The organism is Mesorhizobium sp. M0768 (assembly GCF_040320195.1).
Taxonomy (GTDB): domain Bacteria; phylum Pseudomonadota; class Alphaproteobacteria; order Rhizobiales; family Rhizobiaceae; genus Mesorhizobium.
The window spans coordinates 56,564-106,505 of record NZ_JAMYPD010000023.1; the positions used below are offsets into that span (position 1 = coordinate 56,564).

Sequence of the window (49,942 nt, forward strand, 5' to 3'; positions counted from 1 at the left end):
GAGATCATCTATCGCAAGGATATCGGCGACGCGGAGAAAATTGCAGCGCACACAAAAGCTTACGAGGATCGCTTCCTGTCCCCCTTCGTTGCCGCCGAGCGTGGCTATGTCGACGAGGTGATCATGCCGCATTCGACCCGCCGCCGCATCGCCCGCGCGCTCAGGATGCTGCGCAACAAGGATATGCAAAACCCCTGGAAGAAGCACGACAACATTCCGCTGTGAGGGTTGATGTCGCGCCTGGTCCTCTATGTAGGAGCGCGTTTCGGCAGGTTTGCCATCCTGCTCTTCGCCCTGCCGCTGTTTTGCCCAATACTCCTGTGGTTCTGGTTCCTCGCTTGCTATCCGCTCGCTGTCATCGCGACTGGCGTTGTTGCGATCCCGGCCGCGATGCTGACCATCGTTCTGTTGATCGGGACATTGTTCGCCGGTTTTCGACCCAGCAAGGTGGACGGGATTACTCGGGAATCAGCCCCGAAATTGTGGGCTGTCTGGGAGAGTATTGCCGGCAAACACCGCGCCAGCCGCACGAGCATCATCCTGAGCGACGATCTCAACGCTAGCATCGGTGAAGAGCGGCCGTTTCTGGGCCTGCTTGGTCGCAGGGCAATTCTCACCGTGGGCCTGCCGCTGCTCGCAGCGACCGACCAAAAGGGGTTTGCGGCGATCTTGGCCCATGAGGACGCCCATCTGAAAAATAAAGATACAAATGGCGGGCTCAACCTGGCCGAACTCGAAAAGAGCTTCGATCTAATCTTCGACTTCGCCCCACCGGGAAAAACCGTTTCAGGCAGCCTGTTCTACTGGATGCTTGGCCCGCTGTCGCGCACGCTGGAGCGCGAAGAAATACGGTTGTCGCGGCGGGCGGAAATTGACGCAGATCGTCATGCAGCGATGTCCGGCGATGCACATGAAACGGCGCGCGCCCTGCTACTGATCGGTGCCGCCAGTGCATTCTTCGATGACCAAGTGTATATTCCGCTTAAACGTGAACTGCTTGGCACCATGGTACCGCCTCGTCCACCACTTGAAAGAGTTCTGGCGGCCGCCAGTCACCTGTCGAGGCTTCCCATCCTGCAAGAATATGCGCAAAAGGCCTGGGACGCGCCAGATAACGAAAGCGCGGATCATCCGCCCTGGTCCGAACGTTTGACTGCTCTTGGATTTAGCTCGGCTCCAGAGATAGAACCAGTTCTGGTTTCCGCCTTGTCGAGCCTGCTGAGCGATGAGATCGTCGCCGAACATGTCCGCCATTTCGACGGCGAATGGACATCGAAGATCGCCGACTATCTCGATCGATAGCTATCCACCTGAAACTATAGCGGCTAATGCCCAGTCGGCGCAGGCTATTCCGCTTCCGCCGCTCCGAACCCGGCCCCCCTCGTCGCGCGGACAACGCCCGACCACGGCATGGCGTGATTGTCGATGCGCATCTGGAAGATAAAATAAGTCGGCGAGCAGAAGCCGATGCCCTTCACTTTGCCGATACCGGGAATGTCGGGCGGCAGCGACTGGCACATGTAATCCTCGCGGCAGAAATGGTCGGCCGAGCAGGCAGGACGATTGCCGCGATTGACGGCGCCGCCCAGGCACTGGTCGAAATTATTGGTCGCCACGCAGGTGTCGAATTTCTTGCCGCCGACCAGCCCGCAGATCTCGTTGGGCATCGGCTTGCCCGTCTTGAAGGCGGCAAAGCTGCGATCCCGGTCGTCGCAGCCGCGATAGGCGATACCCGCCGGCACACCGATCTTCGGCGGTCGGCAGGTGTAGGCGGCGCGCGAAATGCTTGGTGCGAACGCGGCGAACTGACTGGTGATGGTATAGTGGTCATTGAAAGGCTGTGCCGGGTTGCTGGCGATGGATCCCGTTAAACAGGGGTGGCCGGAAAACATGTCTTCGCTGTCCTTGGGCAACAGGCATTGCGCCAGCTTGGTGCGTACGCCGGACGCGGTCGCCAGCTGCGTGCAGACCGTGCCGCCGCCGCACTGCCATGTCGCGCCGAAGCGGGCCGCATCTTCCGGCATGAAGCACGGCATCGCCATTTCGGCCGGCGAATAGGCAATTTCGCCGGCATCGTTCCATGTCGCCGGCGGCGCGAAGGACAGCGGGCGGAAGCGATTCGGTTCCTTGCCGTCGGCAGTCGCGTGCAGCCAGGCGACGCGGCGCGGGATGTCAGCGTGGAGATGCGGCGAGATGCCGACCTCGATGCGGTTGAGCGGCGAGGTCGTCTTGTCATCGAGGCCGATGAAATGGAAGCCGGCGGTCGAGCCCGCCTGATGGCAGCCCTGGCAGGCGCCGTTGTCCAGCCGCTCGACCAGTGCCTCCGGCGTGCGCACCAGCTTCAGCGCGGAGAAATCGACACCAGCGAAATCCGCGGGCTGGAACAGTGGCGTGAACGGGTGGTTGGCCTGCCTTGCACTGCCGAAGGTCGACCACGAAATGACCTTCCTTGCCAAGAATTCATCGGGGATTTGGTAGACGCCGAGATCGACCGCCGCGACGCTGGTGCGGACATAGTCCGCAAGTCTTGCTTTCAGCGCGGCGTCTTCGGCAAGGCGTGCCGCATCGGGCGTGTTTTCCAGCGGCATTTCGCTGGCAGCTACGCCATCGATGCCGAAAATTCGCATGAGATAGGCAGCCTGCCCGCCGAATTCGGTCTCCTGGCCGGAGGGGAAGCGCACCACTTGCGCATTGAGCTCGAGCTGCTTGAAGGTGAGCGCCGTCCTTTCCAGCGGCCCACCGGTCAGCCAGCCGGCATCGACGCTCTCGTCGAGTTGTGGTGCCCAGCGTCCCGCGACGCCGACACAACCGCCGTCGACATCGGGCTCGGCATCGTAGACGGCACTGAAATTAAACGGCAGGCGCGAGGCCAAAACCTTGCCGTTCTTCTTGAAGCTGTAGGCGAGGCGATAGATGAAGCGCACTTCGCCGCAACTCGTGTCGCCTTGCAACGCGGCGAAGTCGCGCCGGTCGAGCCGGTTGACCACGCCGACAAGGCGGAAGCGTGCGGCCTCGGTCCTCAGCCAGCGCATGTCCATGACGCGGCCAACATTGCCGTCGGTCACTTCGTAAAGCGGCCGGCCGCCGGCCTTCATCTCGGCCCGCAATGCCGCGACGTCGCTCGCAATCGTTTCGACGATCGCGTGATAGGCCGGCGCCTTGTCGTAAAGCGTCTTCAAATCGCCCTTGCCATCGACGCCGAAAATGCCGGCGAGGCCAAAGCCCTTGGCGTCAAGCTGGGCGAGAACGGCCGGGTCGTCGACGATGGTCAGCGGAGTTCCGGCGTTCGCGGCCTGCGCCATGGATATGGCACTAATGATCGCAACGAGCAGCGCAATCAGGCGGTTCATTCGGCAGCCTTCCCGCGGCTTTCAACGAGCTCGCGCAGGACCGGCACCAGCGCCAGCGGCAGGTCCTCGGCGATCAGCCCCGGTCCGAAACGGCTGCCGGCCTCGGCATGGATCCAGACTGCCGCACAGGCCGCTTCAAAGGCCGGCATGCCCTGCGCCAGCAGCGCGGCGATGATACCCGACAGCACGTCGCCCGAACCGGCGGTGGCCAGCCAAGGCGCGCCATTGTCGTTGATCGCTGCCCGGCCATCGGGGGCCGCAATCACAGTGTCGGCACCCTTGTAGACGAGAGTGGCGTTGGCCCGTTCGGCTGCGGCGCGTGCCTTGGCCAGTTTGGACAGGTCCTTGTCCTCGGCGATATCTGAAAAAAGCCTGACGAATTCGCCGTCATGCGGCGTCATCACCAGAGCCGGCGCGCTCGGCCGGCTGGCGGCTTCGAACAGGGCATCCGTCGCGTCGCGAAACGAGGTGACGCCGTCGGCGTCGAGCACCAGTCCGTCGATCCCACCGTCTTGCCCACGAGCGCCATTCAGCACGGCCAGGGCGAATTCGCGCGTCTTCTCACCAATGCCAAATCCTGGGCCGAGCACGAAGGCCGATGGCCGGCGGCTGCCGACGAATTCGTCCACATCCGCGACAGTGTCTAGCTTGCGCAGCATGATCGAGGTCAGATGCGCCGCGTTCACATGGATGGCGTTCGCCGGCGACAGCAAGGTGACGGCCCCTGCCCCGCTCCTAGCCGCGGCAAGCGCCGACAGCCGCGCAGCACCCGTCGCCGACGGCCCGCCGGAAAAGACGCCGACATGGCCGCGTTTATACTTATGGGCGTCGACGGCCGGAACCGGAAAGCGGCCAAGCCAGAGCGCCGGAATGTTCTCGAATGTTCGTGGTTCAAGCTGCGCAACAACACTGTCGCTTATGCCGATATCAGCGAGCACGATTTCGCCGCACAGCTCGCGCCCCGGCAACAAAAGATGGCCTGGCTTTTTTCGCGCGAAGGTCACCGTGGTCCGGGCCCGGAAGGCCTTTCCTAACACATTGCCGCTCTCGCCTGAAACGCCCGACGGCAGGTCGACCGCGACAACCGGCAAATTCAATTCCGCCGCAATGTCGATCACCTTGGCGGCGTCGCCGGACAGCGGCTTGGACAGCCCCGCCCCATAGACCGCGTCAACCACGACCGAGCCCATCTCGGCAACGAAATCCGACAGCGGCCGAGCTTCAATCGGGCATTCCGAGGCAGCGAGTGCCGCATCACGGCCGCGTTTGGGCGATCCGGACGCCCACACAGAGACATCGACGGCGCTCTCCCGAAGGATGCGCGCCACGACATAGCCGTCGCCGCCATTGTTGCCGGGGCCGCAAAGCACATGGACGCGCGTTGCTTTCGGGTAGCGCTTGAGCACCACGGCAGCAACCGCAGCGCCGGCATTGCGCATCAGGCCGATGCCGTCGAATGGACCAGCGGCAATCGCCAGCCGGTCGGCCTCGGCCATTTCGGACGGAGAAAGAAGTTCGTGGCTCATGCGGGCGACATGCACATCATCTGCCGAAGCATTGTCCAGTTTTTGATCCGACGCAAACTACGAAGGTTATGAAACACACCGGCAATGCCCGGAGCGACGAGTCGCAGGTCCGCAGCTGCCCATGAAATATCCGATCTGCCCATTTTTTGTGCGGACGAGGGGACCGGCGTTGTTTAGGCTCGTGGCGCTCATGGCGCATCCGACGCGGAGAATGACGCGAATGTACATTCCCGCGTAGCATGGTATCCAAATCATGTGAGCCCACCCGGCACCCCATCAATTGGCACAGTTCGTGCTTGATTGAGGCGCAAGCGGGGCTCACAACCCGTCTTTTTTGGCAGTGGAGGCCACTTTTTACATGAAAAAGATCGAAGCGATCATCAAGCCATTCAAGCTAGACGAAGTGAAGGAAGCGCTTCAGGAGGCCGGCCTGCAAGGTATCACCGTTACCGAGGCCAAAGGGTTTGGCCGCCAGAAGGGCCATACCGAGCTTTATCGCGGCGCCGAATATGTCGTCGACTTCCTGCCGAAGGTGAAAATCGAAGTCGTGCTCGGCGACGATGCGGTCGAAGCAGCGATCGAAGCCATCCGCAAGGCGGCCCAGACTGGCCGTATCGGCGACGGCAAGATCTTCGTCTCCAACATCGAGGAAGTGGTGCGCATCCGCACCGGGGAAACCGGCATGGACGCCGTCTGAATTTTCCCGTTAAAAGGCCATGTTCAAAACGTCATCACATAGGGAAGCAGGGACATGACGACAGCCAAAGACATCATGAAGCAGATCAAGGACAACGACGTTAAGTTCGTCGATCTGCGCTTCACCGATCCGAAGGGCAAACTGCAGCACGTTACGATGGATGTCGTCGAGGTCGAGGAAGACATGTTTGCCGATGGCGTCATGTTCGATGGTTCCTCGATCGCTGGCTGGAAGGCGATCAACGAGTCCGACATGGTGCTGATGCCGGATTCCGATACGGTGCATATGGACCCGTTCTTCGCGCAGTCGACCATGGTCATCCTGTGCGACATCCTCGATCCGATCTCCGGGGAGTCCTACAATCGCGACCCGCGCGGCACCGCAAAAAAAGCCGAGGCCTACATGAAGGCCGAAGGCATCGGCGACCAGATCTTCGTCGGCCCGGAAGCCGAGTTCTTCGTCTTCGACGATGTCAAGTATAAGGCCGACCCCTACAACACCGGCTTCAGGCTGGATTCGACCGAACTGCCGTCCAATGACGATACCGACTACGAGACCGGCAACCTCGGTCACCGGCCGCGCATCAAGGGCGGTTATTTCCCGGTGCCGCCGGTCGATTCGGCGCAGGACATGCGCTCGGAAATGCTCACCGTGCTCGCCGAGATGGGCGTGCGCGTCGAAAAGCACCACCACGAAGTGGCCGCCGCACAGCACGAGCTCGGCATCAAGTTCGACACGCTGGTCCGCAACGCCGACAAGATGCTGATCTACAAATATGTCGTGCACCAGGTCGCCAATGCGTATGGCAAGACGGCCACCTTCATGCCGAAGCCGGTGTTCGGCGACAATGGCTCGGGCATGCATGTCCACCAGTCGATCTGGAAGGAAGGCAAGCCGACTTTCGCCGGCAACGAATATGCCGGCCTGTCTGAGAGCTGCCTGTTCTACATCGGTGGCATCATCAAGCATGCGAAGGCGATCAACGCCTTCACCAACCCGCTCACCAACTCCTACAAGCGCCTGGTGCCGGGCTATGAAGCGCCGGTGCTGCTCGCCTATTCGGCACGCAACCGCTCGGCCTCGTGCCGCATTCCGTTCGGCTCGTCACCGAAGGCCAAGCGCGTCGAGGTCCGCTTCCCCGATCCGGGCGCCAACCCCTATCTCGCCTTCGCCGCCCTGCTGATGGCCGGCCTCGACGGCATCAAAAACAAGATCCACCCGGGACAGCCGATGGACAAGGATCTCTACGACCTGCCGCCGAAGGAATTGAAGAAAATCCCGACCGTCTGCGGCTCGCTGCGCGAGGCTTTGCAGAGCCTCGACAAGGACCGCGGCTTCCTTAAGGCCGGCGGCGTCTTCGACGACGACCAGATCGACAGCTATATCGAGCTCAAGATGGCCGAGGTGATGCGCTTCGAAATGACGCCGCATCCGGTCGAATACGATATGTACTATTCGGTCTGATCCAGATCGTTGCAGCCAACAAAAAAACCCCGGAGGAGACGCCGGGGTTTTTATTGCGATGCGATCGGAGAGAAAGTCACGGCGCAGACCTGAGGTCTACGCCGGGACGAATGCTCAAGCCGCGGCCGAAACTTCGGCGCTGGTAGGGACGGAGGCGATCGTCTTCAATATCTGCGAGGCGATCTGGTAGGGGTCACCCTGCGAGTTCGGGCGGCGATCCTCGAGATAGCCCTTGTAGCCGTTATTGATAAAGGAATGCGGCACGCGGATCGAGGCGCCGCGGTCGGCGATGCCGTAGCTGAACCTGTTCCAGGGCGCGGTCTCGTGCTTGCCGGTCAAACGCTTGTCGTTGTCCGGCCCATAGACGGCGATGTGATCCATCAGGTTTTTGTCGAAGGCTGCCATCAGCGCCTCGAAATAGCCCTTGCCGCCGACTTCGCGCATATAGGCGGTCGAGAAGTTGGCATGCATGCCGGAGCCGTTCCAGTCGGTGTCGCCGAGCGGCTTGCAATGATATTCGATATCGATGCCGTACTTCTCGGTCAGGCGCTGCAACAAATAGCGCGCCATCCACATCTGGTCGGCGGCCTTCTTGGAGCCCTTGCCGAAGATCTGGAATTCCCACTGGCCTTTGGCCACCTCGGCGTTGATGCCTTCATGGTTGATGCCGGCGGCAAGGCAAAGGTCAAGATGCTCCTCGACGATCTGCCTAGCGACGGAGCCGACATTGCTGTAGCCGACGCCGGTGTAGTACGGGCCTTGCGGCGCCGGATAGCCACTCTCGGGGAAGCCGAGCGGACGGCCGTCCTTGTAGAAGAAATATTCCTGCTCGAAGCCGAACCAGGCGCCCTCGTCGTCGAGGATGGTGGCGCGCTTATTGGAGGCATGCGGCGTCACGCCATCGGGCATCATGACCTCGCACATAACGAGCGCGCCATTGGTGCGGGCCGGATCCGGGTAGACGGCGACCGGCTTCAGAACGCAATCGGAGCTGTGGCCCTCGGCCTGCATGGTCGAAGAACCGTCGAAGCCCCACAGCGGAAGCTGGTCGAGCGTCGGAAACTCGGCATAGTCCTTGACCTGCGTCTTTCCGCGAAGATTGGGAACCGGGGTGTATCCATCGAGCCAAATGTACTCGAGCTTGTATTTCGTCATTCTAGCCTCTCGTTGCTTGATCACCGAACCCTGGATGGCGCCGGGGCGAGCCGGCCTATCCAGCAGCCGACCTGCCGGATTACTAAAATGCAATTCGTGTGCCATTCTCGCCGGCGATGGATGCGGCAAAAGAGAGGTTGTATCCGCCCAAAATCGCTGGTCCGCCGTCATGCTGCGTTCGGATCATCCACAAGCACATTTTGCACAAATAATGTGCAAGTACTGATCTTTTCGTAATCACGTTGCCTATTTCGGTTGCTGAACCTATGTTGGGGAAAGGTTGAATCGGCAAGGTTCTGTCGAAGAAAGGAAACCGACAATGGAAATCACTTCCACTCGTCAGTCGGCCAAAATCCTGGTGTTCCCGGTGGCAGCGCGCGCTTCTGCCTCAAATTTAAGCGGAAAGGCTAAGTTCGCGGCAGAACTTGCTTCGTTGCGCAACCGAACGGATTTCGGAAGTGCCTGGTATCATGAAGCAGCGATCGAGGAAGCGAGCCAGGATCGGAAGAGCTAAGCCCTTCCCCTCCATGCACTCGATAGATTGGAAAAGCCCGGCGCGATCACTCGCGCCGGGCTTTGCTTTGAACCGGACAGGCCGGCTTACTGTTTGGTGTGCAGGTCCGTTCCGAGCGTATCCCTGACAAAGATCATGCCGATGATCAGCGACATCGCCGCGATCACCACCGGGTACCAGAGTCCGTAGTAGATATCGCCCTTGTAGGCGCTGAGCGCGAACACCGTCGCCGGCAGCAGCCCGCCGAACCAGCCATTGCCGATATGGTAGGGCAGCGACATGCCGGTGTAGCGGATGCGGGTCGGGAACATCTCGACCAGGATCGCGGCGATCGGCCCGTAGACCATCGTGACGAAGATCACGAGGATGAGCAGGATACCGATCGTCATCGGCCAGTTGACCGCCGCCGGGTCGGCGAACATGGCGAAGGGACCGCCGCCCGGTACGGTGTAGACGGTGACCTCGGGAGCTCCCGCAGCCTCATCTGCAGTCAGCAGCTTGTCCTTGACCGCCTGGTCGGTCGGAACCATCGCCTTCTCGCCGGCGCGGATCGCGGCCGCATCGAGCTTCAGTTCGGGATTGGCCGCGATGAAGGCTTCGAGCTTCTGATCCGGCACCTTCGCCGCTGCCCGTTTCAGCGGATAGCCGCCGTCCTGAAGCGCCGTGTTTACCGCCTTGGCGAAAACAGCGTCCTTGGCCTTGGCTTGATCGCCGGCTGCGGTGGCGTCATACGACTCAACCGTCTCGTTGCCGATTTTGACCGACGCAGCAGTGCCGGGCGCTGCCGTGGCCACTACGTCATAAGGCACCGAGTTCTTGGTCAGAAACGAGGTGGCGATATCGCAGGACGTGGTGAACTTCGCCGTGCCCACCGGGTTGAACTGGAACTTGCAGTCTCCCGGTGCCGCGGTCACCGTCGCACGGGTGTTCTGCTGCGCTGTGGCGAGCGCCGGGTTGGCTGCCCAGGTCAGCGCCTTGAACAACGGGAAGGTGCAGACGATCGCCAGTGCAAGGCCGGCCATGATAATCGGCTTGCGGCCGATCTTGTCGGAGAGCCAGCCGAACACGACGAAGAAGATCGAGCCAACAGCCAGAGCAATCGCGATCATGATGTTGACCGATTGCGGATCGACCTTGAGCACGTTCTGCAAGAAGAACAGCGCGTAGAACTGGCCATTGTACCAAACTACGGCCTGACCGGCCGTGAGGCCGAGCAGCGCCAGCAGCGCGATCTTGGCGTTCTTCCACTGACCGAAGGCTTCTGACAGCGGCGCCTTGGAGCCTTTGCCTTCGTCCTTCATGCGCTGGAAGGTCGGCGATTCAGAAAGCGACAGCCGGATCCAGATCGAAATGCCGAGGAGGAGGAAGGAAACGATGAACGGAATGCGCCAGCCCCAGGCGGCATAGGTTTCCTTGGTCATCGACCCCTGGACGATCAGTATGACGATCAGCGACAGGAACAGGCCGAGCGTTGCCGTCGTCTGTATCCACGACGTGTAGTAGCCGCGGCGATCGTCGGGTGCATGCTCGGCGACATAGGTGGCGGCACCGCCATACTCGCCACCGAGCGCCAGGCCTTGCAACATGCGCAAGATGATCAGGATCACGGGAGCGGCGATGCCCAAAGTCGCATAGCCAGGCAGCAAGCCGACCAGGAAGGTCGACAGGCCCATGATCGTCATGGTGACAAGGAAAGTGTATTTACGGCCGACAAGGTCGCCGATGCGGCCGAACAGCAATGCGCCGAACGGGCGCACGAGGAAGCCAGCGGCAAACGCCAGCAGCGCGAAAATATTGCGCGTCGCTTCCGGAATGGTTGGACTGAAAAAAGTCGAACCAATGAACACTGCCAGCGAGCCGTAGAGATAAAAATCGTACCATTCGAAAACGGTGCCGAGCGAGGAAGCGAAGATGACCTTCTTCTCCTCGCGCGTCATGCCGCGGCTTGTTTTGCCGGCGGTCGATGCCATTGCCATGAGCGTATCCTCCCGTGTGATTCCGTCAGTCCTCGATGCTGCGCGTCATCGTCCGCGTTTCCTCGGAACGCAGACTCAGTGCAGCCACCAGTACAAAAAATGACAGAAAGCGCCGTCCAGAGGCAGACCGTCTTTGGGATTATGACTTTGGTCTAATGTGCAGTGCGAAATAGAAACGACGGTGCGGTCAGCCTTTGAGAGCTTCGAGCAGCGTGACTGCCGCCATCATATCGCGCTTGCGGGCCGCGCGGTGCGCGACGGCCTCGGCATCATGGCCCCATTGCTCGGCCTGCCAGTCCTCGTCGACATGACCGGCAGCCCAGGCCGCCTCGCCGTCGAGCTCGCCGAAGTCGACGGCCAGCGCCAGCAGCGCCGATCCGGTCAGCGACGTCATGACGTGGATGGCGGCAAGGCGCAGCGGATCGGCAGGTTGGGCAAGATGCTGGCCAAGCAGCGCGATACTCTCGCGCGGCTGTTCGACATGGATCACGCCTTCGGCAAGATGGAACCGGGCGCCGAGAGCGCTGCGCACCCAGTCGATGACCGGATCCCAATGCTCGTTCTGCCGGTCGACGAGTCCTTGGGGCGCATCGGCGCGGTAGCAGAGCAGATCGGACGAGGCAAAGCGCAGGATGTCCTCCAGCACGGCCTGGGGATCACTGGCGACGCCATCGATCGCCGTATTGACCAGACGCATCACCGGCATCGTCACCGGGTTGATGGTCTCCTCCTGTGCGGCGAATTCCTCGGCGACGAGAGCAGCCGCCTTTTCGGTCGGCAGCGCCAGCAGCGCCTTAGCCGGCGTGCGGACGGGCTTGCCATCGAGATGGACGGCAAAACCGTCTTCGACCGGTGCTACCGCGACGGTCTTGTAGAAGCGCTTCGGCAGCGGCGTCTTCATCTGGATCTGGGCGCGACGCACCGGGTCCGGATCGGAGAGCTGCTTTCCAGCTTCGAGGTCGTTCAATATATCGCGCATGCTCATCCGGGACTTTGTTTTCGGGCCGGCCGGTTGACGATGATGAGTCCGGCGGCGATCAGGGCGAGTGCCAGGAAGATACGAACGGTCAGCGGCTCGTTCAAGAACACGGCGCCGCACAGCACACCAAATACCGGCGACAGGAAAGTGAAGCTCGACGGTCCAGATGCAGGGTAGCGCCGCAGCAGCCAGAACCACAGCACATAGGTGAAGGCGACGACGTAGACGGCCTGGAACAACAGCGCCAAGGTCGGCAGAACGGCAAAGCTGCGGACCGGCGGCCCGGCAAAAGGCATCACCAAAATGCCGATGACGGCGGCCCCGGCCAGCTGATAGAGCAGCAGCTTTTCGGCGCTGGCCGTCACCAGCTGCGACCGCTTGATGACGATATTGGTCACGGCCCACAGAATGCCGGCACCGAGACTGAGCAAATCGCCGCCCAATGTTGCGCCGCCATTGGCGCTCAGTTTATCTGAAAACACCGCGATCAGTCCGGCGAAAGCGAGCAGAAGACCAACGAGCTTGCGTACCGTGATGCTTTCGCCCAGCAGGAAATGACCGCCGACCAGCATCCAGAACGGCATGGTGTTGACCAGCAAAGTGTTGCGCACGACAGTGGTGTGCTCGAGCCCGACATAGAGAAACAGGAACTCGAAACCGAAAAGCGCGCCGGCCAGAATGCCGGCGACGAGGGTCTTGTCGGGCGTGAACAGCGCAATGCCGCGCCAGCGGCACCAGCCGAAAACACACAAGCCGCCGATCACCGAGCGGGCGATCGACAGGAAAACGGGATCGTAGCCGGCATAGGAGATCTTGGCGGCGACGTAGTTCAGCCCCCAGGAAAAAGTCAGCCCAACCATGATGGCGGCTGCCGCCAGATCGACCGCGTCACGGCGGTCGAGGGTTTCTGTGGCGACGCCCACCAGCGCTAGTCCTCGGCACTCTGCTCGTCGAAACCGAGCAGGTTCCAGCTCTGGCGCATATGCGGCGGCATCGGTGCGGTGACGTCGACAAAGCCCTTGTCGGGATGCGGGATAACGATGCGGCGCGCGTGCAGATGCAGCCGGTTCTGCATGCCGCCTGGAAAATCCCAATTGGTGTCGGCCTCGAAATATTTGGGGTCGCCGATGATCGGGCAACCGATATGGGCGGCATGGACGCGAAGCTGGTGGGTGCGCCCGGTGTAGGGTTCCATTTCCAGCCAGGACAGCGTCTGCGCCGCCTGCTCGACTATGCGGTAATAGGACACGGCGTGATCGGCGCCCTTTTCGCCGTGCTTGGCTATGCGCACACGATCGCCGTCGGGCGTCGGTTCCTTGATCAACCAGGTCGAGATCTTGTCCTCGCGCTTCGGCGGCACGCCCTTGACCAGCGCCCAGTAGGTTTTCTTCGTCTCACGCGCCCGGAACGCTTCGGCGAGCTTCATGGCGGCGAGCCTTGTACGGGCGACAACCAGCACGCCCGACGTATCGCGGTCGAGCCGGTGCACCAGGCGCGGCTTCTCGCCCTTCTGGTTGCGCCAGGCTTCCAGCATGTCGTCGACATTGCGGGTGACGCCCGAGCCGCCCTGCACTGCCAGGCCGGCCGGCTTGTTGAAGACGAAGACCTTCGGGTCCTCATGGATCAGCATCTTTGCCAAAACGTCGGCGTCGCCCTGGTTGCGGATCGAATGACCGGTGAGCGGGCTTTCGCCTTTCTTGTCCACTTCGAGCGGCGGCACACGCACCGTCTGGCCGGCTTCGACGCGGGTGTCGGCCTTCACCCTGCCGCCGTCGACGCGGATCTGGCCGGAACGCAGCAGCTTCTGCAGATGACCGAAACCGAGACCGGGGAAATGGCTCTTGAACCAGCGATCGAGCCGCATGCCCGCCTCGCCGGCGTCCACTGTGATCTGTTCAACGCCTGCCATGATTCCAATCGCCGTTTTGCAGGCATGCAACGGCATTCGCCGGTACCCGCAATCTCACTCGCTTATTCGTTGTCGGTTCCATATTGCAGAACCTGAACTTTCTCCAGCGTAATCAAACCACTTGTCATGATTGTTTCAAGCACGGGCAGGAAAGCGGCCAATTTTTCCTCGTCATCGACGATCTCGATGATGAGTGGCAGATCCTCCGATAGGCGGAGGATCTTCGTGGTGTGAAGCCGGCTGGAATGGCCGAACCCCATCGCGCCGCGCAGGACGGTCGCGCCGGCTATCTGCATTTCGCGGGCCCTCAGCACAATAACCTCATACAGCGGACGGCCATCTGCCCTGTCGTTTTCGCCGATAAAGATGCGCAGCAATTGTGCCTGTGTTGGTATCTTCATTGCCTGGACCCTCTCAGCCGGTTGAGCCGAACTGCAAAGATGTGGCCAAGCCAGACGGCGGCAAGCCAGGCCACCACGGAAATCGCGATATTGAGTCCCGCCGCCACAAACCTCCCCCCTTGCGCGAGGATGAGTGTTTCAAGGCTGAAAGCGGAGAAGGTCGTCAGGCCGCCGCAGAAGCCGGCCATGAAGAATTGACGTTGCAGCGGACCGGCGAAGACGCGACCATCCGGTCCCGTCAATGTCGCGTAGAAGCCGATGAGGAACGAGCCAACAATATTGACGAGGAGCGTGCCGAAGGGAAATCCAGCGCCCCACAGGACAGTGCTCGTCGATGAGGCAAGCGCCCGCAACACACCGCCGATCATGCTGCCTGCGGCCACGGTCGCATAGAGCCGAACCGTTTCGTTGGTTCTGCGACGGCCAATGAGGCGCGCCGCACGCCCTGCCGCGGCAGTGTCCGTCCCGTCGTGGCGGAGCTTCCGCGGGCCGCTCACCGCGCCCCGCTGCCAATCAGAAGACTTCCGGCGGCAAAGCCCAGCGTCACGCCGCCGAGGTTCAGAAAAACCGAAAGCAGCACATTTCCGCCGGCGCGCCGCCATTCGCCCTCGCGCGCCAGCGCCAGCGTCTGCAGGCTGAAGGAAGAAACCGTGGTATAGCAGCCGAGGCCGCCGGTAACGGTAAAGGCCCAGATGGCGGGCATGCCGTCGCGCGCCACCGCATGCGCAACGACGCCGATTGCAAACGCTCCCGAGACATTGACGGCCATAGTGCCCCAGGGAAAGGTCTCGCCGACCCGGCGGGCGACGAAGCCGGACAGGAAGAAGCGGGCCATTGCACCGATCGCGCCACCAAGGCAGACAAGCAACAGATGATACATCGTGCTCCCTCGCGCCGGTCACACCATGGTGTCAGGCGGCTCCGGCCTTCTTCGGCTTGCTGGAGCCGATCATCTTCCAGTTCTTGTAGAACATGGCATTGATGCGCTCGACGCTGACCGAAACGATGGCGAGAAGAGCGGCAATCAGGCCGGGAAATGGCGATGGCCGGATGATGTCCATGAACACGCAGTAGCGGCGCCCATCATATTCGTTGACCGATCGGTGCAGCAGCGTGTCGTCGAAAATATAGAGCGGATTGTCGTGCCAGTAGTTCCTGGCGTTGTTGCACTCGACGAAAACCTCGGCCTTCACCGGGAGAAGATTGTAGAGAATGCGCAGGCTGAGCCGCAGCGGTCCGAAATGCCAGGAGGTCGATTCCCTGCCCCTGAACACCGACACGGCGATGGTCTTGATGTATTTGAAATCCTTGTTGAATTCGGCAACGTTGTCGATTTTGTGCTTGCCATACCACTGGTAGACATACATGCCGCGCCGGCCGCTGCCGAAATTGGCGTCGATATCGGCGATGATCTCGTCCTTGCGCGCTTTGAAGACGTCGAGAACCTCGTTGACCTCACGCTGATAGTCCGGAGGAAACTGGTCCAGTTTCCAGACACCGCGGTTTCTGTAGCACAGCAGATCGACCAGCAGATTGAAGGGCGAAAGCAGCCAGGTGAAGATGCCGTTGCCGAGGAAATAACCACTGAACAGGGCCCAGCTCTTGTTGTCGTTGCGCAACACGTCGATCAGGCCGAGGACAATGAAAATTGTCGTCAGGATGGGAATGAAATAGAAGCCGAGCGCCAGCAGCGGGATCGCTATGGCGAATTTCCGGAGGGTCTTGCGAGTTCTTTTTGTCATTTTTCCACGCGCCAGGCGCGATTCCGTTCTGAATATCGTCGGTACGTTTCTGGCCTGTCCGCCGGCCGAAGGCGCACCTTGATAGGGTTTTTTATCCCGCCAGACAACGGCGATCACACCAGTGTGCGACTGGCAGCTACTTTTCCCGCTCGCTGCGCAGCTTCGCCCAATAATCAAGCCGCTTCCTGATATCGCGCTCGAAGCCGCGCTCGGGCGGGTCGTAGAATGTCTGCCTTCCCATCTTCTCCGGAAAATAGTCCTGGCCGGAAAAAGCGTCGGGCTCGTCGTGGTCGTAGCGATAGCCGGCGCCGTAATCTTCCTGTTTCATCAGCTTGGTCGGCGCATTGAGAATGTGCTTGGGCGGCAGCAGCGAACCGAATTCCTTCGCCGCCTGTGTGGCGGCCTTGAACGCGGTATAGACTGCATTGGATTTCGGCGCGGTGGCGAGATAGACGGTCGCCTCGGCGAAGGCCAGTTCGCCCTCGGGCGAGCCCAGATAGTCATAGGCGTCCTTGGCGGCGTTAGCGACGACGAGCGCCTGCGGGTCGGCCAGCCCGATATCCTCCATCGCCATGCGCACCAACCGGCGCCCGAGATAAAGCGGATCTTCGCCGGCGTCGAACATGCGGGCCAGATAGTAGAGTGCCGCGTCGGGGTCGGAGCCGCGCACCGATTTGTGCAAGGCGGAGATCAAATTGTAGTGGCCGTCCTGTCCCTTGTCGTAGATCGGCGCGCGGCGCTGGACGATGCGCTGCAGAGCTTCGGCACCGAACACCTCCTTTGATTTCGCTGCGCGCCAGACCTCTTCGGCGAGCGTCAATGCCGCGCGGCCGTCGCCATCGCTCATGCGGATGAGCATCGCCCGTGCCTCATCATCGAGCGGCAGCGCCCTGCCCTCTGCCTCCTCGGCCCGCGCCAGCAGCTTGGCGATGCTGTCCTCGCCGAGCGAGTGAAAGACCAGCACACGCGCGCGCGACAACAGCGCGGCGTTAAGCTCGAAGGACGGGTTCTCCGTGGTGGCGCCGACCAGCACGACGGTGCCGTCTTCCATCACGGGCAGAAAACTGTCCTGCTGGGCGCGGTTGAAGCGATGGATCTCGTCGACGAACAGCAGTGTCTGGCGGCCGTTCGAGCGGCGCAGCTTCGCTGCCTCGAACACTTTCTTCAGGTCGGCAACGCCGGAAAACACCGCCGATATCTGTTCGAAGGCGAGGCTTGTCTCGCCGGCAAGCAGCCGTGCGACCGTGGTCTTGCCAGTGCCGGGCGGGCCCCAGAAGATCATCGAGCCGAGCGAGCCGGAACCGATCAGCCGCGTCAGCGCGCCGTCGGGTCCGGTCAGATGCTCCTGGCCGACGACCTCGCCAAGGTTCTTCGGGCGCAGACGGTCCGCCAGCGGCCTGCCGGGCGGCGTCTTTTCCGGTTCGTCGACACTGAACAGATCGGCCATGCAACTTCTTCTGCCTGGAGTCCGATCATGCTGACGGTCGGGCTCAGTAACGCAACACCTGGCGCAGTATCTGCCCGCCGCGCTCGACGGTAAAGCGCCACCAGCGCGTATCCTGCTGGGCTACCTGCTCCAAGGTCGCCGCCTTGTCGATCGTCAGGCCATTGACCTCACGCACGATGTCCCCTGGCTGGAAGCCAAAATCGGCAGCGGGCGAATCGCGGTTGATGTCGACCACGGTGACGCCTTTGACATCGGTGCGCAGACCGAGCCGTTGGGCAAGCCGTGGCGACAGTTCAGCGACTTTGGCACCCGAAAACGGGCTACGCCCGCGCAATGTGAGCTCCGCAGCCTTGGCGCCTTCGGGCGGTCGTTCCAGGGCGATGTCCATCGTCGCCTGCTGACCCTTGCTCAGGACGCCGAAGCTGGCATTCGTACCAATCGACAGCGTCGCCATGCGGTAGTCCAGCGCCCCGACGCTCTCGACCGGCTTGCCGTTGAGCGACAGCACCACGTCGCCAGGCTTGAGCCCTGCCTTGGCCGCAGGTCCCGCCTCTTCGACCGAAGAAACCAGCGCACCGGTCGGTTTGTCAATGCCGAGCGATTCGGCAATCTGCGGCGTCACCGCCTCGAACTCGGCACCTGCATACGGCCGCTCGAAGAAGTCGAGCCCGGCCTTGGCCGCATCGGCGAAAGCGCGGACCATGTTCGAAGGGATGGCAAAGCCGATGCCGATCGAGCCGCCGCTACGGCTATAGATCGCCGTGTTGATGCCGATCAGCTGCCCTCCCATGTTGACCAGCGCGCCACCGGAATTGCCGGGGTTGATGGCGGCGTCGGTCTGGATGAAGAAGCTGGAATCGGAGACGCCGATATGGCTGCGCGCCACGGCCGAAATGATGCCGCTGGTGGTGGTCTGGCCGACACCGAACGGATTGCCGATCGCCAGCACCAGATCGCCGACCTCGAGCGCGTCGGAATCGCCGATAGCGATCACCGGGAACGGCTTGTCAGAAGAAATCTTGAGCACGGCGAGGTCGAGCGTCTCATCCTTGAGCAGCACCTTGCTGTCGAATTCGCGCCCGTCGGCGGTCGCTACCTTGACCTGGTCGGCGTTCTTGACGACGTGGAAATTGGTGACCACGACGCCGGTGGGATCGACCAGCACCCCCGAACCGAGCGAAGACTGCGCGCGCGGCTGCGAGCGGCCGAAGAACTCCTCGAAGAACGGATCGCCGTCGAAGGGCGACGTCACCTTGGCGGTTTGCGAGGCGTAGACATTGACCACGGCCGGCGCTGTCTGCTTGACCAGCGGCGCGAAGGACAGTTGCACCTCCTCGCGGCCGAACGGCACGCGCTTGTCGGGGCCGGAAGTGGCGTTTTCGCCTTCGACGCCATGCAATAGATCCGTCAGCACGTCGGACAAACCGGGGTCTGGCTTGTTCTCCTCCGCCAGCGCGTGCCTGGCCGCCGGCACGATGGCCAGCGCCATCAAGGCGCAGATCAGAACAAGGGACAGCCGTTTAACGCGCATTCCGAATCCTCCAAGTCGGGCGCCATTGTCCTGACGATTGTGCAAAATGAAAGGCTAAGCCGCTGAAATCCGATTATTTTGGGCGGCAAAGCGGTTATAGGTCGAGGTGAAACCGGAAAGCCGTGTCGGCAAATGAAAAAACAGCTCGTTTCATTCCGTGATTTTTTGGTGACCGGCACTTTGGGGCCTGTTATCCCCGGCATGAAAATGATCGAAATTGCCGAAGCGTTCGGCGCGCCGATGATTGGATCACCAAGTATGCCGAGACGATTCCCGTCTATTGGATATATGGTCAGCTCGAAGCTTCCTTTGATAACGAGCCGCCTTACGATCTGAATTGGTTTCAGATCGAACATGTGCATGCCATCCGCGGCAAGACCGAGCGCATAACCGACCAATTTGCTCTTTCAATGGATGGGTTCGACAGCAGAACAAAGCCATCGGAATTCCTGAACGCGGGCCTGTGGACACCAGAAGAAGCTATGGTCTTCTACATCGCATCGAGGAACGACATCGACCTGAACATCTGCGCGGGTCCGATCCAGATTTATTTCCGCGTTGATACCGACTTCATCGAAGATCGGGACGCCGAAAAATATCTGAACGGCGTGACTGTGTCCCAATTGATAAGCGATATCGATCACCGAACGGAGATCGACAGTGTTTATTCCTATTCGCATCCCGCAATCGAGCAAATAACAAAGGCGATTGATTGGAAGTCAATAAGCGGAAGAAACTACCTCAACTTTGCTCGGCAAGAGGTAGCCGCCCCAATGAAAAAGGGGCCGCAGGCCCCTTAAACTCACTCAGAAAAACCAAGCCTTATGCGGCTGCGGCTTCCTCTTCGGTGCCTTCGGCCTCGATGCGGGCGCGATCGCCGGCGCCCTTGGCAGAGGTGTCGCGGTCGACGAATTCGATGACGGCCATTGCGGCATTGTCACCGTGGCGGAAGCCGGCCTTCATGATGCGCAGATAGCCGCCGTTGCGGGTGGCGTAGCGCGGCGCGATGGTATCGAACAGGCGCTTGACGACGCCTTCATTGCCGATCTGGGCAATAACCTGGCGGCGGGCGTGCAGGTCGCCGCGCTTGCCGAGCGTCACCAGCTTTTCGACGATCGGACGCAAATCCTTCGCCTTCGGCAGCGTGGTGAGGATCTGCTCGTGCTCGATAAGCGACACGGCAAGGTTGGCAAACATCGACTTGCGATGGCTTATGCTGCGGGCGAACCGGCGGCCTTTAAATCCGTGGCGCATGGCTCTTCTCCTTCATTGCGGTTTCAAGAGGCCTGAGCCTCAGTTGGTTAGCCGCATGATCTTGTCCGAAAGTCTGCAACTTTTTGCTGCGCTGACCTTCGGTTCGGGATCATGCTTAATATTGATCTTCGTAACGCTTGGCGAGGTCTTCGATGTTTTCCGGCGGCCAGTCCGGTACTTCCATGCCGAGATGAAGGCCCATCGCCGCCAGGACTTCCTTGATCTCGTTCAGCGATTTGCGGCCGAAGTTCGGGGTGCGCAGCATCTCGGCTTCGGTCTTCTGGATCAGGTCGCCAATATAGACGATGTTGTCGTTCTTCAGGCAGTTGGCCGAACGCACCGAAAGCTCGAGTTCGTCGACCTTCTTGAGCAGCGCCGGGTTGAAGGCAAGCTCGGTAACCTGTTCGGCGGCGACTTCCTTCTGCGGCTCGTCGAAATTGACGAATAGGCCGAGCTGGTCCTGCAGGATGCGAGCGGCGAAGGCCACCGCGTCCTCGCCCGAAATCGAACCGTCGGTCTCGATGGTCATGGTCAGCTTGTCATAGTCGAGAACCTGGCCCTCGCGGGTGTTCTCGACCTTGTAGGAGACCTTCTTGACCGGCGAATACAGGCTGTCGACGGGGATCAGCCCGATCGGCGCGTCCTCGGCGCGGTTACGGTCGGCCGGCACATAGCCCTTGCCGGTATCGACGGTGAATTCCATGCGGATTTCAGCGCCTTCGTCCAGCGTGCAGATGACGTGGTCGGGATTGAGGATCTCGACGTCGCCGACCGTCTGGATGTCGCCGGCGAGAACCGCGCCCGGTCCCTGCTTGCGGACGACCATGCGCTTGGGGCCGTCGCCTTCCATGCGGATGGCGATTTCCTTGATGTTCAAAACGATGTCGGTCACGTCCTCGCGGACGCCGGCGATGGACGAGAATTCATGCAGAACGCCGTCGATCTGCACGGCGGTTACAGCCGCGCCACGCAGCGAAGACAGAAGCACCCGGCGCAGCGCGTTGCCTAGGGTGAGGCCGAAGCCGCGCTCGAGCGGCTCGGCGACCAGCGTGGTCAGCGTCTTCTTCTTCGACGAGAACTCGATCTTGTTCGGCTTGATCAGTTCTTGCCAATTTTTCTGGATCATAGTGCTTTCCTTCCGTTGTCCCGCCACCATCCAATCGTGGCGGGCGACCTGGAATGCCGTGGAGGAGCGCCCTTGAGGCGCTCGCGCGGCGTTCGGTAAATTCTTTAGACGCGGCGCTTCTTGCGCGGACGGCAGCCGTTGTGCGGGATCGGCGTCACATCACGGATCGAGGTGATGGTGAACCCTGCTGCCTGCAGTGCGCGCAACGCCGATTCACGACCGGAGCCGGGTCCACAGACCTCGACCTCGAGCATGCGCATGCCGTGTTCCTGAGCCTTCTTGGCAACATCTTCGGCAGCCATCTGGGCAGCGAAAGGGGTCGACTTGCGCGATCCCTTGAAGCCTTGTGCTCCGGCCGACGACCAGGCAATCGAATTGCCCTGTGCGTCGGTGATGGTGATCATCGTGTTGTTGAAGGTCGAATTGACGTGGGCAACGCCCGACGAGATATTCTTGCGTTCGCGACGGCGAACACGAGCGGCTTCCTTGGCCATGATAGTCCTTTCAGTTGATCTCTACACCGCCGTAATGCCAGCGGCTCCACCAGGGAGAAGGCAGTAGGGGAATATGGCAGTAGGGCAGTATGTCTGCCGCCCCTATTGCCTTACTGCCCTACCCCCTTACTGCCCTAAATTACTTCTTCTTTCCGGCAATCGACTTGGCCGGGCCCTTACGGGTGCGCGCATTGGTGTGCGTGCGCTGGCCACGAACCGGCAGCGAGCGACGGTGACGCAGGCCGCGGTAGCAGCCGAGGTCCATGAGCCGCTTGATGTTCATCGACACTTCGCGGCGCAGGTCGCCCTCGACCTGGTAGTCGCGGTCGATGGTCTCGCGGATCTGCAGCACTTCCGCGTCGGTCAGTTGGTTGACGCGGCGCTCGGCCGGGATGCCGACCTTGTCGACGATCTCCTGGGCGAACTTCTTGCCAATGCCATGAATGTATTGAAGCGCAATGACAACGCGCTTGTTGGTCGGAATGTTGACGCCGGCTATACGAGCCATGTTCTTCTCTTCTCCATATAGGCCGGGCGAGCCGGCGCTTCAAGTTGCCCCGCGTCCGGTGGAGGCCGGCCCTTGCGGGAGTTTCCAGTTCAAAGCGGCCTGCCTTGCCCTTGCGGACAAGCAAGCCTCATGCCTGATAGGAAGACGGGCCGCCATACCCCAGCGGACCGCTCCAGTCAAGCGCAATCGTTCGATTCTCTAGCCGGCCGCCTGGCCAACCCGCCGGGTCGTCGCCCTGAGCACCGCCTCGATCTGCTGCGTCACCGCATCGATGTCGGCCATGCCATCGACGCCCCTGAGTTTACCCTTGGCGTAGTAGTAGCCGATCAGCGGCGAGGTTTTCTTGTAATATTCCCTCAAGCGTTCTTCGAACACCGCTGGACTGTCGTCTTTGCGCACCGGCAGGCCTGCGGCCTTGGCTTCTTCGGCTCGCTTGACGATTCGGCCAACCAGCGCCTTGTCGTCGACGACAAATTCGATGACCGCGTCTAGCTCCAGTCCGCGATCCGACAGCATTTCCTCAACGGCGTCCGCTTGCACCAGAGTTCGGGGATACCCGTCAAGGATGAAGCCGTTTGCGCAATCAGCTTGATCGATGCGCTCTGCTACGATGGCGTTGACGATAGCGTCGGACACCAGTTCGCCAGCGTCCATCACCGCTTTGGCGCGCTTGCCGACTTCGGTGCCGGCCTGGACAGCAGCACGCAGCATGTCCCCCGTGGAAAGCTGTGGGATGCCGTGTCGTTCTACCAGTCTCAGTGCTTGTGTCCCCTTGCCCGCCCCCGGCGGTCCAAGCAATATCAACCTCATCTGGCCTTTTTCCCCCCGCGCAGCTTCGACTTCTTGATCAGGCCCTCATACTGGTGCGCGATCAGGTGACCCTGAATCTGCGCCACCGTATCGAGCGTTACACTGACCACGATCAGGAGCGAAGTGCCACCAAGGTAGAACGGTACGCCAGTCGCTGAAATCAGGAACTCGGGCAGCAGACACACCAGCACCAGATAGATGGCGCCGACGACTGTGATGCGGGTGAGCACATAGTCAATATAATCCGCGGTACGCTCGCCCGGGCGATAGCCCGGGATGAAGCCCGAATGCTTCTTCAATTGGTCCGCGGTGTCCTTCGGGTTGAAGACGATCGCCGTGTAGAAGAAGGCGAAGAACACGATCATCGCCGCGTAGAAGGCCATGTAGAGCGGCTGGCCATGACCGAGCGACGCCAGGATGGTGCTGGCCCAAGCGGGCATGTTCGTTGTCTGCGAGAAACCGGCGACGGTCGCCGGCAGCAGCAATAGCGACGAAGCGAAGATCGGCGGAATGACGCCGGATGTGTTGAGCTTCAGCGGCAGATGCGAGGTATCGCCCTGGAACATGCGATTGCCGACCTGGCGCTTGGGGTACTGAATCAGCAGGCGGCGCTGGGCGCGCTCGAAAAAGACGATCAGGCCGATAACGATAATGGCGAGCACGATGATCGCCAGGATCAGGCCGGTCGACAGCGCTCCGGTGCGGCCTAGCTCCAAGGTACCGGAGATGGCGCGCGGCAGGCCGGCGACAATGCCGGAGAAGATGATCAGCGAAATGCCGTTGCCGATGCCGCGGGCGGTGATCTGCTCGCCGAGCCACATCAGGAACATGGTGCCGCCGACCAGCGTGACGACGGTCGAGATGCGGAAAAAGATGCCGGGATCGTTGACGATGCCGTTTCCGCCCTCGAGCCCGACCGAAATGCCGTAGGCCTGGACCAGCGCCAGAAGCACGGTCCCGTAGCGCGTATACTGGTTGATAATCTTGCGGCCCTGCTCGCCTTCCTTCTTCAGCGCTTCCAGCGACGGAATGACCGAGGTCATCAGCTGCATGATGATGGAGGCGGAGATATAGGGCATGATGCCGAGGGCAAAGATCGCCATGCGCTGCACGGCACCGCCTGCAAACATATTGAACATGCCAAGCACGCCCTTGCTCTGCGACGAGAAGGCGTGGGCAAAGGCGTCCGGATTGATGCCGGGCAGCGGGATATAGGTGCCAAGACGGTAGACGAGCAGCGCGCCGATGGTGAACCAGATGCGCTTCTTCAGATCCTCGGCCTTGGCGAAGGCCGAAAAATTCAGATTCGAGGCTAGTTGTTCAGCAGCCGAAGCCATGCCTGATTCTCCGCTTGGTCACGCTCGATGCCCGCAGCTCAGGCGGCGCGTGTCACCGAAACTCACGAGATAAGCTCCGGACTGCAAACATGCAAGCGGCCGCGTTGATGCGGCCGTCACATCTGTCGGATCAAAGCACGACCGCAGGCAAAACCGAATTCCACCTTTGCCGGCCGTACTTCAAATTGCCGTTACTCGGCGGCTGCCTTCTCAGGCAGCTTCACCGAGCCGCCGGCCTTTTCGATCTTCTCGATCGCGGCCTTGGAGGCTCCGGCTACGTCGAAGGCAAGCTTGGCCTTGATGTCGCCGTCTGAAAGGATGCGCACGCCGTCCTTGACGCGACGGATGACGCCAGCCGCAACCAGCGCCTCGGCCGTTACAACTGTCTTGGCGTCGAGCTTCTTGGCATCGAGCGCCGCCTGGATGCGGGCCAGCGACACGACGGCGAAGCTCTTGGCGAAGATATTGTTGAAGCCGCGCTTCGGCAGGCGGCGGTAGAGCGGCATCTGGCCACCCTCGAAGCCGTTGACGGCGACGCCGGAGCGCGCCTTCTGGCCCTTGACGCCGCGACCGGCGGTCTTGCCCGAACCGGAACCGATGCCACGGCCGAGACGCTTCTTGGAGTGCGTCGCGCCGTCCTTGTCACGCAGATCATTGAGTTTCATCTGGGTTCTCCTGCGCTCTGGTTCAGCCCTCGTCCACGACGCGGACGAGATGCTGGACGGCAGCGATCATGCCGCGCACCGAGGGCGTATCCTCCAGCGTGCGCTGCTTGTGCATCTTGTTGAGGCCGAGGCCGACCAGCGTTGCGCGCTGCTCCTTCGGCCGGCGGATCGGCGAACCGATCTGCTCGACGGTGATGGTCTTGGTTGCTTTCTTGGCCATGGTCAAATCCCTGGTCAGCGTCGACTATTCTTCAGCCGCAACGGCGGTGCCGCGGCGGGCCTGAAGAGTCGAGTACTTGATGCCGCGCGCAGCAGCCACATCCTTCGGATGCATCTGGCTCTTCAGCGCGTCGAACGTGGCGCGAACCATGTTGTAGGGGTTCGAAGAACCCATCGACTTGGCGACCACGTCATGCATGCCGAGCGTTTCGAAAACGGCGCGCATCGGGCCGCCGGCGATGATGCCGGTACCTTGCTTGGCGGCGCGCAGCAGAACGCGTCCCGCGCCCCAGCGTCCCTCGACGTCGTGGTGCAGCGTGCGGCCTGAGCGCAGCGGCACGAAGATCATGTCGCGCTTGGCCGATTCGGTCGCCTTGCGGATCGCCTCCGGCACTTCGCGCGCCTTGCCGTGGCCGAAGCCGACGCGGCCCTTCTGGTCGCCGACGACAACAAGTGCCGCAAAGCCGAAGCGCCGGCCGCCCTTGACGACTTTGGCGACACGGTTGATGTGGACGAGCTTGTCGACCATGCCGTCGTCGCGCTCTTCGCGATCACGGCCGCGGCCGCCATCCCTACGTTCCTGTGCCATATCCTGTTCCTTGTTTTTTTCCGGAAGCACGGTTGATGATGATATCCGGCGCCTCTGTGGGTCGCCGGGGGCGAATTTCGTTTTTAGAAGCTCAGACCACCTTCACGGGCAGCCTCGGCAAGCGCCTTGACACGGCCGTGGTAGATGTAGGCGCCGCGGTCGAAGACGACTTCCTTGACGCCGGCCTTCGAGGCACGCTCGGCGATCAGCTTGCCGATGGCAGCGGCGGCCGCCGTGTCGGCGCCGGTCTTGAGCGAACCCTTGAGCTCCTTCTCGAGCGTCGAAGCAGCCGCGATCGTGTGGCCCTTGGCGTCATCGATCACCTGGACGTAGATGTTCTTCGATGTGCGATGGACCGACAAGCGCGGACGATCGCCGGCAACCTTCTTGATCTGGCGGCGGACGCGCTGGGCGCGGCGTTGGGTGGATTCTTTCGAGCCCATGATATCAGTTCCTTGCCTTCAAAAAACGGGGGCAACCATATGCGGTAGGACAAGCCTCCCGCGACCGCTCCCCGCGGCGTTAAAATTACTTCTTCTTGCCTTCCTTGCGGACGATCTTCTCGCCGGCATAGCGGACACCCTTGCCCTTGTAGGGCTCGGGGCTGCGATACTCGCGGATCTCGGCGGCAACCTGGCCGACCTGCTGCTTGTCGATGCCGGTCACCGTGATTTCCGTCGGCTTCGGCACCGAAATCGTCACGCCCTGCGGCGTCTCGTAGACGACGTCATGGCTGAAGCCGAGCGCCAGCTGCAGGTTCTTGCCCTGCATGGCGGCACGATAGCCGACGCCGGTGATCTCGAGCTTCTTTTCGAAGCCGTCCTTGACGCCCTGCAGGATGTTGACGATCTGCGTGCGCGACATGCCCCACTTGGAACGGGCAGTCTTGGTCTGGTCGCGCGGCTGGACAGCGATCTCGCTGCCTTCCATCTTGACCAGCACTTCGTCGTTCACCACGAACTTCAGCTCGCCCTTCGGACCCTTCGCCGTCACGGTCTGGCCGTTGACGGTCGCGGTCACGCCCTGCGGCAGCGAAACGGGTTTCTTTCCAATACGAGACATTTTGTTGTCCTCGTCACTTCTCTTGTTTCAGGTCTCGGCTTTCGGGACTAGATCCCGAAAACCTGTTTCCAACCGGGTCACATACCAGATCAGAAGATCTGGCAGAGGATTTCCCCGCCGACATTCTGTTCACGCGCTTCGTGGTCGGCCATCACGCCCTTCGGCGTCGAAAGGATGGCGATGCCGAGGCCGTTGGCGACGTGCGGTATCGACTTGGCCGAAACGTAGACGCGGCGGCCGGGCTTCGAGACCCGAGCGATTTCGCGCACCACCGGCGCACCATCGAAATACTTCAGCTCGATCTCGATTTCGGACTTGCCGTTGTCGAAGTCGGTCTGGCTGTAGTCGCGGATATAGCCTTCCGCCTTCAGCACGTCGAGGACGCGGGTACGCAGGCGCGAGGCCGGCGTCGAAACGCTCGACTTCTTGCGGCCATACGCGTTGCGGATGCGGGTCAGCATATCGCCGAGAGGATCGCTCAATGACATGTTATGTCCTCCTTACCAGCTCGACTTGACCAGGCCCGGGATCTGGCCGTTATTGCCGAGATCACGAAGCGCGATACGCGATACTTTGAGCTTGCGATAATAGGCACGCGGACGTCCGGTGACTTCGCAGCGGTTGCGGATGCGGGTCTTGGCCGAGTTGCGCGGCAGCGCCGAAAGCTTCAGCTGGGCGCGGAAGCGCTCTTCCATCGGCTTGGACTGATCCATGATGATCGCCTTGAGCACCTCGCGCTTGGCAGCGAACTGGTCCGCAAGCTTGCGGCGCCTGTTGTTCTTCTCGACTGAGCTGGTCTTTGCCATTTCAGATTTTTCCTTTTCTCGCTGCCGTTACTGGCGGAAGGGGAAGTTGAAGGCCTTGAGCAATGCCCTGGCTTCGTCGTCCGTCTTCGCAGTCGTACAAACGATGACGTCCATGCCCCAGATCTGATCAACCTTGTCGTAGTTGATCTCCGGAAACACGATGTGTTCCTTGATGCCCATGGCATAGTTGCCACGGCCATCGAAGCTCTTCGGATTAAGTCCGCGGAAGTCGCGGACGCGCGGCAGTGCGATGTTCACGAGGCGGTCGAGGAACTCGTACATGCGTTCCTTGCGCAGCGTGACCTTGGCGCCGATCGGCATCTTCTCGCGGACCTTGAAGCCGGCGATCGAGTTGCGGGCGCGGGTGACGACGGCCTTCTGGCCGGCGATCATCGCAAGGTCTTCCGCCGCGATCGAAGGCTTCTTCGAATCGCCGGTCGCCTCGCCGACGCCCATGTTCAGCACGATCTTGTCGATGCGCGGAACCTGCATCTCGTTCTCGTAGCCGAACTGCTCCTGCAGCGCCTTGCGGATGGTCTCGTTGTAGACCTGCTTGAGGCGCGGCGTGTTCTGGGCAGTTGCCTGCTTGGTTTGAGCCTTAGCCATTGATGACTTCTCCCGAGCGCTTGGCGACGCGCACCTTCTTGCCGTCCTTCTGGAAGATGAAGCCGACGCGGGTCGGCTTGCCATCCTTGGGGTCGGCCAGCGCGATGTTCGACAGCTGGATCGGCGCTTCCTTGGTGATGATCCCGCCCTCTTGGGACTGGGACTGCTTCTGGTGACGACGGATCAGGTTGACGCCGCGCACCAGCGCGGTGTCGTCCTTCGGCTGTACCGAGAGGACTTCGCCCGAACGGCCCTTGTCCTTGCCGGCCAGCACGACGACCTTGTCGCCTTTTCTAATCTTCTGCATTGGTCCGGCTCCTTACAGCACTTCAGGCGCGAGCGAGATGATCTTCATGTGGTTCTTGGCGCGGAGTTCGCGCGGAACCGGTCCGAAGATACGCGTGCCGATCGGCTCTTTCTTGTTGTCGACGAGAACGGCTGCGTTCTTGTCGAAACGGATCACGCTGCCGTCCGGGCGGCGGATGTCCTTGGCCGTGCGAACCACGACCGCCTTCATCACATCGCCCTTCTTGACGCGGCCGCGCGGGATGGCTTCCTTGATCGACACCACGATGATGTCGCCCACGGAAGCGTATTTCCGCTTCGAGCCGCCCAGCACCTTGATGCACATGACACGACGGGCGCCGGAATTATCCGCGACGTCGAGGTTTGTTTGCATCTGAATCATGACTGGCCGCCTTCTTCTTTTCTAACGGGACGGGTTTCTCACCCCTCCCCGGTCTGTCCAAAATTCGTTTCGTTGGCCCTGATCAGGCCTGGTCCGAAGACACCACGACCCAGCGCTTGTCCTTGGAAATCGGCTTCGATTCCTGGATGAACACCTGATCGCCGACCTTGTGGGCGTTGTTCTCGTCGTGCGCCTTGTACTTCTTGGTCATGCGCACGGTCTTCTTCATCACGGGATGCGTGAAGCGCCGTTCGACCTTGACGACAACCGTCTTCTCGTTCTTGTCGCTGACGACGGTGCCCTGCAGAATGCGCTTTGGCATGGTTTTCGTCCTTAAGCCTTCTTGGCCGCGGACTTTTCCGCAGCGATGGTCTTGATACGCGCAATGTCCTTGCGGACCTGCCTCACGCGCGCGGTCTTCTCAAGCTGGCCGGTGGCCTTCTGGAAGCGCAGGTTGAACTGCTCCTTCTTCAGGCTGGCCAGGTCGTCGGTCAGCTGGTCCTGGGTCTTGGTCCGGATGTCTTCGGCTTTCATGATCAGCCCGTCCTTATTCTGCGATGCGCTGTACGAAGCGCGTCCTGACCGAGAGCTTGGCCGCGCCGAGACGCAGCGCCTCACGGGCGGTTTCCTCGTTGACGCCGTCGATCTCGAACATGATGCGGCCCGGCTTGACGCGTGCCGCCCAGTAGTCGACCGCGCCCTTGCCCTTACCCATACGGACTTCGGTCGGCTTCGACGTCACCGGCACGTCCGGGAAGATACGGATCCACACGCGGCCGGCACGCTTCATCTCGCGGGTGATCGCGCGGCGGGCCGCCTCGATCTCACGCGCGGTGACGCGGTTCGGCTCAAGCGCCTTCAGCCCGAAACCGCCGAAATCCAGGTTGGTGCCGCCCTTGGCGGTACCGTGGATGCGGCCCTTGAACTGCTTGCGGAACTTTGTGCGCTTTGGCTGCAGCATCGTTCTAACTCCAAATTCCTAAATGTCTTACGCGTTTTCGCGACGGCGACCGCGTTCGCGCTCACCACCACCGCCATGCGCATGATCGCCCTCGGTGGCGCGGCGCTCCGAAGCCATCGGGTCGTGCTCGAGGATTTCGCCCTTGAACACCCAGACCTTGACGCCGCAGATGCCGTAGGCCGTATTCGCCTCGGCCGTGCCGTAGTCGACGTCGGCACGCAGCGTATGCAGCGGCACGCGGCCTTCGCGATACCATTCCATGCGCGCGATCTCGGCGCCGCCGAGACGGCCGGCGCAGTTGATGCGGATGCCTTCGGCACCGAGGCGCATCGCCGACTGCACGGCACGCTTCATGGCGCGGCGGAACGCGATGCGGCGCTCGAGCTGCTGGGCGATCGACTGGGCGACCAAGGTCGCGTCGATCTCCGGCTTGCGCACTTCGACGATGTTCAGATGCGTCTCGGACTTGGTCATCTCCATGAGCTTCTTGCGAAGCTTCTCGATGTCGGCGCCCTTCTTGCCGATGATCAGGCCCGGACGCGCCGCATGGATGGTGACGCGGCACTTCTTGTGCGGACGCTCGATCACGACTTTCGAGATTGCAGCCTGCTTGAGTTCCTTCTCAAGATATTTGCGGATCTTGATGTCCTCGTGCAGCAGCTTGCCGTACTCGCCGGTGTTCGCGAACCAGCGCGAATCCCAGGTGCGGTTGATGCCGAGACGCAGACCGATCGGATTGACTTTCTGGCCCATTATGCGGCCTCCCCTTTTTCTTCGACTTCACGAACGACGATCGTGAGGTGCGAGAACGGCTTCTCGATACGGCTGGCGCGCCCACGGCCACGGGCATGGAACCGCTTCATGACGATCGACTTGCCGACATAGGCTTCCGCCACGATCAGCGCATCGACGTCGAGGTCGTGGTTGTTTTCCGCGTTGGCGATCGCCGATTCCAGCGTCTTCTTGACCGTGCCGGAAATCCGCTTGGCCGAGAATTCGAGGTCGGAAAGCGCTGTCGCGACCTTCTTGCCGCGGATCAGCGCGGCAACCAGGTTCAGCTTCTGCGGGCTGATACGGATCGTGCGCAACACGGCGCGCGCTTCGTTGTCAGCAAGCCTGCGCGGAGCTTTGGCCTTGCCCATGATTATTTCCTCTTCGCCTTCTTATCCGCGCCGTGACCGTAATAGGTCCGGGTCGGAGCGAATTCACCGAACTTGTGACCGACCATGTCCTCGTTCACCGAGACGGGAACGTGCTTCTGGCCGTTGTAGACACCGAAGGTGAAGCCGACGAACTGCGGCAGGATGGTGGAGCGGCGGCTCCACATCTTGATCACCTCATTGCGACCACCTTCACGAACCTTGTCCACCTTCTTCAGAAGGTAGCCGTCGATGAAGGGGCCTTTCCAAATCGAACGAGTCACTTGGCGTTACCTCTTCTTAGCTCTTGCGCTGATGGCGCGAGCGCAGGATGAACTTGTCGGTCGCCTTGTTGGACCGCGTCTTCTTGCCCTTGGTCGGCTTGCCCCAGGGCGAAACCGGATGGCGGCCACCCGAGGTGCGGCCTTCGCCGCCGCCATGTGGATGGTCGACCGGGTTCATGGTCACGCCGCGATTGTGCGGACGTTTGCCGCGCCACACGGTGCGGCCTGCCTTGCCGTCATTGATGTTGCCATGGTCCGGGTTAGACACGGCGCCGACAGTGGCCATGCAGGAGCCGTGGACGACACGCTGCTCGCCCGAATTGAGGCGCAGGATCGCCATGCCCTGGTCGCGGCCGACGAGCTGGCCATAACCGCCGGCCGAACGGGCGACCTGAGCGCCCTTGCCGGGCTTCAGCTCGATATTGTGGACGATCGTACCGACCGGCATCGAGGCCAGCGGCATCGCGTTGCCCGGCTTCACGTCGACCGATTCACCGGCCACGATCTTGTCGCCGGGAGCCAGACGCTGCGGGGCGATGATGTAGGACAGCTCGCCATCGTCATACTTGATCAGCGCGATGAAGGCGGTGCGGTTCGGATCGTACTCGATGCGCTCGACCGTGCCGACGACGTCGAACTTGCGGCGCTTGAAGTCGATGATGCGGTAGGTGCGCTTGTGACCGCCGCCGATGAAGCGGGCTGTGATGCGGCCGTAATTGTTGCGGCCGCCCGACTTGGTCAGGCCTTCGGTCAGGCCCTTGACGGGCTTGCCCTTGTAGAGGCCCGACCGATCGACGATGACCAGCTGACGGGTGCTCGGCGTTACCGGGTTGAATTTTTTCAGTGCCATTGTTCTGTCCTCGCGACCTTGCTCAGAGACCCGTCGCGACGTCGATCGACTGGCCTTCGGCCAGCGTCACAACCGCCTTCTTGACGTCGCTCTGGCGGCCGATCGTGCCGCGGAAGCGCTTGATCTTGCCCTTGCGGACAAGCGTGTTCACGGCCATCACCTTGACGCCGAACAGCGCTTCGACGGCGGCCTTGATTTCCGGCTTCGACGCCTTCTTGGCGACGTTGAAGACGACCTGGTTCTGCTCGGAAGCCATGGTCGACTTTTCGGTGATCGCCGGCGAGACGATCACGTCGTAATGACGAAGGTCGGTCATTTGAAGCGCTCCTCGAGAGCCTCGACGGCGGCCTTGGAAAGGACCAGCGTGCCGCGGCGCAGAATGTCGTAGACGTTGATGCCCTGGATGGGCAGCACGTCGATGTTCGGGATGTTGGTCGCTGCCAGCTTGAAGTTCTTGTCAAGCTCGGCGCCGCCAATCACCAGGGCGTTGCTCAGGCCCAGCGTCGCGAAATTCGCGATCAGCGCCTTGGTCTTGGCCTCGGTCAGCTTCAGCTCGTCGATGATGATGATCGACGCGCTCTTGGCCTTGGCCGAAAGCGCATGCTTCAGGCCGAGCGCACGCACCTTCTTAGGCAGATCGTGCTCGTGGCTGCGCACGACCGGGCCGTGGGCCTTGCCGCCGCCGCGGAACTGCGGAGCGCGAGCCGAATGGTGACGGGCGCGGCCCGTACCCTTCTGCTTGTACATCTTGGCGCCGGTGCGGGCGATTTCCGCGCGACCCTTGGCCTTGTGCGTGCCCTGCTGCTTCTTGGCAAGCTGCCAGCGCACGACGCGCTGCAGGATGTCCTCGCGCGGATCGAGGCCGAAAATCTCTTCGGAGAGCTTCAGCTTGCCGGCGTCCTTGCCGCCAAGCGTTGTAATCTTGAGGTCCATTATTCCGCTCCCTCTGTGGCCGGGGCCTCGTTCGTGGCGGCACCGTCAGTCGCAAGGGCGCGGATCGCGGCGGGCTTCGGCGCATTGGCCGGAAGCGCCACCTTGGCCGCGTCGCGGACCAGGATCCATGCACCCTTCGAACCCGGGACCGCACCGCGGATCAGGATCAGGCCGCGATCGGCGTCGGTCGAGACGACCTCGACATTCTGCGTGGTGACGCGGGTGTCGCCCATGTGGCCGGCCATATGCTTGCCCTTGAACACCTTGCCCGGATCCTGGCGCTGGCCGGTCGAGCCGTGTGTACGGTGCGACACCGAGTTGCCGTGCGTTGCGCGGCCGCCACCCATGTGGTGCCGCTTGATGACGCCCTGGAAACCCTTGCCGATCGTGGTGCCCGTCACATCGACCTTCTGGCCGACGACGAAGTGCTCGACGGTGATCTCGGCGCCAACATCGATCATGTTGTCGGCAGAGACGCGAAACTCGGCAACCTTGGCCTTGGGCTCGACGGAAGCGGTCGCGAAATGGCCGCGCATCGCCTTCGACGTGTTCTTCACCTTGGCAAGGCCAACGCCGAGCTGGACGGCGGTATAGCCGTTCTTCTCCTGCGTGCGCTGCGCCACGACCTGGCAGTTCTCCATCTGGAGAACAGTGACGGGAACATGTTCCCCGGCATCGTTGTAGATGCGGGTCATTCCCACCTTCTTTGCAATCACACCTGAACGCATCGGTTCAATTCCTTTAGAGTTCCCTGTCGGGGCTGTCGCCCCTCCACGCCTCTTGTTCCTTCAGAGTTCCGGGTCGCCCCGCTGACCTCTGGTTCCTTACAGCTTGATCTCGACGTCGACACCGGCGGCCAGGTCGAGCTTCATCAAAGCATCGACTGTCTGCGGGGTCGGGTCGACAATGTCGAGCAGACGCTTGTGCGTGCGCATCTCGAACTGCTCGCGGCTCTTCTTGTCGACGTGAGGCGACCGGTTGACCGTGAACTTTTCGATCCGCGTCGGCAGCGGAATGGGGCCGCGGACGTTGGCGCCGGTGCGCTTGGCGGTCGACACGATTTCCCGTGTCGAGGCGTCGAGCACCCGGTGATCAAACGCCTTCAGGCGGATGCGGATATTCTGTCCGTTCATGCGTCACTTCCTTGTTCTGGCGCGGCGCGGGCAGCGCCCGCGACAGATCGGTTTAAGTCCAAATTACTCTGTGATGGTGACGACGATGCCGGCACCGACGGTGCGGCCGCCTTCACGGATGGCGAAGCGCAGCTTCTCTTCCATGGCGATCGGCACGATCAGCTCGACGTCGACGGTGATGTTGTCGCCCGGCATCACCATCTCGGTGCCTTCCGGCAGCGACACGATGCCGGTCACGTCCGTCGTGCGGAAATAGAACTGCGGACGGTAGTTGGTGAAGAACGGCGTGTGGCGGCCGCCCTCGTCCTTGGTCAGGATGTAGGCTTCGGCGACGAACTTCTTGTGCGGCTTGACGGTGCCGGGCTTGGCCAGGACCTGGCCGCGCTCGACGCCTTCACGGTCGACACCGCGCAGCAGCGCGCCGATGTTGTCGCCGGCCTGGCCCTGGTCGAGCAGCTTGCGGAACATCTCGACGCCCGTGCAGGTCGTCTTGGTGGTCGGACGGATGCCGACGATCTCCAGCTCCTCGCCGACCTTGACGACGCCGCGCTCGACGCGGCCGGTCACAACCGTGCCACGGCCCGAGATCGAGAACACGTCCTCGATCGGCATCAGGAACGGCTTGTCGAGCGGACGAACCGGCGTCGGAATGTAGGCATCGACCGCAGCCATCAGTTCGCGGATGGCGTCCTCGCCGATCTTCTTGTCGCTGTCTTCAAGGGCGGCAAGCGCCGAACCCTTGACGATCGGAATGTCGTCGCCGGGGAACTCGTTCTTGGTCAAAAGCTCGCGCACCTCGAGCTCGACCAGCTCGAGCAGCTCGGCGTCGTCGACCTGGTCGACCTTGTTCAAGAACACCACGATCGAGGGCACGCCGACCTGGCGGGCCAAAAGGATGTGCTCGCGCGTCTGCGGCATCGGGCCGTCGGCGGCCGACACCACCAGGATCGCGCCGTCCATCTGCGCAGCACCGGTGATCATGTTCTTGACATAGTCGGCGTGGCCGGGGCAGTCGACATGGGCATAGTGGCGGTTGGCGGTCTCGTATTCGACGTGCGCCGTCGAAATGGTGATGCCGCGCGCCTTCTCTTCGGGTGCCGCATCGATCTGGTCGTAGCGCTTGTATTCGCCAAAATACTTGGTGATCGCCGCCGTCAGCGACGTCTTGCCATGATCGACGTGACCAATCGTGCCGATGTTCACATGAGGCTTAGTGCGCTCGAATTTACCTTTTGCCATGTGATCTCTCCATTCCTGCCAGCCCGTGCGGGCCTTGAATTAAGTTACTGATGCAACTCGTTTCGAGTTACGCGTATTTCTTCTGGACTTCCTGGGCGACCGCGGTCGGGACCGGCTCGTAGTGGTCGAACTGCATCGTGTAGGCCGCGCGGCCCTGGCTCATCGAGCGAAGGTTGTCCACGTATTTGAACATGTTGGCGAGCGGCACCATCGCGTTGATGACCACAGCCACGCCACGGGCTTCCTGGCCCTGGATCTGGCCGCGACGGCCGTTCAGGTCGCCGATAACGCTGCCGACGTAATCTTCCGGCGTCACCACTTCGACCTTCATGATTGGCTCGAGCAACTGCACGCCAAGCTTGGGGGCTGCTTCACGGAAGCAGGCGCGGCCGGCGATTTCGAAGGCCAGAACCGACGAGTCCACGTCGTGGTAGGCGCCATCGATCAGCGTCGCCTTGACGCCGATCATCGGGAAGCCGGCGAACGGGCCCGAGGTCATGACGCTGTTGATGCCCTTTTCGACACCGGGGATGTATTCCTTCGGCACAGCGCCGCCGACGATCTTGGTTTCGAACTCGAATTCGCTGCTTTCCGGATTCGGCTCGAACAGGATCTTGACGCGGGCGAACTGGCCGGTACCGCCGGTCTGCTTCTTGTGCGTGTAGTCCTGCTCGTGCTTGCGGGTGATCGTCTCGCGGTAGGCCACCTGCGGCGCGCCGACATTGGCCTCGACCTTGAACTCGCGGCGCATGCGGTCGACGATGATGTCGAGGTGAAGCTCGCCCATGCCGGAAATGATCGTCTGGCCCGATTCCTCGTCAGTCTTGACGCGGAAGGACGGATCCTCGGCGGCCAGGCGGTGAAGGGCGAGACCCATCTTTTCCTGGTCGTTCTTGGTCTTCGGCTCGATGGCGATCTGGATGACCGGATCGGGGAATTCCATGCGCTCGAGGATGACCGGATGCAGCGGATCACTGAGCGTGTCGCCGGTGGTGGTGTCCTTGAGGCCAGCGAGGGCGACGATGTCGCCGGCAAACGCCTCTTCGACGTCGGCGCGCGAATTCGCATGCATCTGCAGCATGCGGCCGATGCGCTCTTTCTTGCCCTTCACGGTGTTGTCGACCGAGATGCCCTTGGTGAGCTTGCCCGAATAGATGCGGGCAAAGGTGAGCGAACCGACGAACGGGTCGTTCATGATCTTGAAGGCAAGCATCGACAGCGGCTCGTTGTCGTCGGCATGACGCTCGATCTCGGCGTCGGTCTTGGCGTCGACGCCCTTGATGGCCGGGACATCGGCCGGCGACGGCAGATATTCGACGACGGCGTCGAGCAGCGGCTGCACGCCCTTGTTCTTGAAGGCCGAGCCGCAGAACATCGGATAGAACTTCACCGCGATCGTGCCCTTGCGGATGAGCGCACGGATCTCGTCGTTGCTCGGCATCTTGCCTTCGAGGTAATTCTCGAGCGCCGTCTCGTCCATTTCGACGGCGGCCTCGATCATCTTCTCGCGGTATTCTTCGGCACGAGCCTTGAGGTCGGCAGGGATCTCGACGATGTCCCAGGCAGCGCCCAGCGTCTCGTCGCGCCAGACCAGCGCGTTCATCTCGACGAGGTCGACGACACCCTTGAACTCGGTCTCGGCGCCGATCGGCAGCTGCATGACGACGGCATGCGCACCGAGGCGCGATCCGATCATCTCGACCGAGCGGTAGAAGTCGGCGCCGATCTTGTCCATCTTGTTGCAGAAGATCATGCGCGGCACGCGATACTTGTCGGCCTGGCGCCAGACGGTCTCCGTCTGCGGCTCGACACCGGCATTGGCATCGAGCAGCGCAATGGCGCCGTCGAGCACGCGCAGCGAACGCTCGACTTCAATGGTGAAGTCGACGTGGCCAGGGGTGTCGATGATGTTGAAGCGGTGCATCTTGCCGTCGCGACCCTTCCAGAAGGTCGTGGTCGCGGCCGACGTGATGGTGATGCCGCGCTCCTGCTCCTGCTCCATCCAATCCATGGTGGCAGCGCCGTCGTGGACTTCGCCGATCTTGTGCGACTTGCCCGTGTAATAGAGGACGCGCTCGGTGGTCGTCGTCTTGCCGGCGTCGATGTGCGCCATGATACCGAAATTGCGGTAGTCTTCGATTTTATATTCGCGGGCCATGGGAGGTGCCTCTTCAGTCTCGTTCGCGCTTTACCAGCGGTAGTGCGCGAAAGCGCGGTTGGCTTCTGCCATCTTGTGGGTGTCTTCACGCTTCTTGACGGCGGTGCCGCGGTTGTTGGCCGCGTCCATCAGCTCGCCGGAGAGGCGGTCGACCATAGTGGTCTCGTTGCGGTTGCGGGCGGCGGCGATCAACCAGCGGATGGCCAATGCCTGACGGCGCTCGGGGCGCACGTCGACTGGAACCTGGTAGGTGGCGCCGCCGACGCGGCGCGAACGCACTTCCACATGCGGCGCGACATTGTCGAGCGCCTGATGGAAGACGGTGACCGGCTCCTGCTTGGTCTTGGACTGAACCTGGTCGAGCGCGCCGTAGACGATGGTCTCGGCAACCGACTTCTTGCCGTCATACATGACGGCGTTCATGAACTTGGTGACGATCAGATCGCCGAACTTGGGGTCCGGATTGATCTCACGCTTTTCTGCACTGTGACGACGGGACATTTTTTCTCTGCCTCAATTCTACGCGGTGGCCTGGATCCCGGATCGTCGCTTGACGCCGCCCGGAACGACCTCGGCTACGCTTCGGTCACTTCGGACGCTTGGCGCCGTATTTCGAACGGCGCTGCTTGCGGTTCTTCACGCCTTGCGTGTCGAGCACGCCGCGGATGATGTGGTAACGGACGCCCGGAAGATCCTTGACGCGACCGCCGCGGATCATCACCACCGAGTGCTCCTGAAGGTTGTGGCCTTCGCCGGGGATGTAACCGATCACTTCAAAACCATTGGTCAGGCGGATCTTGGCCACCTTGCGCAGCGCCGAGTTCGGCTTCTTCGGCGTCGTGGTGTAGACGCGCGTGCAGACGCCCCGCTTCTGCGGGTTCTGCTGCATGGCCGGGACCTTGTTGCGCTTCACCGGCGCAATGCGCGGCTTGCGGATCAGCTGGTTGACGGTAGGCATTAAACCCTCTTGTCTCTCAATTCCGTATCTCGCCCGGTCAGGGCCGCTCAAAGCGTCACTTCCATACGCAAATTCGGGCCACAAACCGCGCCTCGCGGTCTTGCCCGAACAAATGGCAGAGGAAGCGGAAGCCGCTTCGTGCACGCCGGAAATGTCTTTTCGCTCGTAAAACGAACCCTGTTTGAGGCAAACTCCAAAGCGTGTCGCTTCGGAAGCAAGAGCCTCACATCGGTTCTGACTGGGCGGCTTCTACTCGTATGGCCACTGTCCGTCAACCCCGGGGCGGCAAATATTGCGCTGAACCCGAGGCTTGGCAGCCATGCGAAAAGCGCATGTAATTTTCTTGCGCCGTTTTTCAAGAGGAAGGCAGAAAGTGACCGGCTTGCCGCTGTTTCCAGGCCGTGCTTCGTGCGAAAAGGCGGCATGAACAGCCCAAAACCCCTCGCCCGGAGGTACGAACCCGTGAATGACAATGAGGAGCGCCCGGTCACCATTATTACCGGGCGGGTGTGGAAGCGCAAAGGCGGCAAGCCGGAAGGCGTGCATGTGATGTTGGTCGCGCCGGACGACGATTCGGCGGTGCGCCGCGCTCTCGAATCGCTTGCCGCCGAAGGTTATGCCGAGGCAGAGCTCGATCAGATCGGCGACATGGACGGCGTGCCGGACGAGGAGCCGCATCTGTCCGCCTATCAGGGCGCGCTCGAAGGCGAAGTGTCGATCGTGACGTTCGATGTGCCGATCTGAAGAGATCTGAATCGCGGTCGATCTCACGGGCCGGCGACAAAGCCCGGCGACTTGCCCGGCACAAGTTCTCTGCTAAGAAGCGACCTCTGGCAAAACCAAGCACACTCAACCTGCGGAGCTCCCATGTCCTCTAATCCCATCAAGCTCGGCATCGTCGGCGTGGGGAAGATCGTCCGTGACCAGCATCTGCCGGCGCTGGCGAAGGACCAAGATTATCGCCTGGTTGCTGCAGCCAGCCGCCATGGCAAAGTCGAGGACATCCCGAACTTCCCGACGATCGAGGCGATGCTCGACGCAACGCCGGAGCTCGAGGCGGTGTCGCTGTGCATGCCGCCGCAGTTTCGTTACGACGCCGCGCGCTTGGCGCTGGCGGCGAAAAAGCATGTTTTCCTGGAAAAGCCGCCCGGCGCCACGGTCAGCGAGGTCGAAGACCTGAAGGCGCTGGCGACAGCGAACGGCGTCTGCCTGTTCGCCAGCTGGCATTCACGCTATGCGCCGGCTGTCGAAGCTGCGCGCGCATTCCTTGGATCGACAACGATCAGGTCGGCCGCCATCAATTGGAAAGAAGACGTGCGCCGCTGGCATCCGAATCAGGAATGGATCTGGGCTCCCGGCGGCTTTGGCGTGTTCGATCCCGGCATCAACGCCCTGTCGATCGCTACCCACATCCTGCCGCCGATGTTCATCAGCTCGGCAGAACTCGATTTCCCCGAAAACCGCGCGGCCCCCATCGCCGCCCATATCGCCTTCCGCACGTCGAACGGTCTGCCGGTGACGATGGAACTCGATTGGCGTCAGACCGGCCCGCAAAGCTGGGACATCCTGGCCGATACCGAGGCAGGATCGATGGTGCTTTCTGGCGGCGGCTCAAAGCTTGCCATCGATGGCCGCGTCGTTCACGAGGAGCCGGAAGCCGAATATCCGATGCTCTACAAGCGCTTCGCCGAGATCGTGCGCGCCGGCACCTCCGACGTCGATCTCGCGCCCCTGCAGCACGTCGCCGACGCCTTCATGCTCGGCAAGCGCAATGTGGTGGAGGCGTTTTTCGATTGATCAGTGGGCGCCGCCGGATCGCAGGTCCGGCCGGCGCACCGCACAAATTCAATTAACGATCGCTATTGCAAAGCCGTCATAGCCCTTGGCGCCAACAGTCTGGATCGCGGTGCCTTCCAGACGTTTGTCGCTGCCGATGAACGAGAACGCCGCGCGTGCCCCTTCGACATTGGCATCGCGACCATCTTCATTCACCACCGCGCCGTCACGGATGACATTGTCGCAGACGATGACGGTCCCCGGCCTCGAAAGACGCATGGCCCAGGACAGATAGTGCGGGTTGTTCGGCTTGTCGGCGTCGATGAAGATGAAGTCGAACGGCCCGGCATTCTCGGCGCCTAAGGCCGCAAGCGATTGAAGCGCCGGTCCGACCCGCAGTTCCACACGGTCAGACACCCCTGCCCGTTCAAAGTTCGACCGCGCGACACTGGCGTGGTGCGGATCAAGCTCGAGCGTCACGACCTTGCCGTCCATCGGCAATGCTCGCGCCATCCAGATTGTCGAATAACCGCCCAACGTGCCGATTTCGAGTACCTTCCTCGCTCCCTGCATTCGCGCAAGAAGTGAGAGCAGCTTGCCTTGTGCCGGGGAAACGTCGATAGGCGGCAGGCCCTGATCATGGTTGGCCGCCAGAACGGCATCGAGAGCGGGATCCGCCTCGAAAAGAGCTTCGACAACGTAGTCATCGACAGAAGCCCAAATCTTCCTGCTCATCGTTCTCCTCCGATCCGATTGGGGAACCACAACGCGAAAAGGGGCCACTTGGGCCCCTTTTCTATCTTCTCTTTCTTGCGCGCTTACTGCGCCGCGTTAACCATGTCGGTCAGCATCGGCTCGGCGACCTCGACGCCGGACGCCTTGCGGCGCTCGTCGATGATCAACTCGTCGCGCGAGGTGGCGATGCGCCGGATCTGGCTCATCGTACCGCCGGTACCGGCCGGGATCAGCCGGCCGACGATGACGTTTTCCTTCAGCCCCTGCAGCATGTCGGTCTTGCCCGCAACCGCAGCTTCGGTCAGCACCCTCGTCGTCTCCTGGAAGGAAGCGGCGGAGATGAAGGATGGCGTCTGCAGCGAGGCCTTGGTGATGCCGAGCAGCACCGGCTGGCCTTCGGCCGGCTTCTTGCCTTCCTCGACCAGGCGCTCATTGACCTCTTCCAGCTCGATCACGTCGACGTGGTCGCCCGGAATGTAGGTCGAATCGCCCTGCGTGGTGATCTCAACCTTCTGCAGCATCTGGCGAACGATCACCTCGATGTGCTTGTCGTTGATCGACACGCCCTGCAGTCGGTAGACCTCCTGGATTTCGTTGACGAGGTAGGAGGCAAGCGCCTCCACACCCTTGATCGCCAGGATGTCGTGCGGCGCCGGATTACCGTCGAGGATGTAGTCGCCCTTCTCGATGACGTCGCCGTCCTGGAGATGGAACGGCTTGCCCTTCGGGATCAGGTATTCGACCGGCTCAAGCGTCGAGTCATGCGGCTCGATGATGATGCGGCGCTTGTTCTTGTAGTCGCGACCGAAGCGGATCGTGCCATCGATCTCGGCGATGATGGCGTGATCCTTCGGACGGCGTGCCTCGAACAGTTCGGCAACACGCGGCAGACCGCCGGTGATGTCCTTGGTCTTGGCGCTTTCCATCGGGATACGCGCCAGCACGTCGCCGGGGCGAACCTGTGCGCCCGGCTCGACCGAAAGAATGGCCTCGACCGAGAGCAGGAAGCGGGCGTCGCCGCCCTTCGACAGCTTGCCGACCTTGCCCTTGGCATCCTGGACGACGATCGCCGGCTTGAGGTCATTGCCGCGTGGCGTCGAACGCCAGTCGATGACCTCGCGCTTGGTGATGCCGGTCGATTCGTCGGCGGTTTCCTGAACGGAAATGCCATCGACCAGATCCTCGAATGCCACCCTGCCCTCGATTTCGGTGAGGATCGGGCGGGTATAAGGATCCCACTCGGCGATACGCTGGCCACGTTTCACCTTGTCGCCATCGTCGACGAAGATGCGCGAACCGTAGGTGACGCGGTGCGTGGCGCGTTCCTTGCCGGCTTCGTCGAGGATCAGCACCGCCATGTTGCGGCCCATGACCATCAGCTGGCCGTCGGAGTTGCGCACCACGTTGCGGTTGCGGATCTCGACCTTGCCCTCGTACGAGGCTTCAAGGAACGAGGAATCCACCACCTGCGCCGTGCCGCCCATGTGGAAGGTACGCATGGTGAGCTGGGTGCCCGGCTCGCCGATCGACTGCGCCGCGATGACGCCGACAGCCTCGCCCTGGTTGACGGGCGTGCCGCGGGCCAGATCGCGGCCGTAGCAGACCGCGCAGACGCCGACCCTGACCTCGCAGGTCAGCGCCGAACGGATGCGAACCGACTGCACGCCGGCCTTTTCGATCAGTTCCACGTCACGCTCGTCCATCAGCGTTCCGGCCTTGACCAGAACCTCGCCGGTGACCGGGTGGGTGATGTCGTCGAGCGAGGTGCGGCCGAGAACGCGCTGGCCAACCGAAGCGACGACCTGACCGGCATCGACGATCGGCTGCATGGTGAGGCCCTTGTCGGTGCCGCAGTCGAGCGAGTTGACGATGCAGTCCTGCGCCACGTCGACGAGACGACGCGTCAGGTAACCCGAGTTCGCCGTCTTCAAGGCGGTGTCGGCCAGACCCTTGCGGGCGCCATGGGTCGAGTTGAAGTACTCGAGCACGGTGAGGCCTTCCTTGAAGTTCGAGATGATCGGCGTCTCGATGATTTCACCGCTAGGCTTGGCCATCAGGCCGCGCATGCCGGCGAGCTGGCGCATCTGGGTGGGCGAGCCGCGCGCACCGGAGTGCGACATCATGTAGATCGAGTTCATCGGCTTCTGACGGCCGTTGTCCTCGAACTCGACCGCCTTGATGCGGGCCATCATTTCGTCGGCGACCTTTTCCGAGCACTTGGCCCAGGCGTCCACGACCTTGTTGTACTTCTCGCCCTGGGTGATCAGGCCGTCATTGTACTGCTGCTCGTATTCCTTGGCCAAAGCCTCGGTGTCGGACACCAGCTTGATCTTGGCGTCCGGGATCAGCATGTCGTCCTTGCCGAACGAAATGCCGGCGCGGCAGGCATGGCTAAAGCCGAGGGCCATGATGCGATCGCAGAAAATGACCGTCTCCTTCTGACCGCAATGGCGATAGACGGTGTCGATCATCTTGGAGATGTTCTTCTTGGTCATCTCCTGGTTGGCGGTCTCGTAGGGCACGTTGTGGTTCTTCGGCAGCAGCTCGCCGATGATCATGCGGCCAGGCGTGGTGTCGTAGATCTTCGACACGACCTTGCCGTCGGCGTCGACCGTGCGGAAGCGCCCCTTGATCTTGGCATGCAGCGTCACCGCCTTGGTCTCGAGCGCGTGCTGGAGTTCGCCCATGTCGGCAAACACCATGCCCTCGCCCGGCTCGTTCTGATTGACGATCGAAAGGTAGTAGAGACCGAGAACCATGTCCTGCGACGGCACGATGATCGGCGCGCCCGAAGCCGGGTGCAGGATGTTGTTGGTCGACATCATCAGCACGCGGGCTTCAAGCTGCGCTTCCAGCGACAGCGGCACGTGGACCGCCATCTGGTCGCCGTCGAAATCGGCGTTGAAGGCCGTGCAGACCAGCGGGTGAAGCTGGATCGCCTTGCCTTCGATCAGGATCGGCTCGAACGCCTGGATACCGAGGCGGTGCAGCGTCGGTGCGCGGTTCAGCAGCACCGGATGCTCGCGGATGACCTCGTCGAGGATATCCCAGACCTCCGGACGCTCCTTTTCGACCAGCTTCTTCGCCTGCTTGACGGTCGAGGAGTAGCCCTTGGCGTCGAGACGGGCGTAGATGAAGGGCTTGAACAGTTCGAGCGCCATCTTCTTCGGCAGGCCGCACTGGTGCAGCTTGAGCTCCGGACCGGTGACGATGACGGAGCGGCCGGAATAGTCGACGCGCTTGCCGAGCAGGTTCTGGCGGAACCGGCCCTGCTTGCCCTTCAGCATGTCGGACAGCGACTTCAGCGGACGCTTGTTGGCGCCGGTGATGACGCGGCCGCGGCGGCCGTTGTCGAACAGCGCATCGACGGCTTCCTGCAGCATGCGCTTTTCATTGCGCACGATGATGCCGGGCGCGCGCAGCTCGATCAGCCGCTTCAAGCGGTTGTTGCGGTTGATGACGCGGCGATAGAGGTCGTTCAGATCCGACGTGGCGAAACGGCCGCCGTCCAGCGGGACAAGCGGGCGCAGGTCCGGCGGGATCACCGGAACCACCTTCATGATCATCCATTCCGGACGGTTGCCGGATTCCATGAAGTTCTCGACGACCTTGAGCCGCTTCAGGTACTTCTTCTGCTTGAGCTCGGCGGTGGTCGAAGCCAGCTCAGAACGCAGATCGCCGGCGATCTTCTCGAGGTCCATGCCGGCCAGAAGGTCGTGAATCGCCTCGGCGCCGATCATGGCGGTGAACGAATCCTCGCCATACTCGTCGACGGCCATCATGTACTCTTCCTCGCTGAGCAGCTGGTGCTCCTTCAGCGCGGTGAGGCCTGGTTCGGTAACGATGTAGTTCTCGAAGTAGAGGACCCGCTCGATGTCTTTCAGCGTCATGTCGAGCAGCGTGCCGATGCGCGACGGCAGCGACTTCAGGAACCAGATGTGGGCGACCGGTGCCGCCAGCTCGATATGGCCCATGCGCTCGCGGCGGACGCGCGACAGCGTGACTTCGACGCCGCACTTCTCGCAGATGACGCCCTTGTATTTCATGCGCTTGTACTTGCCGCACAGGCACTCATAGTCCTTGATCGGGCCAAAAATGCGCGCGCAGAACAGGCCGTCACGCTCCGGCTTGAAGGTGCGGTAGTTGATGGTCTCCGGCTTCTTGATCTCGCCGAACGACCAGGACAGAATCTTCTCAGGGCTGGCAAGCGAGATCCGGATGGAATCGAACACCTGCGCAGGCGCCTGGGGATTGAAGAGATTCATGACCTCTTGGTTCATGCCGTTCTCCTTTTCGGGGTCCTCGAAAACCCCTTGCATCTAGCGCGGGCCAAACGCCCGCCGACTTGATCGGCCATCGGCCGAGAATTTGGTGCGTCCGGTCGCGGGAAGACCGCGGCCGGACGTCTTGCTTACTCGGCCGCGTCGGGCAGCCGGATCGGGTTGTCGTCGAGCTTGGTGTTCTCCAACTCGACATTGAGGCCGAGAGACCGCATTTCCTTGACGAGAACGTTGAAGCTCTCGGGAATGCCGGCCTCGAAGGTGTCGTCGCCTCTGACGATCGCCTCGTAGACCTTGGTGCGGCCGGCGACGTCGTCCGACTTCACCGTCAGCATCTCCTGCAGCGTGTAGGCGGCGCCGTACGCTTCGAGCGCCCAGACCTCCATCTCGCCGAAGCGCTGGCCACCGAACTGCGCCTTGCCGCCCAGCGGCTGCTGGGTAACGAGCGAGTACGGACCGATCGAACGCGCGTGGATCTTGTCGTCCACAAGGTGGTGAAGCTTGAGCATATATATGTAGCCCATCGTCACTTTGCGATCGAACGGCTCGCCGGTGCGCCCGTCATAGAGCTGCGACTGACCGCTGGTGTGCAGGCCCGCCTGCTCCAGCATTATGTTGATGTCGGCCTCGTGCGCGCCGTCGAACACCGGTGTCGCGATGGACACGCCGCGGCGCATCTGCTCGCTGAGGCGAACGATGCTCTCGTCGTCATATTCGCGGACCGGCTCGTTGCGGTCGTTGGAAGGCATGAAGCTCTCGAGCGTCTTGCGCAGCGGCTTGATGTCGCCCGCCGTCTTGTACGCGTCGATTAGATCGCCGATTTTCCTGCCCATTCCGGCGCAAGCCCAGCCCAGATGCGTTTCTAGGATCTGGCCGACATTCATGCGGCTCGGCACACCCAGCGGGTTAAGCACGATATCGGCATGCGTGCCGTCCTCGAGGAAAGGCATGTCCTCGACCGGAACGATCCGCGACACGACACCCTTGTTGCCGTGCCGGCCGGCCATCTTGTCGCCGGGCTGCATCTTGCGCTTCACGGCCACGAAGACCTTGACCATCTTCATGACGCCCGGAGGCATTTCGTCGCCGCGCTGCACCTTCTCGACCTTGTCCATGAAGCGCTGCTCGAGCGCCTTCTTGGAATCGTCGTACTGGCCGCGCAGGGCTTCCAGTTCGCTCTGGAGCTTTTCGTTCTCCACGGCAAACTGCCACCACTGCGAACGCGGATACTCGTCGAGCGTGTCCTTCGACAGCTTCGAGCCCTTCTTGAAGCCCTTCGGCCCGGCAATCGCTTCCTTGCCGACGAGAACGTCGGAAAGACGCGAATAGACGTTGCGGTCGAGGATCGCCTGCTCGTCGTCGCGGTCCTTGGCGAGGCGTTCGATCTCCTCGCGCTCGATCGCCATGGCGCGCTCGTCCTTCTCGACGCCGTGGCGGTTGAAGACACGCACTTCGACGACGGTGCCGAAGGTTCCCGGAGGCATGCGCATCGAGGTGTCGCGCACGTCCGAGGCCTTTTCACCGAAGATGGCGCGCAGCAGCTTTTCTTCCGGCGTCATCGGGCTTTCGCCCTTCGGCGTGATCTTGCCGACCAGGATGTCGCCCGGCTGCACTTCCGCACCGATGTAGACGATGCCGGCCTCATCGAGGTTCTTCAGCGCTTCTTCCGAGACGTTGGGAATGTCGCGCGTGATCTCCTCCGGCCCCAGCTTGGTGTCGCGGGCCATGACTTCGAACTCCTCGATGTGGATCGAGGTGAAGACGTCGTCGGCGACGATGCGCTCGGACAGGAGGATGGAATCCTCGTAGTTGTAGCCGTTCCACGGCATGAACGCGACCAGCACGTTACGGCCGAGGGCCAGATCGCCGAGCTCGGTCGAAGGGCCGTCGGCGATGATGTCGCCCTTGTTGACCCGGTCGCCCATGCGCACCAGCGGACGCTGGTTGATGCAGGTGTTCTGGTTCGAACGCTGGAACTTCATCAGCCGGTAGATGTCGACGCCGGACTTGCCGGGATCGAGATCTTCCGTGGCGCGGATGACGATACGCGTCGCGTCCACCTGGTCGACGATGCCGCCGCGGCGGGCGCCGATGGCGGCGCCCGAGTCACGGGCGACGATCGGCTCCATGCCGGTGCCGACGAACGGCGCTTCGGCGCGCACCAGCGGCACGGCCTGACGCTGCATGTTCGAGCCCATCAGCGCACGGTTGGCGTCATCGTTCTCGAGGAACGGGATCAGGGCCGCGGCCACCGACACCATCTGCTTCGGCGACACGTCCATCAGATCGACGTTTTCGCGCGGCGCCATCATCACTTCGCCGGCGTTGCGGCAAATGACGAATTCGTCGACGAAATGACCATTCTTGTCGAGCTCGGCATTGGCCTGCGCGACGTGGTGCTTGGCCTCTTCCATAGCCGAGAGGTAAACGACCTCATTGGTCAGCTTGCCGTTGACGATCTTGCGGTACGGGCTCTCGATGAAGCCGTATTTGTTGACTCGCGCGAAGGTCGCAAGCGAGTTGATCAGGCCAATGTTCGGGCCTTCCGGCGTCTCGATCGGGCAGATGCGGCCGTAATGCGTCGGGTGCACGTCGCGCACTTCGAAACCGGCACGCTCGCGGGTCAGACCGCCCGGTCCAAGCGCCGAAAGACGGCGCTTGTGGGTGATCTCCGAAAGCGGGTTGGTCTGATCCATGAACTGCGACAGCTGCGAGGAACCGAAGAACTCGCGCACGGCGGCAGCCGCCGGCTTGGCGTTGATCAGGTCCTGCGGCATCACCGTGTCGATCTCGATCGAGGACATGCGTTCCTTGATCGCGCGCTCCATGCGCAGCAGGCCGACGCGGTACTGGTTCTCCATCAGCTCGCCGACCGAACGCACGCGGCGGTTGCCGAGATTGTCGATGTCGTCAATCTCGCCCTTGCCGTCGCGCAGTTCGACGAGCGTCTTGACCACGGCCAGGATGTCGTCCTTGCGCAGCACGCGCACGGTATCCTCGGCCTTGAGCTCGAGGCGCATGTTCATCTTGACGCGGCCGACGGCCGACAGATCGTAGCGCTCGCTGTCGAAGAACAGCGAGTTGAACATGGCCTCAGCGGTTTCCAGCGTCGGCGGCTCGCCGGGGCGCATGACGCGGTAGATGTCGAACAGCGCGTCCTGGCGGCTCTCGTTCTTGTCGACGTTGAGCGTGTTGCGGATGTAGGCGCCGACGTTGACGTGGTCGATGTCGAGGACCTTGATCTCATCGTCACCGGTGCCAAGCAGCACTTTCAGCGTCTTTTCGTCGATCTCGTCACCGGCTTCGAGGAAGATCTCGCCGGTCCCGTAGTTGACAATATCCTCGGCAAGGTAGTTGCCGAGCAGATCCTCGTCGGTCGCCTTGATCGCCTTGAGACCCTTTTCGCCAAGCGCCCTGGCCTGGCGGGCGGTGATCTTCTTGCCGGCCTCGACGACGACTTCGCCGGTGTCGGCGTCGACCAGGTCACCAACGGCCTTGAGGCCGCGGAAACGGTCGACGTTGAACGGGATGCGCCAATGGTCGCCGGCGCGCTTGTAGGTGATCTTGTTGTAGAAGGTCGACAGGATCTCTTCGCCGTCCATGCCGAGCGCCATCAGCAGCGACGTCACCGGAATCTTGCGGCGGCGATCGATGCGGGCATGCACGACGTCCTTGCTATCGAACTCGATGTCGAGCCACGAACCGCGATAGGGAATGACGCGCGCGGCAAACAGGAGCTTGCCGGACGAGTGCGACTTGCCCTTGTCATGGTCGAAGAAGACGCCTGGCGAACGGTGCATCTGCGAGACGATGACGCGCTCGGTGCCGTTGACGATGAAGGTGCCGTTCAAGGTCATGAGCGGCATGTCGCCCATGTAGACGTCCTGCTCCTTGATGTCCTTGATCGACTTGGCGCCGGTATCCTCGTCGATATCGAACACGATGAGGCGCAGCGTCACCTTGAGCGGCGCCGCATAGGTCAGGTCGCGCTGACGGCATTCGTCAACGTCGAATTTCGGTCCCTCGAACTCATACTTCACAAATTCCAGCATCGAGGAGCCGGAAAAATCGGAAATCGGGAAGACCGACTTGAAAACTGCCTGCAGTCCCTCGTCAGGACGCCCACCCTTGGGCTCCTCCACCATCAGGAACTGGTCATAGGATGCCTTCTGAACCTCGATCAGGTTCGGCATCTCCGCAACTTCCGGGATCTTTCCGAAAAACTTGCGTACGCGTCTGCGGCCATTGAAAGTCTGGGTCTGGGCCATCGTCGCTCCTTAGCTCAATTCTCGGGACGAGCCTCGCCGCGGCTCGCCTTGCATCTCGGGCCACCTTGGCGGCCCTGTCTTGTTGCCCACCGCCTGTCGGCGGCTTCTTGCTCTTTTCACCCGGCGCCAATTGGCGGCGGGCCAGAAACGGGAGAAAACCCGTTTCCTGAAGGCCGGTTTGCGGCCCTCAGGAAAGAGGTTTTCGCACTCTTCGCGTTACGCAGCCTCCCTTCGACGCGAAAGGAGTGGCGGGCGGCGCGCCCCCCGCCCCCCGGGCACAAACCGTAAATAAAGTTGACCATTGCGCCCGCGGCGTGCACCCGGGCCGTGGAAATTTGAGCCGGGGCCGTGGAAAAAGCGTGCGTGAACAGTG

Annotated in this window: 56 protein-coding genes (1 of these 56 only partly in view); 9 read left to right on the top strand and 47 right to left on the bottom strand. The window is 61.8% G+C overall.

Annotated elements, in window-relative coordinates:
* On the top strand, window positions 1-225 hold the 3' end of the coding sequence (locus tag NKI08_RS24845) for an acyl-CoA carboxylase subunit beta (RefSeq protein ID WP_352772902.1). It extends 1,308 nt beyond the left edge of the window; only the last 225 of its 1,533 coding nucleotides appear in the window; its start codon lies off the left edge, out of view; it ends in the stop codon at window positions 223-225.
* 6 nt (window positions 226-231) lie between these two features.
* On the top strand, window positions 232-1,302 hold the full coding sequence (locus NKI08_RS24850) for a M48 family metallopeptidase (RefSeq protein ID WP_352772905.1): 1,071 nt from the start codon (window positions 232-234) through the stop codon (window positions 1,300-1,302).
* Between the two features lie 44 nt (window positions 1,303-1,346).
* Here NKI08_RS24850 and NKI08_RS24855 read toward each other — a convergent pair whose 3' ends face one another.
* Both NKI08_RS24855 and NKI08_RS24860 read right to left on the bottom strand, forming a co-directional pair.
* Window positions 1,347-3,350 carry a hypothetical protein gene (locus NKI08_RS24855; RefSeq protein ID WP_352772908.1) on the bottom strand — a complete coding sequence of 668 codons (2,004 nt, stop codon included), beginning with the start codon at window positions 3,348-3,350 and terminating at the stop codon, window positions 1,347-1,349.
* A complete protein-coding gene (locus tag NKI08_RS24860) occupies window positions 3,347-4,876 on the bottom strand; it encodes an NAD(P)H-hydrate dehydratase (protein WP_352772911.1) in 1,530 nt (509 codons plus the stop codon). Before NKI08_RS24860 ends, NKI08_RS24855 begins: the two co-directional genes overlap by 4 nt.
* 358 nt (window positions 4,877-5,234) lie before the next feature.
* Between NKI08_RS24860 and NKI08_RS24865 the strand changes: the two genes are divergently transcribed.
* Complete coding sequence (locus tag NKI08_RS24865) at window positions 5,235-5,573, top strand: P-II family nitrogen regulator (protein ID WP_019857988.1); 339 nt, start codon at window positions 5,235-5,237, stop codon at window positions 5,571-5,573.
* 54 nt (window positions 5,574-5,627) lie between these two features.
* Window positions 5,628-7,037: a type I glutamate--ammonia ligase gene (gene glnA / locus NKI08_RS24870; RefSeq protein WP_352772914.1), complete on the top strand. Its 1,410-nt coding sequence runs from the start codon at window positions 5,628-5,630 to the stop codon at window positions 7,035-7,037.
* Between the two features lie 114 nt (window positions 7,038-7,151).
* Here glnA and NKI08_RS24875 read toward each other — a convergent pair whose 3' ends face one another.
* Window positions 7,152-8,192 (bottom strand): glutamine synthetase beta-grasp domain-containing protein, encoded by a 1,041-nt coding sequence (locus NKI08_RS24875; protein WP_254817165.1) that lies wholly within the window; start codon window positions 8,190-8,192, stop codon window positions 7,152-7,154.
* A 319-nt stretch (window positions 8,193-8,511) separates the two neighbouring features.
* On the opposite strand from NKI08_RS24875, the gene NKI08_RS24880 reads away from it, so the two are divergent.
* A complete protein-coding gene (locus NKI08_RS24880; protein WP_352772917.1) occupies window positions 8,512-8,706 on the top strand; it encodes a DUF2735 domain-containing protein in 195 nt (64 codons plus the stop codon).
* A gap of 86 nt (window positions 8,707-8,792) precedes the next feature.
* On the opposite strand, the gene NKI08_RS24885 is transcribed toward NKI08_RS24880, so the two are convergent.
* From NKI08_RS24885 to NKI08_RS24930, 10 genes are all read right to left on the bottom strand, one after another.
* Window positions 8,793-10,682, bottom strand: a complete 1,890-nt coding sequence (locus NKI08_RS24885) for an MFS transporter (protein ID WP_352502951.1) — start codon at window positions 10,680-10,682, stop codon at window positions 8,793-8,795.
* A gap of 187 nt (window positions 10,683-10,869) precedes the next feature.
* Complete coding sequence (locus NKI08_RS24890) at window positions 10,870-11,661, bottom strand: ATP12 family chaperone protein (protein ID WP_352471818.1); 792 nt, start codon at window positions 11,659-11,661, stop codon at window positions 10,870-10,872.
* Window positions 11,662-11,663: 2 nt separating this feature from the next.
* Window positions 11,664-12,521: a DMT family transporter gene (locus NKI08_RS24895; protein ID WP_502899664.1), complete on the bottom strand. Its 858-nt coding sequence runs from the start codon at window positions 12,519-12,521 to the stop codon at window positions 11,664-11,666.
* 68 nt (window positions 12,522-12,589) lie between these two features.
* Window positions 12,590-13,570 (bottom strand): RluA family pseudouridine synthase, encoded by a 981-nt coding sequence (locus NKI08_RS24900; protein ID WP_352451037.1) that lies wholly within the window; start codon window positions 13,568-13,570, stop codon window positions 12,590-12,592.
* 62 nt (window positions 13,571-13,632) lie between these two features.
* The gene (locus NKI08_RS24905; RefSeq protein WP_352772924.1) at window positions 13,633-13,971 is read right to left on the bottom strand and encodes a DUF190 domain-containing protein; all 339 of its coding nucleotides are present in this window, start codon (window positions 13,969-13,971) and stop codon (window positions 13,633-13,635) included.
* A complete protein-coding gene (locus tag NKI08_RS24910) occupies window positions 13,968-14,339 on the bottom strand; it encodes a CrcB family protein (RefSeq protein WP_352772957.1) in 372 nt (123 codons plus the stop codon). Before NKI08_RS24910 ends, NKI08_RS24905 begins: the two co-directional genes overlap by 4 nt.
* Window positions 14,340-14,464: 125 nt before the next feature.
* A complete protein-coding gene (crcB, locus tag NKI08_RS24915; RefSeq protein WP_352772927.1) occupies window positions 14,465-14,851 on the bottom strand; it encodes a fluoride efflux transporter CrcB in 387 nt (128 codons plus the stop codon).
* A 31-nt stretch (window positions 14,852-14,882) separates the two neighbouring features.
* Window positions 14,883-15,713, bottom strand: coding sequence for an aspartyl/asparaginyl beta-hydroxylase domain-containing protein (locus tag NKI08_RS24920; RefSeq protein ID WP_352772929.1), 831 nt, complete (start codon window positions 15,711-15,713; stop codon window positions 14,883-14,885).
* 136 nt (window positions 15,714-15,849) lie between these two features.
* On the bottom strand, window positions 15,850-17,160 hold the full coding sequence (locus NKI08_RS24925; RefSeq protein ID WP_352469154.1) for a replication-associated recombination protein A: 1,311 nt from the start codon (window positions 17,158-17,160) through the stop codon (window positions 15,850-15,852).
* Window positions 17,161-17,203: 43 nt separating this feature from the next.
* Window positions 17,204-18,691: a DegQ family serine endoprotease gene (locus tag NKI08_RS24930; protein WP_352502954.1), complete on the bottom strand. Its 1,488-nt coding sequence runs from the start codon at window positions 18,689-18,691 to the stop codon at window positions 17,204-17,206.
* A 132-nt stretch (window positions 18,692-18,823) separates the two neighbouring features.
* Here NKI08_RS24930 and NKI08_RS24935 point away from each other — a divergent pair, with 132 nt between their 5' ends.
* Both NKI08_RS24935 and NKI08_RS24940 read left to right on the top strand, forming a co-directional pair.
* Entirely contained in the window at window positions 18,824-19,027 is a 204-nt protein-coding gene (locus NKI08_RS24935) for a hypothetical protein (RefSeq protein ID WP_352772932.1), read from the top strand.
* 20 nt (window positions 19,028-19,047) lie between these two features.
* Entirely contained in the window at window positions 19,048-19,491 is a 444-nt protein-coding gene (locus tag NKI08_RS24940; protein ID WP_352772935.1) for a hypothetical protein, read from the top strand.
* Between the two features lie 22 nt (window positions 19,492-19,513).
* Here NKI08_RS24940 and rplQ read toward each other — a convergent pair whose 3' ends face one another.
* The 31 genes from rplQ to rpsL form a co-directional block, all read right to left on the bottom strand.
* Window positions 19,514-19,945, bottom strand: coding sequence for a 50S ribosomal protein L17 (gene rplQ / locus NKI08_RS24945; protein ID WP_023675127.1), 432 nt, complete (start codon window positions 19,943-19,945; stop codon window positions 19,514-19,516).
* 115 nt (window positions 19,946-20,060) lie between these two features.
* Window positions 20,061-21,071, bottom strand: a complete 1,011-nt coding sequence (locus tag NKI08_RS24950; protein ID WP_023675128.1) for a DNA-directed RNA polymerase subunit alpha — start codon at window positions 21,069-21,071, stop codon at window positions 20,061-20,063.
* 104 nt (window positions 21,072-21,175) lie between these two features.
* Complete coding sequence (gene rpsK, locus NKI08_RS24955; protein WP_006205444.1) at window positions 21,176-21,565, bottom strand: 30S ribosomal protein S11; 390 nt, start codon at window positions 21,563-21,565, stop codon at window positions 21,176-21,178.
* 139 nt (window positions 21,566-21,704) lie between these two features.
* A complete protein-coding gene (rpsM, locus tag NKI08_RS24960) occupies window positions 21,705-22,073 on the bottom strand; it encodes a 30S ribosomal protein S13 (protein ID WP_006205445.1) in 369 nt (122 codons plus the stop codon).
* A 198-nt stretch (window positions 22,074-22,271) separates the two neighbouring features.
* The gene (locus NKI08_RS24965) at window positions 22,272-22,883 is read right to left on the bottom strand and encodes an adenylate kinase (RefSeq protein ID WP_352471809.1); all 612 of its coding nucleotides are present in this window, start codon (window positions 22,881-22,883) and stop codon (window positions 22,272-22,274) included.
* A complete protein-coding gene (gene secY / locus NKI08_RS24970; protein WP_352471807.1) occupies window positions 22,880-24,220 on the bottom strand; it encodes a preprotein translocase subunit SecY in 1,341 nt (446 codons plus the stop codon). The genes NKI08_RS24965 and secY overlap by 4 nt, the downstream gene beginning before the upstream one ends.
* 191 nt (window positions 24,221-24,411) lie before the next feature.
* Complete coding sequence (gene rplO, locus NKI08_RS24975) at window positions 24,412-24,885, bottom strand: 50S ribosomal protein L15 (RefSeq protein ID WP_352772939.1); 474 nt, start codon at window positions 24,883-24,885, stop codon at window positions 24,412-24,414.
* 22 nt (window positions 24,886-24,907) lie between these two features.
* Window positions 24,908-25,105: a 50S ribosomal protein L30 gene (gene rpmD, locus NKI08_RS24980; protein WP_006205449.1), complete on the bottom strand. Its 198-nt coding sequence runs from the start codon at window positions 25,103-25,105 to the stop codon at window positions 24,908-24,910.
* Window positions 25,106-25,129: 24 nt separating this feature from the next.
* The gene (rpsE, locus tag NKI08_RS24985; protein ID WP_006333394.1) at window positions 25,130-25,693 is read right to left on the bottom strand and encodes a 30S ribosomal protein S5; all 564 of its coding nucleotides are present in this window, start codon (window positions 25,691-25,693) and stop codon (window positions 25,130-25,132) included.
* Between the two features lie 83 nt (window positions 25,694-25,776).
* A complete protein-coding gene (gene rplR / locus NKI08_RS24990) occupies window positions 25,777-26,136 on the bottom strand; it encodes a 50S ribosomal protein L18 (protein WP_023675132.1) in 360 nt (119 codons plus the stop codon).
* A gap of 85 nt (window positions 26,137-26,221) precedes the next feature.
* On the bottom strand, window positions 26,222-26,755 hold the full coding sequence (gene rplF / locus NKI08_RS24995; RefSeq protein WP_023675133.1) for a 50S ribosomal protein L6: 534 nt from the start codon (window positions 26,753-26,755) through the stop codon (window positions 26,222-26,224).
* Window positions 26,756-26,844: 89 nt separating this feature from the next.
* Window positions 26,845-27,243 (bottom strand): 30S ribosomal protein S8, encoded by a 399-nt coding sequence (gene rpsH / locus NKI08_RS25000; protein ID WP_006205453.1) that lies wholly within the window; start codon window positions 27,241-27,243, stop codon window positions 26,845-26,847.
* 12 nt (window positions 27,244-27,255) lie between these two features.
* Window positions 27,256-27,561 carry a 30S ribosomal protein S14 gene (gene rpsN, locus NKI08_RS25005; protein WP_352451046.1) on the bottom strand — a complete coding sequence of 102 codons (306 nt, stop codon included), beginning with the start codon at window positions 27,559-27,561 and terminating at the stop codon, window positions 27,256-27,258.
* 27 nt (window positions 27,562-27,588) lie between these two features.
* Entirely contained in the window at window positions 27,589-28,167 is a 579-nt protein-coding gene (rplE, locus tag NKI08_RS25010) for a 50S ribosomal protein L5 (RefSeq protein ID WP_008875670.1), read from the bottom strand.
* Window positions 28,160-28,474, bottom strand: coding sequence for a 50S ribosomal protein L24 (gene rplX / locus NKI08_RS25015; protein ID WP_254817150.1), 315 nt, complete (start codon window positions 28,472-28,474; stop codon window positions 28,160-28,162). The genes rplE and rplX overlap by 8 nt, the downstream gene beginning before the upstream one ends.
* A 12-nt stretch (window positions 28,475-28,486) precedes the next feature.
* A complete protein-coding gene (rplN, locus tag NKI08_RS25020) occupies window positions 28,487-28,855 on the bottom strand; it encodes a 50S ribosomal protein L14 (RefSeq protein WP_006205457.1) in 369 nt (122 codons plus the stop codon).
* 82 nt (window positions 28,856-28,937) lie between these two features.
* On the bottom strand, window positions 28,938-29,177 hold the full coding sequence (rpsQ, locus tag NKI08_RS25025; protein WP_023675136.1) for a 30S ribosomal protein S17: 240 nt from the start codon (window positions 29,175-29,177) through the stop codon (window positions 28,938-28,940).
* A gap of 11 nt (window positions 29,178-29,188) precedes the next feature.
* Complete coding sequence (gene rpmC / locus NKI08_RS25030; protein WP_006205459.1) at window positions 29,189-29,389, bottom strand: 50S ribosomal protein L29; 201 nt, start codon at window positions 29,387-29,389, stop codon at window positions 29,189-29,191.
* Between the two features lie 13 nt (window positions 29,390-29,402).
* Window positions 29,403-29,816, bottom strand: a complete 414-nt coding sequence (gene rplP, locus NKI08_RS25035; protein ID WP_006205460.1) for a 50S ribosomal protein L16 — start codon at window positions 29,814-29,816, stop codon at window positions 29,403-29,405.
* A gap of 27 nt (window positions 29,817-29,843) precedes the next feature.
* Window positions 29,844-30,569 carry a 30S ribosomal protein S3 gene (gene rpsC / locus NKI08_RS25040; RefSeq protein WP_023675137.1) on the bottom strand — a complete coding sequence of 242 codons (726 nt, stop codon included), beginning with the start codon at window positions 30,567-30,569 and terminating at the stop codon, window positions 29,844-29,846.
* Window positions 30,569-30,958 carry a 50S ribosomal protein L22 gene (gene rplV, locus NKI08_RS25045; protein WP_006205462.1) on the bottom strand — a complete coding sequence of 130 codons (390 nt, stop codon included), beginning with the start codon at window positions 30,956-30,958 and terminating at the stop codon, window positions 30,569-30,571. The genes rpsC and rplV overlap by 1 nt, the downstream gene beginning before the upstream one ends.
* A gap of 2 nt (window positions 30,959-30,960) precedes the next feature.
* The gene (gene rpsS, locus NKI08_RS25050; protein WP_006205463.1) at window positions 30,961-31,239 is read right to left on the bottom strand and encodes a 30S ribosomal protein S19; all 279 of its coding nucleotides are present in this window, start codon (window positions 31,237-31,239) and stop codon (window positions 30,961-30,963) included.
* A gap of 16 nt (window positions 31,240-31,255) precedes the next feature.
* A complete protein-coding gene (gene rplB / locus NKI08_RS25055) occupies window positions 31,256-32,089 on the bottom strand; it encodes a 50S ribosomal protein L2 (protein WP_023675138.1) in 834 nt (277 codons plus the stop codon).
* Between the two features lie 22 nt (window positions 32,090-32,111).
* Window positions 32,112-32,405, bottom strand: coding sequence for a 50S ribosomal protein L23 (locus NKI08_RS25060; RefSeq protein WP_023675139.1), 294 nt, complete (start codon window positions 32,403-32,405; stop codon window positions 32,112-32,114).
* Window positions 32,402-33,022, bottom strand: coding sequence for a 50S ribosomal protein L4 (gene rplD / locus NKI08_RS25065; RefSeq protein WP_023675140.1), 621 nt, complete (start codon window positions 33,020-33,022; stop codon window positions 32,402-32,404). Before rplD ends, NKI08_RS25060 begins: the two co-directional genes overlap by 4 nt.
* A complete protein-coding gene (gene rplC, locus NKI08_RS25070; protein WP_352451050.1) occupies window positions 33,022-33,750 on the bottom strand; it encodes a 50S ribosomal protein L3 in 729 nt (242 codons plus the stop codon). Before rplC ends, rplD begins: the two co-directional genes overlap by 1 nt.
* Before the next feature lie 96 nt (window positions 33,751-33,846).
* Window positions 33,847-34,155 carry a 30S ribosomal protein S10 gene (rpsJ, locus tag NKI08_RS25075; RefSeq protein WP_006205468.1) on the bottom strand — a complete coding sequence of 103 codons (309 nt, stop codon included), beginning with the start codon at window positions 34,153-34,155 and terminating at the stop codon, window positions 33,847-33,849.
* Window positions 34,156-34,218: 63 nt separating this feature from the next.
* Entirely contained in the window at window positions 34,219-35,394 is a 1,176-nt protein-coding gene (gene tuf / locus NKI08_RS25080; RefSeq protein WP_352614181.1) for an elongation factor Tu, read from the bottom strand.
* A 67-nt stretch (window positions 35,395-35,461) separates the two neighbouring features.
* Entirely contained in the window at window positions 35,462-37,552 is a 2,091-nt protein-coding gene (gene fusA / locus NKI08_RS25085) for an elongation factor G (RefSeq protein WP_023680448.1), read from the bottom strand.
* A 30-nt stretch (window positions 37,553-37,582) separates the two neighbouring features.
* Complete coding sequence (rpsG, locus tag NKI08_RS25090) at window positions 37,583-38,053, bottom strand: 30S ribosomal protein S7 (RefSeq protein WP_008875664.1); 471 nt, start codon at window positions 38,051-38,053, stop codon at window positions 37,583-37,585.
* 85 nt (window positions 38,054-38,138) lie between these two features.
* Window positions 38,139-38,510: a 30S ribosomal protein S12 gene (gene rpsL / locus NKI08_RS25095; protein WP_006333356.1), complete on the bottom strand. Its 372-nt coding sequence runs from the start codon at window positions 38,508-38,510 to the stop codon at window positions 38,139-38,141.
* 462 nt (window positions 38,511-38,972) lie between these two features.
* Here rpsL and NKI08_RS25100 point away from each other — a divergent pair, with 462 nt between their 5' ends.
* A complete protein-coding gene (locus NKI08_RS25100; RefSeq protein ID WP_023680447.1) occupies window positions 38,973-39,254 on the top strand; it encodes a transcriptional regulator in 282 nt (93 codons plus the stop codon).
* Between the two features lie 123 nt (window positions 39,255-39,377).
* The gene (locus tag NKI08_RS25105) at window positions 39,378-40,307 is read left to right on the top strand and encodes a Gfo/Idh/MocA family protein (protein WP_352682668.1); all 930 of its coding nucleotides are present in this window, start codon (window positions 39,378-39,380) and stop codon (window positions 40,305-40,307) included.
* Window positions 40,308-40,355: 48 nt separating this feature from the next.
* Here NKI08_RS25105 and NKI08_RS25110 read toward each other — a convergent pair whose 3' ends face one another.
* The 3 genes from NKI08_RS25110 to rpoB all read right to left on the bottom strand — a co-directional run bounded on the left by NKI08_RS25110 (window position 40,356) and on the right by rpoB (window position 49,569).
* Entirely contained in the window at window positions 40,356-41,021 is a 666-nt protein-coding gene (locus tag NKI08_RS25110; RefSeq protein ID WP_352766668.1) for an O-methyltransferase, read from the bottom strand.
* A gap of 83 nt (window positions 41,022-41,104) precedes the next feature.
* Window positions 41,105-45,301 carry a DNA-directed RNA polymerase subunit beta' gene (rpoC, locus tag NKI08_RS25115; protein ID WP_352772945.1) on the bottom strand — a complete coding sequence of 1,399 codons (4,197 nt, stop codon included), beginning with the start codon at window positions 45,299-45,301 and terminating at the stop codon, window positions 41,105-41,107.
* A gap of 131 nt (window positions 45,302-45,432) precedes the next feature.
* Window positions 45,433-49,569 (bottom strand): DNA-directed RNA polymerase subunit beta, encoded by a 4,137-nt coding sequence (gene rpoB / locus NKI08_RS25120; RefSeq protein ID WP_352772948.1) that lies wholly within the window; start codon window positions 49,567-49,569, stop codon window positions 45,433-45,435.
* Window positions 49,570-49,942 lie beyond the last annotated feature (373 nt).

What these genes read in the sequence shown, in the direction of transcription:
- NKI08_RS24850 (WP_352772905.1), top strand. Translation starts at nt 232, where the DNA reads ATGTCGCGCCTGGTCCTCTATGTAGGAGCGCGTTTCGGCAGGTTTGCC.
- NKI08_RS24855 (WP_352772908.1), bottom strand. Translation starts at nt 3,350, where the DNA reads ATGAACCGCCTGATTGCGCTGCTCGTTGCGATCATTAGTGCCATATCC.
- NKI08_RS24860 (WP_352772911.1), bottom strand. Translation starts at nt 4,876, where the DNA reads ATGAGCCACGAACTTCTTTCTCCGTCCGAAATGGCCGAGGCCGACCGG.
- NKI08_RS24865 (WP_019857988.1), top strand. Translation starts at nt 5,235, where the DNA reads ATGAAAAAGATCGAAGCGATCATCAAGCCATTCAAGCTAGACGAAGTG.
- glnA (WP_352772914.1), top strand. Translation starts at nt 5,628, where the DNA reads ATGACGACAGCCAAAGACATCATGAAGCAGATCAAGGACAACGACGTT.
- NKI08_RS24875 (WP_254817165.1), bottom strand. Translation starts at nt 8,192, where the DNA reads ATGACGAAATACAAGCTCGAGTACATTTGGCTCGATGGATACACCCCG.
- NKI08_RS24880 (WP_352772917.1), top strand. Translation starts at nt 8,512, where the DNA reads ATGGAAATCACTTCCACTCGTCAGTCGGCCAAAATCCTGGTGTTCCCG.
- NKI08_RS24885 (WP_352502951.1), bottom strand. Translation starts at nt 10,682, where the DNA reads ATGGCAATGGCATCGACCGCCGGCAAAACAAGCCGCGGCATGACGCGC.
- NKI08_RS24890 (WP_352471818.1), bottom strand. Translation starts at nt 11,661, where the DNA reads ATGCGCGATATATTGAACGACCTCGAAGCTGGAAAGCAGCTCTCCGAT.
- NKI08_RS24895 (WP_502899664.1), bottom strand. Translation starts at nt 12,521, where the DNA reads ATGGTTGGGCTGACTTTTTCCTGGGGGCTGAACTACGTCGCCGCCAAG.
- NKI08_RS24900 (WP_352451037.1), bottom strand. Translation starts at nt 13,570, where the DNA reads ATGGCAGGCGTTGAACAGATCACAGTGGACGCCGGCGAGGCGGGCATG.
- NKI08_RS24905 (WP_352772924.1), bottom strand. Translation starts at nt 13,971, where the DNA reads ATGAAGATACCAACACAGGCACAATTGCTGCGCATCTTTATCGGCGAA.
- NKI08_RS24910 (WP_352772957.1), bottom strand. Translation starts at nt 14,339, where the DNA reads ATGATCGGCGGTGTGTTGCGGGCGCTTGCCTCATCGACGAGCACTGTC.
- crcB (WP_352772927.1), bottom strand. Translation starts at nt 14,851, where the DNA reads ATGTATCATCTGTTGCTTGTCTGCCTTGGTGGCGCGATCGGTGCAATG.
- NKI08_RS24920 (WP_352772929.1), bottom strand. Translation starts at nt 15,713, where the DNA reads ATGACAAAAAGAACTCGCAAGACCCTCCGGAAATTCGCCATAGCGATC.
- NKI08_RS24925 (WP_352469154.1), bottom strand. Translation starts at nt 17,160, where the DNA reads ATGGCCGATCTGTTCAGTGTCGACGAACCGGAAAAGACGCCGCCCGGC.
- NKI08_RS24930 (WP_352502954.1), bottom strand. Translation starts at nt 18,691, where the DNA reads ATGCGCGTTAAACGGCTGTCCCTTGTTCTGATCTGCGCCTTGATGGCG.
- NKI08_RS24935 (WP_352772932.1), top strand. Translation starts at nt 18,824, where the DNA reads ATGAAAAAACAGCTCGTTTCATTCCGTGATTTTTTGGTGACCGGCACT.
- rplQ (WP_023675127.1), bottom strand. Translation starts at nt 19,945, where the DNA reads ATGCGCCACGGATTTAAAGGCCGCCGGTTCGCCCGCAGCATAAGCCAT.
- NKI08_RS24950 (WP_023675128.1), bottom strand. Translation starts at nt 21,071, where the DNA reads ATGATCCAGAAAAATTGGCAAGAACTGATCAAGCCGAACAAGATCGAG.
- rpsK (WP_006205444.1), bottom strand. Translation starts at nt 21,565, where the DNA reads ATGGCCAAGGAAGCCGCTCGTGTTCGCCGTCGCGAACGCAAGAATATC.
- rpsM (WP_006205445.1), bottom strand. Translation starts at nt 22,073, where the DNA reads ATGGCTCGTATAGCCGGCGTCAACATTCCGACCAACAAGCGCGTTGTC.
- NKI08_RS24965 (WP_352471809.1), bottom strand. Translation starts at nt 22,883, where the DNA reads ATGAGGTTGATATTGCTTGGACCGCCGGGGGCGGGCAAGGGGACACAA.
- secY (WP_352471807.1), bottom strand. Translation starts at nt 24,220, where the DNA reads ATGGCTTCGGCTGCTGAACAACTAGCCTCGAATCTGAATTTTTCGGCC.
- rplO (WP_352772939.1), bottom strand. Translation starts at nt 24,885, where the DNA reads ATGAAACTCAATGATCTGCGTGACAAGGACGGCGCGACGCACTCCAAG.
- rpmD (WP_006205449.1), bottom strand. Translation starts at nt 25,105, where the DNA reads ATGGCCAAGAAAGCAACCAAGACCATCACCGTCGAGCAGATCGGTTCG.
- rpsE (WP_006333394.1), bottom strand. Translation starts at nt 25,693, where the DNA reads ATGGCACAGGAACGTAGGGATGGCGGCCGCGGCCGTGATCGCGAAGAG.
- rplR (WP_023675132.1), bottom strand. Translation starts at nt 26,136, where the DNA reads ATGGGCTCGAAAGAATCCACCCAACGCCGCGCCCAGCGCGTCCGCCGC.
- rplF (WP_023675133.1), bottom strand. Translation starts at nt 26,755, where the DNA reads ATGTCTCGTATTGGAAAGAAACCCGTTTCGCTGCCGCAGGGCGTGACC.
- rpsH (WP_006205453.1), bottom strand. Translation starts at nt 27,243, where the DNA reads ATGTCATTGAGCGATCCTCTCGGCGATATGCTGACCCGCATCCGCAAC.
- rpsN (WP_352451046.1), bottom strand. Translation starts at nt 27,561, where the DNA reads ATGGCAAAGACCAGCTCAGTCGAGAAGAACAACAGGCGCCGCAAGCTT.
- rplE (WP_008875670.1), bottom strand. Translation starts at nt 28,167, where the DNA reads ATGGCTAAGGCTCAAACCAAGCAGGCAACTGCCCAGAACACGCCGCGC.
- rplX (WP_254817150.1), bottom strand. Translation starts at nt 28,474, where the DNA reads ATGCAGAAGATTAGAAAAGGCGACAAGGTCGTCGTGCTGGCCGGCAAG.
- rplN (WP_006205457.1), bottom strand. Translation starts at nt 28,855, where the DNA reads ATGATTCAGATGCAAACAAACCTCGACGTCGCGGATAATTCCGGCGCC.
- rpsQ (WP_023675136.1), bottom strand. Translation starts at nt 29,177, where the DNA reads ATGCCAAAGCGCATTCTGCAGGGCACCGTCGTCAGCGACAAGAACGAG.
- rpmC (WP_006205459.1), bottom strand. Translation starts at nt 29,389, where the DNA reads ATGAAAGCCGAAGACATCCGGACCAAGACCCAGGACCAGCTGACCGAC.
- rplP (WP_006205460.1), bottom strand. Translation starts at nt 29,816, where the DNA reads ATGCTGCAGCCAAAGCGCACAAAGTTCCGCAAGCAGTTCAAGGGCCGC.
- rpsC (WP_023675137.1), bottom strand. Translation starts at nt 30,569, where the DNA reads ATGGGCCAGAAAGTCAATCCGATCGGTCTGCGTCTCGGCATCAACCGC.
- rplV (WP_006205462.1), bottom strand. Translation starts at nt 30,958, where the DNA reads ATGGGCAAGGCCAAAGCTCCGCGCAGGCTTGCTGACAACGAAGCGCGC.
- rplB (WP_023675138.1), bottom strand. Translation starts at nt 32,089, where the DNA reads ATGGCACTGAAAAAATTCAACCCGGTAACGCCGAGCACCCGTCAGCTG.
- NKI08_RS25060 (WP_023675139.1), bottom strand. Translation starts at nt 32,405, where the DNA reads ATGACCGACCTTCGTCATTACGACGTGATCGTCTCGCCGGCGATCACC.
- rplD (WP_023675140.1), bottom strand. Translation starts at nt 33,022, where the DNA reads ATGGACCTCAAGATTACAACGCTTGGCGGCAAGGACGCCGGCAAGCTG.
- rplC (WP_352451050.1), bottom strand. Translation starts at nt 33,750, where the DNA reads ATGCGTTCAGGTGTGATTGCAAAGAAGGTGGGAATGACCCGCATCTAC.
- rpsJ (WP_006205468.1), bottom strand. Translation starts at nt 34,155, where the DNA reads ATGAACGGACAGAATATCCGCATCCGCCTGAAGGCGTTTGATCACCGG.
- tuf (WP_352614181.1), bottom strand. Translation starts at nt 35,394, where the DNA reads ATGGCAAAAGGTAAATTCGAGCGCACTAAGCCTCATGTGAACATCGGC.
- fusA (WP_023680448.1), bottom strand. Translation starts at nt 37,552, where the DNA reads ATGGCCCGCGAATATAAAATCGAAGACTACCGCAATTTCGGTATCATG.
- rpsG (WP_008875664.1), bottom strand. Translation starts at nt 38,053, where the DNA reads ATGTCCCGTCGTCACAGTGCAGAAAAGCGTGAGATCAATCCGGACCCC.
- rpsL (WP_006333356.1), bottom strand. Translation starts at nt 38,510, where the DNA reads ATGCCTACCGTCAACCAGCTGATCCGCAAGCCGCGCATTGCGCCGGTG.
- NKI08_RS25105 (WP_352682668.1), top strand. Translation starts at nt 39,378, where the DNA reads ATGTCCTCTAATCCCATCAAGCTCGGCATCGTCGGCGTGGGGAAGATC.
- NKI08_RS25110 (WP_352766668.1), bottom strand. Translation starts at nt 41,021, where the DNA reads ATGAGCAGGAAGATTTGGGCTTCTGTCGATGACTACGTTGTCGAAGCT.
- rpoC (WP_352772945.1), bottom strand. Translation starts at nt 45,301, where the DNA reads ATGAACCAAGAGGTCATGAATCTCTTCAATCCCCAGGCGCCTGCGCAG.
- rpoB (WP_352772948.1), bottom strand. Translation starts at nt 49,569, where the DNA reads ATGGCCCAGACCCAGACTTTCAATGGCCGCAGACGCGTACGCAAGTTT.